Annotated in this window: 56 protein-coding genes and 3 tRNA genes (2 of these 59 running past the window's edge); 28 read left to right on the forward strand and 31 right to left on the reverse strand. The window is 72.4% G+C overall.

What is annotated here, in order from left to right; all coding sequences use genetic code 11:
* From J2X59_RS06650 to J2X59_RS06660, 3 genes are all read left to right on the forward strand, one after another.
* On the forward strand, window positions 1-41 hold the end of the coding sequence (locus J2X59_RS06650) for a hypothetical protein (RefSeq protein WP_158407748.1). Its footprint begins 100 nt before the window's first position; 41 of the gene's 141 nt are visible here — the last part of the coding sequence; the start codon falls outside the window, past its left edge; its stop codon occupies window positions 39-41.
* 138 nt (window positions 42-179) lie between these two features.
* Window positions 180-1,097, forward strand: a complete 918-nt coding sequence (locus tag J2X59_RS06655; RefSeq protein WP_326496130.1) for a methyltransferase family protein — start codon at window positions 180-182, stop codon at window positions 1,095-1,097.
* A gap of 192 nt (window positions 1,098-1,289) precedes the next feature.
* Entirely contained in the window at window positions 1,290-1,445 is a 156-nt protein-coding gene (locus J2X59_RS06660; protein ID WP_158407747.1) for a hypothetical protein, read from the forward strand.
* 19 nt (window positions 1,446-1,464) lie between these two features.
* Here J2X59_RS06660 and J2X59_RS06665 read toward each other — a convergent pair whose 3' ends face one another.
* The gene (locus tag J2X59_RS06665) at window positions 1,465-1,758 is read right to left on the reverse strand and encodes a hypothetical protein (RefSeq protein WP_326496131.1); all 294 of its coding nucleotides are present in this window, start codon (window positions 1,756-1,758) and stop codon (window positions 1,465-1,467) included.
* 141 nt (window positions 1,759-1,899) lie between these two features.
* On the opposite strand from J2X59_RS06665, the gene J2X59_RS06670 reads away from it, so the two are divergent.
* From J2X59_RS06670 to J2X59_RS06690, 5 genes are all read left to right on the forward strand, one after another.
* Complete coding sequence (locus J2X59_RS06670) at window positions 1,900-2,457, forward strand: RNA polymerase sigma factor (protein WP_066653961.1); 558 nt, start codon at window positions 1,900-1,902, stop codon at window positions 2,455-2,457.
* Entirely contained in the window at window positions 2,454-3,032 is a 579-nt protein-coding gene (locus J2X59_RS06675; protein WP_209682929.1) for an Asp23/Gls24 family envelope stress response protein, read from the forward strand. The genes J2X59_RS06670 and J2X59_RS06675 overlap by 4 nt, the downstream gene beginning before the upstream one ends.
* Before the next feature lie 70 nt (window positions 3,033-3,102).
* Window positions 3,103-3,513, forward strand: a complete 411-nt coding sequence (locus tag J2X59_RS06680; protein WP_326496132.1) for a hypothetical protein — start codon at window positions 3,103-3,105, stop codon at window positions 3,511-3,513.
* 305 nt (window positions 3,514-3,818) lie between these two features.
* Window positions 3,819-4,424, forward strand: a complete 606-nt coding sequence (locus tag J2X59_RS06685) for an HD domain-containing protein (RefSeq protein WP_326496133.1) — start codon at window positions 3,819-3,821, stop codon at window positions 4,422-4,424.
* 46 nt (window positions 4,425-4,470) lie between these two features.
* The gene (locus J2X59_RS06690; protein ID WP_326496134.1) at window positions 4,471-5,439 is read left to right on the forward strand and encodes an AraC family transcriptional regulator; all 969 of its coding nucleotides are present in this window, start codon (window positions 4,471-4,473) and stop codon (window positions 5,437-5,439) included.
* A 9-nt stretch (window positions 5,440-5,448) separates the two neighbouring features.
* Here the strand turns inward: J2X59_RS06690 and J2X59_RS06695 are convergent.
* A tRNA-Val gene (locus tag J2X59_RS06695) sits at window positions 5,449-5,521 on the reverse strand.
* 221 nt (window positions 5,522-5,742) lie between these two features.
* A complete protein-coding gene (locus J2X59_RS06700; RefSeq protein ID WP_326496135.1) occupies window positions 5,743-7,338 on the reverse strand; it encodes a long-chain-fatty-acid--CoA ligase in 1,596 nt (531 codons plus the stop codon).
* Window positions 7,339-7,824: 486 nt separating this feature from the next.
* Between J2X59_RS06700 and J2X59_RS06705 the strand changes: the two genes are divergently transcribed.
* The 3 genes from J2X59_RS06705 (at window position 7,825) to J2X59_RS06715 (ending at window position 8,784) form a co-directional block, all read left to right on the forward strand.
* Entirely contained in the window at window positions 7,825-8,388 is a 564-nt protein-coding gene (locus J2X59_RS06705) for a MarR family winged helix-turn-helix transcriptional regulator (RefSeq protein WP_326496136.1), read from the forward strand.
* A gap of 79 nt (window positions 8,389-8,467) precedes the next feature.
* Window positions 8,468-8,617 (forward strand): hypothetical protein, encoded by a 150-nt coding sequence (locus tag J2X59_RS06710; protein ID WP_158407746.1) that lies wholly within the window; start codon window positions 8,468-8,470, stop codon window positions 8,615-8,617.
* Window positions 8,614-8,784, forward strand: coding sequence for a hypothetical protein (locus J2X59_RS06715; RefSeq protein ID WP_158407745.1), 171 nt, complete (start codon window positions 8,614-8,616; stop codon window positions 8,782-8,784). Before J2X59_RS06710 ends, J2X59_RS06715 begins: the two co-directional genes overlap by 4 nt.
* Here the strand turns inward: J2X59_RS06715 and J2X59_RS06720 are convergent.
* Window positions 8,757-10,511: an AMP-binding protein gene (locus J2X59_RS06720; RefSeq protein WP_442781415.1), complete on the reverse strand. Its 1,755-nt coding sequence runs from the start codon at window positions 10,509-10,511 to the stop codon at window positions 8,757-8,759. The genes J2X59_RS06715 and J2X59_RS06720 overlap by 28 nt on opposite strands.
* A gap of 83 nt (window positions 10,512-10,594) precedes the next feature.
* Between J2X59_RS06720 and J2X59_RS06725 the strand changes: the two genes are divergently transcribed.
* From J2X59_RS06725 to J2X59_RS06760, 8 genes are all read left to right on the forward strand, one after another.
* Entirely contained in the window at window positions 10,595-11,152 is a 558-nt protein-coding gene (locus J2X59_RS06725) for a hypothetical protein (RefSeq protein ID WP_326496138.1), read from the forward strand.
* A 64-nt stretch (window positions 11,153-11,216) separates the two neighbouring features.
* Window positions 11,217-12,212: an aldo/keto reductase gene (locus J2X59_RS06730; RefSeq protein ID WP_326496139.1), complete on the forward strand. Its 996-nt coding sequence runs from the start codon at window positions 11,217-11,219 to the stop codon at window positions 12,210-12,212.
* 92 nt (window positions 12,213-12,304) lie between these two features.
* Window positions 12,305-12,826, forward strand: a complete 522-nt coding sequence (locus J2X59_RS06735; protein ID WP_326496140.1) for a hypothetical protein — start codon at window positions 12,305-12,307, stop codon at window positions 12,824-12,826.
* Window positions 12,827-12,915: 89 nt separating this feature from the next.
* On the forward strand, window positions 12,916-13,293 hold the full coding sequence (locus J2X59_RS06740) for a holo-ACP synthase (protein ID WP_326496141.1): 378 nt from the start codon (window positions 12,916-12,918) through the stop codon (window positions 13,291-13,293).
* A 93-nt stretch (window positions 13,294-13,386) separates the two neighbouring features.
* A complete protein-coding gene (locus J2X59_RS06745) occupies window positions 13,387-13,674 on the forward strand; it encodes an acyl carrier protein (protein ID WP_209682965.1) in 288 nt (95 codons plus the stop codon).
* Entirely contained in the window at window positions 13,671-14,885 is a 1,215-nt protein-coding gene (locus J2X59_RS06750) for an acyl-CoA dehydrogenase family protein (protein WP_326496142.1), read from the forward strand. The genes J2X59_RS06745 and J2X59_RS06750 overlap by 4 nt, the downstream gene beginning before the upstream one ends.
* The gene (locus tag J2X59_RS06755) at window positions 14,882-15,823 is read left to right on the forward strand and encodes an amino acid--[acyl-carrier-protein] ligase (protein ID WP_326496143.1); all 942 of its coding nucleotides are present in this window, start codon (window positions 14,882-14,884) and stop codon (window positions 15,821-15,823) included. The genes J2X59_RS06750 and J2X59_RS06755 overlap by 4 nt, the downstream gene beginning before the upstream one ends.
* The gene (locus J2X59_RS06760; protein WP_326496144.1) at window positions 15,820-17,400 is read left to right on the forward strand and encodes an alpha/beta hydrolase; all 1,581 of its coding nucleotides are present in this window, start codon (window positions 15,820-15,822) and stop codon (window positions 17,398-17,400) included. Before J2X59_RS06755 ends, J2X59_RS06760 begins: the two co-directional genes overlap by 4 nt.
* A gap of 73 nt (window positions 17,401-17,473) precedes the next feature.
* On the opposite strand, the gene J2X59_RS06765 is transcribed toward J2X59_RS06760, so the two are convergent.
* Both J2X59_RS06765 and J2X59_RS06770 read right to left on the reverse strand, forming a co-directional pair.
* On the reverse strand, window positions 17,474-18,346 hold the full coding sequence (locus tag J2X59_RS06765; RefSeq protein ID WP_326496145.1) for an alpha/beta fold hydrolase: 873 nt from the start codon (window positions 18,344-18,346) through the stop codon (window positions 17,474-17,476).
* A 32-nt stretch (window positions 18,347-18,378) separates the two neighbouring features.
* Window positions 18,379-18,867: a peroxiredoxin gene (locus tag J2X59_RS06770; RefSeq protein ID WP_066653934.1), complete on the reverse strand. Its 489-nt coding sequence runs from the start codon at window positions 18,865-18,867 to the stop codon at window positions 18,379-18,381.
* A 237-nt stretch (window positions 18,868-19,104) separates the two neighbouring features.
* Between J2X59_RS06770 and aceE the strand changes: the two genes are divergently transcribed.
* The 6 genes from aceE to J2X59_RS06800 all read left to right on the forward strand — a co-directional run bounded on the left by aceE (window position 19,105) and on the right by J2X59_RS06800 (window position 26,917).
* Complete coding sequence (aceE, locus tag J2X59_RS06775; protein ID WP_326496146.1) at window positions 19,105-21,849, forward strand: pyruvate dehydrogenase (acetyl-transferring), homodimeric type; 2,745 nt, start codon at window positions 19,105-19,107, stop codon at window positions 21,847-21,849.
* Between the two features lie 34 nt (window positions 21,850-21,883).
* Window positions 21,884-23,086 carry a PucR family transcriptional regulator gene (locus J2X59_RS06780; RefSeq protein ID WP_326496147.1) on the forward strand — a complete coding sequence of 401 codons (1,203 nt, stop codon included), beginning with the start codon at window positions 21,884-21,886 and terminating at the stop codon, window positions 23,084-23,086.
* An 89-nt stretch (window positions 23,087-23,175) separates the two neighbouring features.
* Window positions 23,176-24,129, forward strand: a complete 954-nt coding sequence (locus J2X59_RS06785) for an ACP S-malonyltransferase (RefSeq protein WP_326496148.1) — start codon at window positions 23,176-23,178, stop codon at window positions 24,127-24,129.
* On the forward strand, window positions 24,126-25,181 hold the full coding sequence (locus J2X59_RS06790; protein ID WP_289473378.1) for a beta-ketoacyl-ACP synthase III: 1,056 nt from the start codon (window positions 24,126-24,128) through the stop codon (window positions 25,179-25,181). The genes J2X59_RS06785 and J2X59_RS06790 overlap by 4 nt, the downstream gene beginning before the upstream one ends.
* A gap of 93 nt (window positions 25,182-25,274) precedes the next feature.
* The gene (locus J2X59_RS06795; protein WP_058729431.1) at window positions 25,275-25,523 is read left to right on the forward strand and encodes an acyl carrier protein; all 249 of its coding nucleotides are present in this window, start codon (window positions 25,275-25,277) and stop codon (window positions 25,521-25,523) included.
* 149 nt (window positions 25,524-25,672) lie between these two features.
* Window positions 25,673-26,917, forward strand: a complete 1,245-nt coding sequence (locus tag J2X59_RS06800; RefSeq protein WP_326496149.1) for a beta-ketoacyl-[acyl-carrier-protein] synthase family protein — start codon at window positions 25,673-25,675, stop codon at window positions 26,915-26,917.
* Window positions 26,918-27,234: 317 nt separating this feature from the next.
* Here the strand turns inward: J2X59_RS06800 and J2X59_RS06805 are convergent, their stop codons facing one another.
* The 6 genes from J2X59_RS06805 to J2X59_RS06830 all read right to left on the reverse strand — a co-directional run bounded on the left by J2X59_RS06805 (window position 27,235) and on the right by J2X59_RS06830 (window position 32,268).
* On the reverse strand, window positions 27,235-27,714 hold the full coding sequence (locus tag J2X59_RS06805) for a DUF3145 domain-containing protein (RefSeq protein ID WP_081984811.1): 480 nt from the start codon (window positions 27,712-27,714) through the stop codon (window positions 27,235-27,237).
* A gap of 184 nt (window positions 27,715-27,898) precedes the next feature.
* Complete coding sequence (locus tag J2X59_RS06810) at window positions 27,899-28,717, reverse strand: DUF1684 domain-containing protein (protein WP_326496150.1); 819 nt, start codon at window positions 28,715-28,717, stop codon at window positions 27,899-27,901.
* Window positions 28,714-29,835 carry an AI-2E family transporter gene (locus J2X59_RS06815; RefSeq protein ID WP_400338387.1) on the reverse strand — a complete coding sequence of 374 codons (1,122 nt, stop codon included), beginning with the start codon at window positions 29,833-29,835 and terminating at the stop codon, window positions 28,714-28,716. Before J2X59_RS06815 ends, J2X59_RS06810 begins: the two co-directional genes overlap by 4 nt.
* Window positions 29,836-29,890: 55 nt before the next feature.
* Window positions 29,891-29,967: transfer RNA gene (locus tag J2X59_RS06820), tRNA-Ile, on the reverse strand.
* 13 nt (window positions 29,968-29,980) lie between these two features.
* On the reverse strand, window positions 29,981-31,201 hold the full coding sequence (locus J2X59_RS06825) for a glycosyltransferase (RefSeq protein WP_326496152.1): 1,221 nt from the start codon (window positions 31,199-31,201) through the stop codon (window positions 29,981-29,983).
* Window positions 31,202-31,356: 155 nt separating this feature from the next.
* The gene (locus J2X59_RS06830) at window positions 31,357-32,268 is read right to left on the reverse strand and encodes a DMT family transporter (RefSeq protein WP_174234721.1); all 912 of its coding nucleotides are present in this window, start codon (window positions 32,266-32,268) and stop codon (window positions 31,357-31,359) included.
* A 39-nt stretch (window positions 32,269-32,307) separates the two neighbouring features.
* On the opposite strand from J2X59_RS06830, the gene def reads away from it, so the two are divergent.
* Window positions 32,308-32,883, forward strand: a complete 576-nt coding sequence (gene def, locus J2X59_RS06835) for a peptide deformylase (RefSeq protein ID WP_326496153.1) — start codon at window positions 32,308-32,310, stop codon at window positions 32,881-32,883.
* Window positions 32,884-32,945: 62 nt separating this feature from the next.
* Here the strand turns inward: def and J2X59_RS06840 are convergent, their stop codons facing one another.
* The 11 genes from J2X59_RS06840 to dusB form a co-directional block, all read right to left on the reverse strand.
* Complete coding sequence (locus J2X59_RS06840) at window positions 32,946-33,476, reverse strand: hypothetical protein (protein ID WP_326496154.1); 531 nt, start codon at window positions 33,474-33,476, stop codon at window positions 32,946-32,948.
* Window positions 33,477-33,701: 225 nt separating this feature from the next.
* Window positions 33,702-33,774, reverse strand: a tRNA-Asn gene (locus tag J2X59_RS06845).
* A gap of 137 nt (window positions 33,775-33,911) precedes the next feature.
* A complete protein-coding gene (locus J2X59_RS06850; RefSeq protein WP_081984809.1) occupies window positions 33,912-34,934 on the reverse strand; it encodes a D-isomer specific 2-hydroxyacid dehydrogenase family protein in 1,023 nt (340 codons plus the stop codon).
* On the reverse strand, window positions 34,931-35,869 hold the full coding sequence (locus J2X59_RS06855; protein ID WP_326496155.1) for an ATP-binding cassette domain-containing protein: 939 nt from the start codon (window positions 35,867-35,869) through the stop codon (window positions 34,931-34,933). Before J2X59_RS06855 ends, J2X59_RS06850 begins: the two co-directional genes overlap by 4 nt.
* Window positions 35,870-36,012: 143 nt before the next feature.
* Window positions 36,013-37,698 carry an ABC transporter ATP-binding protein gene (locus J2X59_RS06860; protein WP_326496156.1) on the reverse strand — a complete coding sequence of 562 codons (1,686 nt, stop codon included), beginning with the start codon at window positions 37,696-37,698 and terminating at the stop codon, window positions 36,013-36,015.
* Complete coding sequence (locus J2X59_RS06865) at window positions 37,695-38,690, reverse strand: ABC transporter permease (protein WP_066653922.1); 996 nt, start codon at window positions 38,688-38,690, stop codon at window positions 37,695-37,697. Before J2X59_RS06865 ends, J2X59_RS06860 begins: the two co-directional genes overlap by 4 nt.
* A 2-nt stretch (window positions 38,691-38,692) precedes the next feature.
* Window positions 38,693-39,799, reverse strand: coding sequence for an ABC transporter permease (locus J2X59_RS06870; RefSeq protein ID WP_442781413.1), 1,107 nt, complete (start codon window positions 39,797-39,799; stop codon window positions 38,693-38,695).
* 84 nt (window positions 39,800-39,883) lie between these two features.
* Entirely contained in the window at window positions 39,884-41,500 is a 1,617-nt protein-coding gene (locus J2X59_RS06875) for an ABC transporter substrate-binding protein (RefSeq protein ID WP_326496157.1), read from the reverse strand.
* Window positions 41,501-42,433: 933 nt separating this feature from the next.
* Window positions 42,434-44,359, reverse strand: coding sequence for a DNA primase (dnaG, locus tag J2X59_RS06880; RefSeq protein ID WP_209683000.1), 1,926 nt, complete (start codon window positions 44,357-44,359; stop codon window positions 42,434-42,436).
* Between the two features lie 294 nt (window positions 44,360-44,653).
* Window positions 44,654-45,943 (reverse strand): deoxyguanosinetriphosphate triphosphohydrolase, encoded by a 1,290-nt coding sequence (locus J2X59_RS06885; protein ID WP_066653914.1) that lies wholly within the window; start codon window positions 45,941-45,943, stop codon window positions 44,654-44,656.
* Window positions 45,940-47,112, reverse strand: a complete 1,173-nt coding sequence (gene dusB / locus J2X59_RS06890; RefSeq protein WP_066653911.1) for a tRNA dihydrouridine synthase DusB — start codon at window positions 47,110-47,112, stop codon at window positions 45,940-45,942. Before dusB ends, J2X59_RS06885 begins: the two co-directional genes overlap by 4 nt.
* A gap of 47 nt (window positions 47,113-47,159) precedes the next feature.
* Here dusB and J2X59_RS06895 point away from each other — a divergent pair, with 47 nt between their 5' ends.
* Complete coding sequence (locus tag J2X59_RS06895) at window positions 47,160-47,642, forward strand: aminoacyl-tRNA deacylase (RefSeq protein WP_326496158.1); 483 nt, start codon at window positions 47,160-47,162, stop codon at window positions 47,640-47,642.
* A gap of 8 nt (window positions 47,643-47,650) precedes the next feature.
* On the opposite strand, the gene J2X59_RS06900 is transcribed toward J2X59_RS06895, so the two are convergent.
* From J2X59_RS06900 to J2X59_RS06915, 4 genes are all read right to left on the reverse strand, one after another.
* The gene (locus J2X59_RS06900; RefSeq protein ID WP_158407743.1) at window positions 47,651-47,821 is read right to left on the reverse strand and encodes a hypothetical protein; all 171 of its coding nucleotides are present in this window, start codon (window positions 47,819-47,821) and stop codon (window positions 47,651-47,653) included.
* Complete coding sequence (locus J2X59_RS06905; protein WP_066653907.1) at window positions 47,818-48,552, reverse strand: DsbA family oxidoreductase; 735 nt, start codon at window positions 48,550-48,552, stop codon at window positions 47,818-47,820. Before J2X59_RS06905 ends, J2X59_RS06900 begins: the two co-directional genes overlap by 4 nt.
* A gap of 124 nt (window positions 48,553-48,676) precedes the next feature.
* On the reverse strand, window positions 48,677-50,062 hold the full coding sequence (locus J2X59_RS06910; RefSeq protein ID WP_326496159.1) for a glycine--tRNA ligase: 1,386 nt from the start codon (window positions 50,060-50,062) through the stop codon (window positions 48,677-48,679).
* Window positions 50,063-50,176: 114 nt separating this feature from the next.
* A complete protein-coding gene (locus tag J2X59_RS06915) occupies window positions 50,177-51,226 on the reverse strand; it encodes an aminotransferase class V-fold PLP-dependent enzyme (RefSeq protein WP_326496160.1) in 1,050 nt (349 codons plus the stop codon).
* 70 nt (window positions 51,227-51,296) lie between these two features.
* On the opposite strand from J2X59_RS06915, the gene J2X59_RS06920 reads away from it, so the two are divergent.
* Complete coding sequence (locus J2X59_RS06920; RefSeq protein WP_326496161.1) at window positions 51,297-52,208, forward strand: LysR family transcriptional regulator; 912 nt, start codon at window positions 51,297-51,299, stop codon at window positions 52,206-52,208.
* Window positions 52,209-52,315: 107 nt separating this feature from the next.
* On the opposite strand, the gene J2X59_RS06925 is transcribed toward J2X59_RS06920, so the two are convergent.
* The 4 genes from J2X59_RS06925 to J2X59_RS06940 form a co-directional block, all read right to left on the reverse strand.
* Entirely contained in the window at window positions 52,316-53,122 is an 807-nt protein-coding gene (locus J2X59_RS06925) for an isoprenyl transferase (RefSeq protein ID WP_066653897.1), read from the reverse strand.
* On the reverse strand, window positions 53,119-53,952 hold the full coding sequence (gene recO / locus J2X59_RS06930) for a DNA repair protein RecO (RefSeq protein ID WP_066653894.1): 834 nt from the start codon (window positions 53,950-53,952) through the stop codon (window positions 53,119-53,121). Before recO ends, J2X59_RS06925 begins: the two co-directional genes overlap by 4 nt.
* A 272-nt stretch (window positions 53,953-54,224) precedes the next feature.
* Entirely contained in the window at window positions 54,225-55,994 is a 1,770-nt protein-coding gene (gene leuA, locus J2X59_RS06935) for a 2-isopropylmalate synthase (RefSeq protein ID WP_326496162.1), read from the reverse strand.
* A gap of 199 nt (window positions 55,995-56,193) precedes the next feature.
* Window positions 56,194-56,954 carry the 3' portion of an ABC transporter permease gene (locus tag J2X59_RS06940; protein WP_326496163.1) on the reverse strand. 640 nt of this gene lie beyond the right edge of the window, so the window shows 761 of its 1,401 coding nt (coding positions 641-1,401); its start codon lies off the right edge, out of view — the gene reads right to left on this strand; it ends in the stop codon at window positions 56,194-56,196.

Genomic DNA, 56,954 nt, shown 5'->3' on the forward strand with positions numbered 1-56,954 from the left:
CGTTCGGACGCTGGCTCGGCCAGATCAACGGACAGCGCTGAGCGCGTTCGCTGCGCGCTGACGGACGGGAGGCGCGGTGCCGGCTGGCACCGCGCCTCCCGTCCGTTCGTGGTCACGCCGGACGCCGCCGGTCACGGCGAGACGCCGTCACGTCGGCGCGGCGCTGCTAGGTTGCAGCTGTGTCGTGGGGTCGGTGGTGGTTCGCGCTGCAGGCGTCGGGCGGCGCCGTCTGGTGGCTGCTGGTCCCCACCGTGCCGATCGTCCGGACCGCGACGCTCGGCTCGCTCGACCCCGTGCCGGTCGCCGCGCTCGACGTCCCGCTGTTCGTCGTCGCCTCGGCACTGGCCGCCGCGGGCCTCCGCTGGTCCGCCGTCGTCGCCACGGGGTGGACGGTGCTCGTGCTGCTCGGGACGGCCGCCTGGGCGACGGTCACCCGTGAGGCGGGCTGGGGTGTCGTCGCGATGACCGCAGCGACCGTCGGCTCCGTCCTCGCGCTGTGCCACGTGCTGCTCGGGCGGGTGCCGACCGAACTCGTCACGTCGGGTCCGCTGCGCTTCCGGACCGCCGACCCGGACGCGGGACCCGTCCGGCACCTCCTCGGGACCGCGGTGCAGATCGTCGTGTTCTGGGGGCTCTTCCTCGGCGTCCTCCCGCTGCTGATCGCCGCCGCCGAGACCCGGTGGCGGCTCCGTCCCCCGCTGCCCGACGCCGTCGTGCAGGTGGTCAGCGGGACCGGTCTCGTCGTCTTCGTGCTGGCGAGCCTGCTCGGCCTCGCCTCGGCAGTGTCGATGTCGACGCGTGGCGGCGGGACCCCGTTGCCGTCGGCGATGCCCAACCGGCTCGTGGTCGCCGGCCCCTACCGGGTGGTGCGGAACCCGATGGCCCTCGCCGGGCTGACCCAGGGCGCTGCGGTGGGGCTCGTCGCGGCGTCCTGGACGGTGCTCGTCTACGCGGTCGCGGGCTCCGTCGTGTGGAACTGCGTCGTGCGCCCGCTCGAGGAGCGCGACCTGGAGCAGCGGTTCGGTGATGAATTCCGCCGCTACGCCGCAGCCGTCCGGTGCTGGGTGCCGCGGTTGCGCCCGGTACCGCGGAGCTGAGCGCGCGCCACGGGACGCACCACGAGCGCGCGAACCGGATGGTCCGCCCGTCCGCGTCCGGAACACGACCGGACCCGCCGGGCGCCCCGGAGCCCGTGCAGTGTGGGCGGGGCCGTCCGACCGGGCGGCACCCCGCTCGCGCAGACCCGCCGGGCGAGGACGGCCGGCGGGACGACGCGGGAGGTGCAACGGGTGCGATCGAGACTCTCCGACCTGCACGAGGAACCGGGCGAGTGGCACCGGCGTGGGCTGCGTCACCCGGACGAGATCGCGTCCCTCGTGCACACCCGGCTGCTGGAGAACGTCCCCGCAGACCCCGCGTACCGCGACTTCTTCTCCGCCGAGTGAGCGTCGTGCGGTCCTCCGCTCAGAGCTCCCGGAGCATGCGGCCGGCGACGGCGTCGTTCCAGGACGTGGTGGCCCCGACCTCGGTCGCGGTGTGCAGCCCCCCGTGCCCGTCCTCCAGCCCGCACCGCCACCGGTCGAACACGCTCATGCAGAGCGTCCGTGCCGTGCGCACCGCGCCGGCGACGGGCCGCTGCGGCGCTGCGTGGCGGAGCGGACGCTGCGGCGTCCTGTCGCCGAGCGGGTCCGTGGTCGCGTCGTCGGTCGGCTCCGCTTCGACAGCGGGCAGGGGGGTCGTGGTGGTGTCGTCGTGCATCTCACCAGTGGGACGTCACGAGCAGCGGATCCGTCACGAACTGACGCATCCGACACCACGCGGGCACTCCTCACGCTGCCGGTGCATGCTCGGTGGAGACCGGTCCACCGACCGGCAGCCCGAGTCGGACGGAAGGCGGGGATGAGCGACGGCACCGCGCTGCAGCACGCGTCCGACGCGACGCTCGTCGCCCGCGCGGCCGACGGCGACGTGCTGGCCTTCGAGGTGCTCGCCCGCCGGCACGGACCGCTGATGCGCGTCTACGCGGAGCAGGTGCTCGGCTCCAACGTCGAGTCCGACGACGTCGTGCAGGAGGCCTTCCTGACGGGGTGGCGGAAGCTCGCGGACCTCGAGGACGCCGAGCGGTTCCGCCCCTGGATCATGCAGATCGTCACCCGCCGGGCCCTCGACCGTCTCCGACGTCGACGTCACCACGACGACCTGGACGACCACGACGAGGCGGCCGACCCGTCGCAGGCCCCGGAGCGTACCGTCGAGACGCGCATGCAGCTCGACGCGATGTGGGCTGCTCTGGACCGGATGCCGATCGACCAGCGTCGGTGCTGGCTGCTCCGGGAGACCGCCGGGTACAGCTACCAGCAGATCGCCGAGGAACTCGAGCTCCCGACGTCGACCGTGCGGGGCCTGCTCGCACGGGCACGACGGTTCCTCGCCGCGGAGATGGAGGGATGGCGATGACGACCGACGACCTCCCCCTGCCCGACGACGACCTCGACGGCCACACGATCGAGGAGATCGCGGACTACCTCGACCGCGGTCGGGACCCGATCGACCCGTCCATCGAGGGCTCGGCGGTCTGCCGACTCGCGATGACGAACATGCAGCGCCTGCGCGAGCTCTCGCTCGGCGCGCTCGAGCAGCGCGCCGGTGCCGAGCCCGACCGGGAGACCGCCTGGGTCGACCGGTTGCTGGGGGCGATCCGCGCCGAGGTGCGGCCCGGTCGCGACGTCCCGGTCGCCCACCCCGATCCGCGCCTGCGCCTGGCGGTCACCGAGGCGGCCGTGCGCGGACTCGTGCGCCGCGCCGGTGACACGATGGGCGGCGTCGTGATGGGCCGCTGCGTGCTGCGGGGTGACGTGGAGGAGCCCGGAGCCGCGGTCAGCATCGACGTGACTGCCGGGCTCGTGTACGGCGGGTCGGCCCTGGAGACCGCCGAACGCCTGCGGGTCACCGTCGCCGAGGCCGTCGAACGGCACACCGAGCTGCGCGTCGAGGCCGTCGACGTCCACTTCGACGACGTCTACCTGCCCTGACGACCACATGCCTGACCACGACCTGCCCGACCGGCGGCGAGACGACCCACCAGCAGCGAGGAGCGCGACCATGGACGACGAAGCGATCTCACGCACGGTGACGGCCGGCATCCGACACGTCCCCGGGGTCACCGGGGTCTACCCGCCCCGACCCGTCGCCGCCGCGGCCGAGACCGTGGTCGACGCGGTGGTGCCCGTACCGCTCCGTCTGCACGACCCCGACGTCCTGGTCGACGTGGACCGACGCGGCGGCCGCGTGCACGTCGTCACCGGCATCAGCGTCGACGGCGGCCGTCCCGCCGCGGACACCCTCCGCGCGGTGGGTGAACGGGTCCGCGACCTGCTCGACGCGGACACGACCGCGACGGCGGACCTCATCAGCGTGACCGTCCGGCTGGTCGAGGACCCGGTCGACGCGGCCGTGGCGCCTCCCGAGGGCGGGCCCTCGGACGCGACCGCGCTGCCGACGAGCAATGTGTGAGCGCTTCCACTCGGAACTCCCCCACCCGTACGGTCGTACCGACGCGGCGGGACCGTACACGCTCGTGGTCGGCGAGCACGAGCTGTCGTCCTGGGACCTCGGCCCCACCGGCAGGGCCGGCAGCGCACCGGACGGGAGGCGCGTGGCGGATCAGCGCCACATCGCGCGTCCGACGCCGCGCCGGTCCGGAGGCACGTGGCCGGCCGGCACCGTGCCTCCCGTGGGTCGCGTCACCGGTGCGAGCGCGCCCTTCCGTCGACGAGGACGGCGACCGGTGCGTGCGGTGAGCATGCCATGATCCGGGAGTGCGCATCGACGACTTCCCCGTCCCGGAGACCCCGGCCGCCCGAGCGGCTGCGTCGCTCGCCACGCGCTACCAGTCGACGGCGATCACGGCGCACGCCGTCCGGTCCTGGTACTGGGCAGCGGGCTTCGCGGCGCTCGACGGGCTCGACGGCGTCGACCACGAACTGCTGTGGGTCGCGGCCGTCCTGCACGACATCGGCACCGTGACCGAGTTCGACAACCACACGGTGTCCTACGAGCACGCCGGTGGGAACGTCGCCGTCGCCCTGACGACCGGGGCGGGTTGGGCCGTCGAGCGGCAGCAGCGCGTGCTCGACGTGATCGTGCGGCACAACTGGCCGGGCGTCGACGTCCACCTCGACCTCGAGGGGCACCTGCTCGAACGCGCGACCGGGCTCGACGTCTCCGGCGCGGGGGTCGAGCTGCTGCCGGAGTCGTACCTGCGCGAGGTGCTCGCACGGCACCCCCGCGGCGCGCTGGCTGCGGAGTTCGGCGCGTGCGTCGTCGACCAGGCCGCTCGCAAGCCCGACACCGCAGCGCGGCGCCTGGTCGACGGCGGTGTCGTCCGGAAGCTCGCGCAGAACCCGCTCGAGGCGCTGTCCTGACCACGACGCGCGCGCGAGGCTCAGCCGGACGTGTCAGCATCGGATCATGACCACCGCCGAACCCGACGTCCGTCACGTCGTCGAAGCGTCCGGCGACGACCTCGACGCGGCCCGAGCGGTGTTCGAGTCGGCGTACGGTGCCGCCGGGTTCCTGCCCGAGCGGACCGAGCGGGACTTCGGCTACCGGTTCCGATCGGTCGGTGGCGACGGGATGTCGCTGGACTCGAAGCGCTTCGACGGTCGGATGGCCGGCGAGGTCGACGCGACGAGCCACTACTTCGTGACGTGGGTCAGCGACGGCGGCGGACTGCTGGACATCGACCGCGACGAGGTGGCGCTCGCGCCCGGACGCCCGATCGTGTTCCCGAGCGAGCGCCCGTACCGCTTCGACCTCGCCGACGTCCGGCAGAACGTGGTGCAGTTCGACCGCCGCACGCTCGAGCGCACCGCCGCCGAGCTGCACGGCACGGAGCCGGCGCCGCTCGTGTTCGACCACGCCGCGCTGCCCCGACGGGAGGACGTCCGGACGTGGAACGCCGAGCTGCGGGCCTCCGCGCAGGTCGTGCTCGGTCCCACGCCGCTGTCCCCGCTCGCGATGGCCGAGGCCACCCGGCGCACCGCGCTGTCGATGCTCCGGACCTTCCCGCACACGACCCTCGCGCCGGCCGCGCCGGTGCCCGTCGGCGCACGGGGCCGGGTGCAGCAGGCGATCGAGTACATGCACGCCAACGCCGACGTCCCGATCACCACGACCGACGTCGCCGAACACGTCGGGCTCAGTGTCCGCGGGCTCCAGCAGGGCTTCCAGCGGCAGGTCGGGATGTCACCGAACTCGATGCTCCGCGGGATCCGCTTCGACCGGATCCGGACGGAGCTCCGGTACCACTCGGTGGGCGAGACGACCGTGGCGGACACTGCGCGGCGGTGGGGGTTCGCGCACGCCGGGCGGTTCTCCTCCGCCTACGCGAAGCGGTTCGGGGAGCTGCCGAGCGAGACCCTGCGCGCGCGTCGCTGAGCGACTGCGTGGGCCCTGCCGGGATCGAACCGACGACATCCACGGTGTAAACGTGGCGCTCTACCAGCTGAGCTAAAGGCCCCTGGAGTCGATCCTAGACGCTCGGTGGGAACACCCTGTCCACGGTCCTGCGGTGATCGGGGCGGTGTTCCTCGTCGTGGCCACGGCTGACGAGCAACGCCGCCGCCGGGCGGCGCCCGGTCCACGCGCCCGCTGACGTCGGCGACGGTCGGCCGCGAGCACGATCGCGACCGGTCCGGAGCGCGAGCCGCGCTCCGGACCGACGGCCCCGCCGCGGGGCGCTCAGCCGAACCGCTGCACGAGCTCCCGCTTGAGCACCTTCCCGCTCGGACCGAGCGGCAGCGCATCCACCACGTGCACGACCCGCGGGTACTTGTACACGGCGATCTCGTCGGCGACGAAGCGGATCAGCTCCTCCGAGGTCACCTCGGCGCCCTGACGGAGCACGACCGCCGCGGCGACCTCCTGCCCGTGCACGTCGTGCGGGATCCCGAACACGGCGGCCATCGTGACGTCCGGGTGGGCGGCGAGGACCTCCTCCACCTGCCGGGGGTACACGTTGTAGCCGTTGCGGATGATCATGTCCTTCGTACGGTCGACGATGGTGAGGTACCCGTCGTCGTCCTTCCGCCCGAGGTCGCCCGTGCGGAACCACCCGTCGACGATCGCCTCGGCCGTGGCCTCGGGTCGGTTCAGGTAGCCGTTCATCAGGTTGTGGCCGCGGATCACCAGCTCGCCGATCTCGCCGCGCGGCAGCAGGACGGTGCGGTCGGTGACCTCCGGGTCGGCGATCTCGATGTCGACACCCCAGATCGGCGTCCCGATGGTGCCCGGGCGCGGGGTGGCCCCGACGTGGTTGAACGACGCCACCGGCGAGGTCTCGGTGAGCCCGTACCCCTCGTGGACCGGCGCGTCGAACACCTGCTGGAACCGTTCGAGCACGGCGAGCGGCAGCGATGCCCCGCCGGAGATCGCGTACCGCAGGTGCGGTCGGGCCTCGGACCGGGTCGCGGCGTCGAGCAGCGCGATGTACATCGTCGGGACGCCCATGAAGATCGCCGTGTCGTGCTCGACCATGGCCGCGAGTGCGGCGTCGCCGTCGAACCTCGGCAGCATGACGATCGTCGCGCCGGCGCGGAACCCGGTGTTCATGGTGCAGGTCTGCCCGAAGGTGTGGAAGAGCGGCAGCGCACCGAGCAGGACGTCGCCCCGACGCATGTCGAAGGTCGTGAGCAGGCACGTGTTGACCTGTTCGAGCAGGGCGAAGTGGGAGCCCTCGGCGCCCTTCGGCTTCCCGGTCGTCCCGCTCGTGTACAGGATCGTGGCGGTGTCGAACGGGTGGCGCGGGACGTAGGTGTCGAGCGGTTCGCTCGTCGCGGCGACGGTCTCGAGTCGGTCCGGAGCGCCCTCGGCGTCCGCCGGGGCGAGCACGCTGAGCACGTCGACGCCGGCGGCTGCCGCCCCGGCGCCACCCTCGCCGAGCAGGGGGGCCGCGCAGACGAGCAGTCGGGCGTCGCTGTCGCGGAGCACGAACTCGATCTCCCCGCGCTTGAGCAGCGCGTGCACCGGCACGACCACGGCGCCGAGCGCGAGGACGGCGTAGTAGACGCGCGGGAAGTCGGCGACGTTCGGCACGAGCATCGCGACGCGGTCGCCCTCGCGCACACCGCGCGCGCGGAGGCCGCCGGCGTAGGCGAGGGTCTGCTGCCACAGCTCGGCGTACGTGGTCCGCTGGTCCCCCACGACGACCGCGACGTCGTCCGGGAACCGCGCCGCGGACTCGGCGAGGATCGCGGCGACGGAGGCGGTGGCCTGGGTCGTCCGGGCACCGTGGGCGGCGCCGGGTGCGGGGTGGCTGCTGGTGGTGGTGCTGGTCATGCCGGCCTTCCGTCTCCCGTGACGAGTTCTCCTCACGGAGCCTACGGCGCTCGGGCGTCCTCGGTCCGGTCGCGCGATCTCCGGCGCGCCCCGGCGAGCGCGTGTCTGGACGTCGGCTGCACGCAGTGCGCGCAGCGGCTGTGGGCTTGCGCTCACAGCAGGATCGTGTTCAATCGAGTCGTCGTGGTGCGGGTCAGGCACCACGGCACGGGCGGCCGGTCTGTGTTCGGGTCACGGATCGGCCGCCGCACCCGGTCCTCGTCCGCGCGTCGGGACGAGACCGCTGCGGGACGAGCCGCTCCGCGGCAGTGAGCCGGTGCGCGCCGGACGGGAGGCCCGTGGCCGACCCGCCTCGCGCCTCCCGTAGGCCGGGTGGTCCGCTCGAGACCGGTGTCGTGGGTCGCCGACCCTCGTCACGTACCCCGGTGCGCCCCGCGCGCCCGGACCGGCTCGGTACTGTCGGGCGGACGAGGTGAGGAGGCTGCGATGACCGAGGACGGCACGCACGGGACGTCCGGGTACTGGTACCCGGACCGGCCGGCGAGGACCGGTGTCGAACTGCTCACCGCGATGCGGCGCTACCGCGCCGCCGAGGTCGCGATGCGCGAGCGCAAGCGCCGGTCGATGGGGATGAACGCGACCGACATGGAGGCGGTCCGCTTCCTGCTGCGCGCCGCGGAGCAGGGCCGCGCGGTGCGGCCGGGCGACCTGACCGCGCACCTGGGGATCACGTCGGCGTCGACCACGGCCGTCGTCAAGCGGCTCGTCTCCAGCGGGCACGCCGAACGCCGGCCGGACCCGGCGGACGGCCGCGGCGCCCTGCTGGTCGCGACCGTGCACAGCGATGACGAGGTCCGGTCCGAACTCACCGACGTGCACGCCCGGATGATCGCCGCGGCCGACCGGCTGTCGCCGCAGACGGTGGTCGAGATGCAGGCGTTCTTCGCCGAGGTGATCGACGCGATGGGCGCCGACTCACCCGCGGACGAGGCCGACGGCGCCGCCCGCCCGGGTGCGATGGCCGATATGCGTACGCATCCAGTTCGGTAGTTAGACAAACTAGAGAAATCGGAGCAAGCTGGCCCCAGTCGCCGATCGGCGACGACCCACAGCACGGGAAGGGCCGGCCATGAGCACCATCGACGCGACGCACTCGCAGTTCTCCGAGGTCCGGGAGGCAGCCCGTGGACGGGTCCTCGCCACCCTGGCGACCAGCCTCGGCATCGTCGCCGTGACCGTCGCCACCGCTGCCGTCACCGTCGTCACCCTCGGGGCGTGAGCACGGTGCGCACCGCGAACGACCTCCGCGAACTCCAGCGCCACCCCCACGAGTGGCACCGCCGCGGCCTGCGGCACCCCGACGAGATCGACGCCCTCGTGCACCACCGCACGCACGGCGACGTCCCGCCCGAGCCGACCTACGGCGACTTCTTCCGCGTCGCCTGAGCCCGTCCCACCGAGCGGAGCTCCGGGAACTGGTCGTCCCGCCACTCCCCCTCGACCGACACACCGCCCGACGCCGCGGACTCCTCGCGCTCGCGGAGCTCGACCCGTCGGATCTTGCCCGAGATCGTCTTCGGCAGCTGCCCGAACTCGACCCGGCGGACCCGGGCGTACGCCGGGAGCGCGACCCGTGCGTGCTCGAGCACCGCACGAGCGGTCTCGGCCGTCGGCTCCCACCCGGCCGCGAGCGTGACGTAGGCCTTCACGACGTTCAGCCGTGCGTCGTCCGGTGCGGGGACGACGGCGCTCTCGGCCACGGCGTCGTGCTGCAGCAGGGCGCTCTCGACCTCGAACGGCGACACCTTGTAGTCGGAGGACTTGAAGACGTCGTCGGTCCGGCCGATGAAGGTCAACTGCCCGTCCGCGTCGCGGACCGCGATGTCGCCGGTGTGGAAGAAGCCGTCCCGCATCGCGTCGGCGGTGCGCTCCGGGTCGCCGAGGTACCCGGCCATCAGGTTCGTCGGCCGCTCGGTCAGGTCGAGGCAGACCTCGCCCTCGTCCCCGACGCGCCCGGTCAGCGGGTCGAGCAGCGTCACGGCCACCCCGGGCAGCGGACGACCCATCGCCCCGGGTGTCACCGCCCCACCGGGCACGTTGCCGATGATCGCCGTCGTCTCGGTCTGGCCGTAGCCGTCGCGGATCGTCAGGCCCCAGGCCGCCTGGACACGGGCGATCACCTCGGGGTTGAGTGGCTCGCCCGCGGACACCACCTCGCGCAGCGCGTGCGGCCTCGGTCCGAGGTCGGACTGCAGGAGCATCCGCCAGGCGGTCGGCGGCGCGCAGAACGTGTCGACGCCGGCCTCGTCGAGCTGCGCGAGGAGCCCGGCGGGGTCGAAGCGCGGCGTGTCGTACACGAAGACGGTCGCCTCGGCGATCCACGGCGCGAAGAAGCAGCTCCAGGCGTGCTTGCCCCACCCGGGTGAGCTGATCGCCAGGTGCACGTCGCCGGGCCGGAGTCCGAGCCAGTGCATGGTGCTGAGGTGGCCGACCGGGTACGACGCCTGCGTGTGCACGACCATCTTCGGCCGCGAGGTGGTGCCCGACGTGAAGTACACCAGGCAGGGGTCGTCGGTGCTCGTCGTGACCACGGGCCGCACCTCGTCCGCCGGCGCCGGGGTACCGAGGTCGTCCGGGTAGGACGTCCAGCCGTCGACCGCTCCCCCGACCACGATGCGCGACGGAGCACCCGTCACCCCGTCGAACTTCGGCGTCTCCCCGTGGTTCGTGACGACGTGCGCGACGCCGCCGCGGTCGATGCGGTCCTGCAGGTCGGCGGTGTCGAGCATGGTCGAGGTCGGCAGGATGACCGCGCCGAGCTTCATCACCGCCAGCATGGTCTCCCACAGCTCGAGCTGGTTGCCGAGCATCAGGAGCACGTGGTCGCCCTTCCGGACCCCGAGCCGGTCCAGGCGGACCGCGAGCCGGTCGGAGCGGGCGGCCATCTCGGCGTACGTCGTGCGCGAGCCGCCGTCCTCGTCGACGATCCACAGCGCCACGCGGTCGTTCCCGCGGGCGACCACGTCGAACCAGTCGGTCGCCCAGTTGAAGGTCCGGCCGAGGTCGGGCCAGCGGAACGCACGTCGGGCGGCCTCGGCACGCTCGGTGTCGTGCTCGTCGAGGACCGCGAGCAGTTCGTCACGGGCGGCGCGGTACGCGGCGGTCGGGTTCAGGGAGGACACCGGTCGATCATGCCCCACCGGGCACCCCGCGCGCTCGCAGCGGACGGTCGTCGGTCGCGGGTAGCGTCGTCCTCGTGGACGGTGTCGGTGTGGTGGACGAGTCCGGGCGGCTGCGGCTCCTCGGCAGCGCCGTGGCCGGCGCGGCCTTCGGCGTGGTGCTCGCGGTGCTCGTCGCGTCGTCCTGGCTGACGACCACGACGGCGCTGCTCGTCGGGGTCGGTGTGCCCGCGGGGATCGCCGGTGCGGCCATCGGCGTCTGGACGCAGCTGCGGGCCTGGCGAGCCGCCGGCGGCTACGAGCGATCGGCGGCCGTGCAGCGATGGGTCGCGGAACAGCGCGTGCCGCCGGGGGTCACGGCCGACGAGTGGGTCCCGGCGCTGCAGGCGCAGGCCGACCGCGAGGGCGCCGGCTGGGGCAAGATCGTCCTCTGCGTGCTCTGGACCGCGATGACGCTCTCGATGGCGGACCAGCACGGCCCGCTCCTGACGGGGTTGCTCGTCGCGCTCTGGGTCGGGATCGGCGCGTGGTCCGCGCTCTGGGTCGTCCCCCGCGCCCGCGCAGCGCGGGCACTGCTCCGCCGCGGCGTCGCGACCGAGCCGTACCCGACGGAGTCCCGACCGACCGACTCCTGAGCCGGCCCTGCGCCCCGGGGATCGTCACGGGACGTCCGCGGCTGCCGTGACTACGCTCGTCCGCATGCAGAGTCGCACCCTCGGCCGCACCGGCCGCTCCGTGTCCGTCGTCGGCCTCGGCACGTGGCAGTTCGGCGGTGACTGGGGTCCCGTCAGCGAGCAGGACGCCGCCGCCGTGATGGACGCCTCGGTCCAGTCCGGCGTCACCCTCTTCGACACCGCCGACGTGTACGGCGACGGTCGCAGCGAGCAGCTCATCGGGGCATGGCGACGGGCCAACCCCGACGTGCCGCTCACCGTGACGACCAAGATGGGTCGACGCGCCGACCAGGTCCCCGCGAACTACGTCGCGGCCAACTTCCGCGAGTGGGTCGACCGTTCCCGGCGCAACCTCCGGCAGGACACCCTCGACCTCGTGCAGCTGCACTGCCCGCCGACCGCGGTCTTCGAGGACGACGCCGTGTACGACGCCCTCGACGCCCTCGTCGCCGACGGGTCGGTCGCCGCGTACGGCGTCTCCGTCGAGACCGCGGACCAGGCGCTCACCGCGATCGCCCGGCCGCACGTCGCGACCGTGCAGGTCATCCTCAACGCGTTCCGGCTCAAGCCGCTGGACCGCGTGCTGCCGGCCGCACGGGAGGCGGGGGTCGGGATCCTCGCGCGCGTCCCGTTGGCGTCGGGACTGCTCTCCGGGAAGTACACGACCGAGACCACGTTCAGCGAGGGCGACCACCGCAACTACAACCGTCACGGCGAGGCCTTCGACCAGGGCGAGACGTTCAGCGGCGTCGACTTCGCGGACGGCGTGCAGGCCGCCCGGGCGTTCGCGGCGGCGCTGCCCGAGGGCATCTCGGTCCCGCAGGCGGCGCTCGCGTGGATCGTCGCGCAGGACGGCGTCACCGCCGCCATCCCGGGCGCCAGGAACCCCGAGCAGGCCCGCTCGAACGCCGGAGCACCGGACCTGGTCGACGACAGCGCACTCGACCTCGGCGCCCTCGACAGCACGGTGCACGAGCTCTACGACCGGTGGTTCCGCGCCACCGTGCACGACCGGTGGTGAGCCGCCGGCCCGGCACGCGAACCGGCCGGGCCCCGCGGGTGGGCGGTGCGCGGACGGCGCCCCGGAGCGTCGTCGTCACGCTCGTCGCGGCGGTGGCCGTCCTCCTGCTCGCCCTCTGCACGGCGCCGGCGGCGGGGACGACCCGCACCGCGCCTCCCTGGCCGGCACCGACCGACCTGCAGACGCGCGCCGAGGCGGCGGGCCTGCGGAACGTCTGGGGCGAACCGCTCGCCGAGCACGTGCACACGCACCTGACGATCCTGGACGGCTCGACACCGGTGACGGTCCCGGGCGACGTCGGGCACTCGTCGCGGGAGCGGTTCGCCGCCGAGCTCCACACCCACGACACCTCCGGCATCCTGCACGTCGAGTCGCCGACCCGGCAGACGTTCACGCTCGGGCAGTTCTTCGACGAGTGGGACGTCTCGCTCGGCGCGGGGCACGTCGGCGGGCTGCACGGGGAGCTGACGACCTGGGTCGACGGACACCGGTACCTCGGCAACCCGCGGTCGATCGCGTTGACGAACCGTCGCGAGGTCGTGCTCGTCGTCACCACGATCGGCGAGGTGCCGCACCTGCCGGCGCCGTTCGACTGGCCGCCGCAGTACCGCTGACGGGGGTCGGCACCGGGGTCGGGGGCGGCTCGCGGCCACGCGGCGACGACGTGGTGCCACCGCGTGGCTGCGAGCCGTACGCTGCACTCGTGACGACGATCCGGACCGGTACCGACCTCGCGGCGGTCGAGGACGTCGTCGCGGGCATCGCCGCACACGGCGAGCGCTACCTGTCGCGGGTGTTCACCGACCGCGAGCGCGCCGACTGCGGTGACGACCCCGAGCGTCTGGCCGCCCGCTTCGCCGGCAAGGAGGCCGTGCTGAAGCTGCTGCGACCCGCGCCGGGCGACGCGGTCCCCCCGACGGACGTCGCGGTGGTGCTGGACGCCGCCGGCGCCCCGGTCGTCGAGCTCTCCGGACGCGCCGCCGAGCTCGCCACGGCGGTCGGCTGCGGACCGGTTGCGGTGTCGTTGTCACACGAACGGGGGCTGGCGCTGGCGACCGCCGTGGCGCTGTCCCGACGCTGACCGCCCCGGTCCCGCGTTCCTTGCGGCGCACGTGCGGGATCACGCACGTGCACGGCGGTTTTCCGGGCCCGCATGCTCCCTATCGTTGCTCGCATGCACCAGGACCCGACCTCCGCACCCGCCCCCGTCGCCCTCGCCGCGCCCGGCGCCGAGCAGGCCGTCCGACGGGCCCTCGCCGACCACGGACACCTCACCGTCGACGCGTCCGACATCGCCTCGATCGCCGACCTGTACGCGCTCGGCCTGACCTCGCACGCCACCGTGAACGTGATGCTCGCGGTGGAGAACGAGCTCGACGTGGAGTTCCCCGACGCCGTGCTGCACCGCTCGACCTTCGCCACGATCGAGTCGATCGCGGCCGCCGCGGAGGCAGCAGCGTGAGCACCCCCGTCCTGGACGACCCGTCGGTCCCCGTCGGCCCGGACACGACCGGAGCCACCACGCCCGTCGACCGCTTCGCCCTCCGCGCCGCACTCGTCGCCGAGGTCGCCGCCCGGCACGCGGACGAGGTCGACCGCGACGCCCGTCCGCCCCACGAGGCGATCGCGGCGATGAAGGAGCACGGCCTCCTGGCGGCCGCCGTCCCGACCGCACTCGGCGGCGAGGGAGCCACCCTCGCCGAGCTCTCGACGATCGCCACGGCCCTCGGGCGGGCGTGCGCCGCGACCGGGATGGTCTTCGCGATGCACCACGGACAGGCGATGGCGCTCTGGCGGCACGGCGGCGTCGGCCTCGGTGTCACCGCGATGACCGAGGCCGTCCTGGCCGGAGCGCTCGTGGCGTCCTCGACGACCGAGAAGGGCATCGGTGGCGACGCGCGCCGGAGCACCTGCGCCATCGAGGTCTCCAACGCTGGTCGCATCCACCTGCACAAGGAGGCGCCCGTCATCTCCTACGCGACCGAGGCCGACGCGGTGTTCGTCACCGCCCGTCGCGACCCCGACGCCGCGCCCTCGGACCAGCGTCTCGTCGTCTGCCTGCCCGAGGACACGACCCTCACGCAGACCTCGACCTGGGACACCCTCGGTCTCCGCGGCACCTGCAGCAACGGCTGGGTGCTCGACGCCGACACCCACGAGGACCGGGTGCTCCGCGACGACTACGCGACGATCTCGGCGCAGACGGTCCTGCCGGTCTCCCACGTGCTGTGGGCGTCGGTCTGGACCGGCATCGCCGCCGGCGCCGCCGAACGCGCCCGGCAGGCCGTGCGGAAGCAGGCGCGGGCCGCGGTCGGGACGACCCCGCCGGGAGCCCTCCGGCTCGCCGAGCTCCTGGTGGAGCTGCAGACCCTCGCGGACGCGGTCCGCCACGCCGCGGAGCGTTTCGACCGGTCCGCCGACGACGCGACGGTGCTCGGCTCCCCCGCGTACGCACTCGCCGCCAACGCCCTGAAGATCGCCGCATCGGAGCGGGTCGTCGACATCGTGACGACCGCGATGCGCATCGTCGGCATCGCCGGGTTCGCCGCGACGGGGCCGCTGAGCATCGCCCGACACCTCCGGGACGCCCACGGAGCCGCCGTGATGGTGAGCAACGACCGGCTCCTGCAGAACGACGCCGCACTTGCACTCATGAGCGGAGCACTCCTGTGACCATCACCGACCACACCACCACGTCCGACCTCGACGCCGCGCGCGCCGCACTGCGCGGACGTCTGCTCACCGACCGGGTCCTCGTCGACCTCGGCTCCCCCGGGCTCTACGGCCGCACCGGCGTCTTCGAGCGCGTGTACGGCGCGGTCGACGCCGCCGTCGTGCGGAGCCAGGCCGACCTCGACGCCGAGGTCCTGCGCTTCCCGCCGGTCGAGCCGCTCGCCGCGTTCGAGCGGACGGACTACATCGCGTCGTTCCCGGACCTCGCCGCGTCGATCTCCGGCTTCACCGGCGACGACCGGACGCACCGCGCACTGCTGGCCGCCCGGGGTCGCGGCGAGCGCTGGGAGTCGTTCCTCGAGCCCGCCGACCTCATGCTGACCCCGGCCGTCTGCCACCCGCTGTACGGGCTGATCGGCGACACGGTGCCGGTCGGCGGTCGGACGTTCGACATCGTCGGCGACTCGTTCCGCCGCGAGCCCTCGCTCGACCCGATGCGACTGCAGGCCTTCCACATGCACGAGTTCGTGCACGTCGGCACCCCCGAGTCGGCGAAGGCGCACCGCGACGGCCGCACCCCCGGCATGCGCGCCCTGCTCGAGTCCTTCGGCCTGGCGATCGACGTCGTCCCGGCGAACGACCCGTTCTTCGGTCGTGTCGGCCAGATGCTCGCCCGGAACCAGGTCGAGCAGTCGCTGAAGTACGAGTTCGTCACCCCCGTGTACGGCCCCGAGCACGAGGCGACGGCGATCTCGTCGGCGAACCTGCACGAGGACCACTTCGGCACGTCGTTCGGTCTCCGCACCGCCGACGGCGAGGTGGCCCACAGCGCCTGCACCGCGTTCGGCCTCGAGCGCATCACGATCGCCCTGTTCGCCGCGCACGGCACCGACCCGGACCGCTGGACGACCGACGTCCGCGCGGCCCTGGCGCTGTGACCACCCACCACGGCTGGTCGGGCTCGCCTGCGCTGCGCCTCGCCGTGCAGCTCCCGCCGACCGCACGCGCCGGCGTGGTCCTCTGCCCGCCGCTCGGGCAGGAGGGCGTCATCGCCTACCGCACGCTGCGGCTGCTGGCGGACGGCCTGGAGGCCCGTGGCGTGGCCTCGGTGCGCTACGACCCGTCCGGACGTGGCGACTCCGCGGACGACGGCGACCCCGACGCGCAGGTCCGGTCCGCTCGCGCCGCCGCGGCGGTGCTGCGCCGGTCGGGGGTCGAGCGCATCGCGTTCGTGGGTCTCGCCTCGGCAGCCCTGGTCGCAGCCGCCGCCGTCGGTGACGACGACGCCCTGGTCGTCTGGGACGCCCCGGCGTCCGGACGTGCCTGGCTGCGACGGCAGCGGGCGCTCGCGATCATCACGATCGGCCCCGACCGGATCGTGGACGGAGTCGAGTCGCTCGTGGGCATCGACCTCGGACCCGCCGAGACCGCCGTCGTCGGCGCCCTGGCGTACGCGCCCCGCTCCGCGACGACGGTCGCCGTCGTCCGCCCGGGTGCCGTCCCGCCGCGCGGACTCGGCCCGGTCGAGGTCCTCGAGGTGGACGGCACCGCCGAGCTCCTCGACGGCACGAGCATCGACGCCCGGATCCCGGCGGACGCCGTCGACGCCGTGGTCGGTCGGCTGGACGCCTGGGCACCCGCCACCGCTGCTCCGACGACCCCGCCCGCGCTCGACGAGGTGCTGGACGTCGACGACCGCGTGTCCGAGCGGGTGCTCCGCATCGGCCCGGACGGGCTCTTCGCCGTCGAGACCGTGTCCTCCGCCCAGGACGAGGACGCCCCGGTGGTGCTGCTCCACAACGGCGGCGCGGAGCACCGGACCGGCGCCGTCGACTACCAGGTCGCCCTCGCGCGGACGCTGGCCCGTGACGGCGCCCGCGTCGTGCGCGTCGACCGGCGGGGTACCGGGGAGAGCTCGGACGTGCGCGCCGACGAGGACGCCTTCCTGTTCGCGCAGGAGTGGGTCGACGACCAGCACGAGGTGGTCGCGGCGTTGCGGGTCCCCTCCGAGCGGCTCGCCATCGTCGGCATGTGCGCCGGTGCGTGGCTCGCCGGCCGCGCGGTCGACGAGCACCCGCGGCTCGTGGTGGAGATCAGTCCGAACGACTACCGCCGCACGCCCGCGGCTCCGGGCTCCTACGCCGGGTCCGCGCAGGCGGTGGCCGACGCGTCCCGGCTCCGTCGCGTGCTCCGCGCTCCCTACAACCGCCTCGTCCCGGCGCGGGTCCGCGACGCGATCGCCCGCCGCGGGGCGCTCGGCGGCGTCGTCGGCCACCTCGGCCCGATCGTCGAGCACGGCACGGACGTCGTCGTGGTCGCGGCGCCGGAGGACATCGAACGCTTCGAGCGGTACGGCGGACGTCGCGCCGTCCGCCGCTGGGGTGCGAAGGTCTCGGTCGTGGAGGTCCCGGACGGCGACCACGCGCTGTTCTCGCCGGCGATGCGACGCGCGGTGGTGACCGAGGTGCGGTCCCGCATCGCGGAGACGTTCCCCGCCGGGGCAGTGGCGGGCTGAGCAGGGCCGCGCTCGCACGGCCGCGCTGGGGGCGCGGCGCCGTCGGACGACCGCTGCGGAACGGCCCGGCCCGTCAGGCCGGTGCGGAGGTGAGTCCGAGGAACGCCGCCACGGCACCGGGGTGCTCGACGTGTGCGAAGTGCCCGCAGTCGTCGAGCACGGCCGTCCGGGCTCCCGGCACCAGGCCGCGCAGGTCGTCGAGGTCGGACACCCGGGCGAAGACGTCCCCGCCGCCGAGCACCGCAGCCACCGGGCAGCCGACCGACCGCCAGCGGTCGACGTCGTAGCCGGCGGCGTCCCGGGCGGCAGCCGTGAAGCGCTCGGGCCGGAACTCGTCGACGAAGGCGTCGAGGACACTCGGGTCCAGTCGACGGACGTGCGCGAACACGGGTGCGGCGACGAGCGGCAGGAGTCCGACCCGGGCGGTGCCACGGAGGATCGCCCTCGCCCGACGACCCGTCACGAGGAGCCCGGCCCGCAGCAGCGTGAACGCGGGGAGGGACGCGAGCGCACGCCAGGGTCGGCCGGAGGCCCGCACGGTCGCGGTCGTCGTGCCCGACACGAGCCCGAGCGACCCGACGCGCTCGGGAGCGACCACGGCGAGGTGGAGCGCGACGAACGCGCCCATCGAGTGCCCGACGACGTCGACCGGCCCCACGGCGAGGGCGTCGAGGACCTCCAGCAGCACGCGGACGCCGTCGTCCACGGTGAACGGCCCCGCGGGCGCCGGCGACGACCCCCACCCGGGCAGATCGACGAGCACGAGACCCCGCGCGCCGACACCACCGGCGGCGGCCAGCAACGGCGTCCAGGTCGTCCACGACCCCGCCACACCGTGGAGCAGCAGCACCGGGTCGGCTCCGGGGCGGTGGTGCACCACCACGGGCCCGCTGCCGGTCGGCACCGTGGTGCGTCGGAGCGACCACGCGGCGGCCGCGTCGGTCACCGGCCAGGGTGCGTAGGGGCTCGCGGGGACGGTCAGGCGACCGGGACCGGCGCGGTGCACGCGGCGAGACGGTCGAGCGCCTCGCGGTACTCGGCGACGTCGCGCTGCAGCCCGGGCTCGGTGATGATCGACGCCTTGATACGACCGTGCACGTCGATGACGAACGTCGCGCGGGTCGCGAAGCCCTTCTTGTCGAGGAACACGCCGTACTCCTTCGACACCGCGCCGTGCGGCCAGAAGTCGGCGAGCAGCTCGAAGTCGTAGCCGTGCGTCTCGGCGAACGAGCGGAGCGTGGCCTTCGAGTCGACGGAGATGCCGATCAGCTCGACCCGCTGGTCCTCGAACATCGCGATGTTGTCCTGCAGGGTGCAGAGCTCGTTCGTGCAGCCGGACGAGAACGCCAGCGGGAAGAAGACGAGGGCGACCGGGCGGACGCCACGGAAGTCGCTGAGGCGGACGTGCTCGCCGAACTGGTTCGGGAGCTCGAAGTCCGGCGCGAGGGAGCCGATCTCCAGGGCCATCGGTGCGCTGCTTCTTCCTCGGGCGTGGGGTGTGCCCGTGTCGCGTGCGCACGTGCGGGTCGTCCGTGCACGATCGGCAATCGTACGCCGACCGCACCAGGACGCAAGTACCACCTGCACGACACCATCAGCGAAGGCGTCGGTCGTGGGGCCTAAGGTGGTGTGGGCTCCGACCGGTCGTGACCCGACCATCGGTGGCCCCCATGTCCACCACCACGAGAACGAACGAGGTCAAGGGTGACGGTGAACGACCAGGACCCGCGCAGCACCGCAGGGACCGACCAGGACCCGGAGGAGACCGCAGAGTGGCGTGAGTCGCTCGACGGACTCGTCGCGACGCACGGCCACCAGCGGGCCCGCGAGATCATGCAGAGCCTGCTGAAGCGCTCGAACGAGCTGCACCTCGGCGTGCCGATGGTCCCGACGACCGACTACGTCAACACGATCGCGCCCGAGGACGAGCCCGAGTTCCCCGGTGACGAGGAACTCGAGCGCCGCTACCGCCGGTGGATCCGGTGGAACGCCGCGATCACGGTGCACCGCGCCCAGCGCCCCGGCGTCGCGGTCGGTGGGCACATCTCGACGTACGCGTCGAGCGCCGCGATGTACGAGGTCGGCTACAACCACTTCTTCCGCGCACAGGACCACCCCTCCGGCGGTGACCAGGTCTTCTTCCAGGGCCACGCCTCCCCAGGCATGTACGCCCGCGCCTACATGGAGGGCCGCCTCAGCGAGGACCAGCTCGACGGCTTCCGCCAGGAGAAGTCGCACGCGGGCGGTGGGCTGTCGTCCTACCCGCACCCGCGCCTCATGCCGCACTTCTGGCAGTTCCCGACCGTGTCGATGGGCATCGGCCCGATCAACGCGATCTACCAGGCCCAGCAGGCCAAGTACCTGTCCAACCGCGGCATCAAGGACGCCTCCGACCAGCAGGTCTGGGCGTTCCTCGGCGACGGCGAGATGGACGAGGTCGAGTCGCGCGGGCAGCTGCAGGTCGCGGCGAACGACGGGCTCGACAACCTGAACTTCGTCATCAACTGCAACCTCCAGCGCCTCGACGGACCCGTCCGCGGCAACGGCAAGATCATCCAGGAGCTCGAGGCGTTCTTCCGCGGCGCGGGCTGGAACGTCATCAAGGTCGTCTGGGGCCGCGAGTGGGACGACCTGCTCGCCCGCGACACCGAGGGCGCGCTCCTCAACCTGATGAACGCGACGCCGGACGGCGACTACCAGACCTACAAGGCCGAGAACGGCGCCTACGTCCGCGAGAACTTCTTCGGGCGCGACCCGAAGGCGCTCGAGCTCGTCGAGGGCTACACGGACGACCAGATCTGGAACCTCAAGCGCGGCGGGCACGACTACCGCAAGGTCTACGCCGCGTTCAAGGCCGCGACCGAGCACAAGGGCCAGCCGACGGTCATCCTGGCGAAGACGGTCAAGGGCTACGGCCTCGGCCCGAGCTTCGAGGGCCGCAACGCGACCCACCAGATGAAGAAGCTCACGCTCGACAACCTCAAGCAGTTCCGCGACGAGATGCGCATCCCGATCTCCGACGCGCAGCTCGACGAGGACCCCTACACCCCGCCGTACTACCACCCCGGTCACGACGACGAGGCGATCCAGTACATGCACGAGCGTCGCCGCGAGCTCGGTGGGTACGTGCCGGAGCGTCGGACGAAGTACACCCAGTTCACGCTGCCGGAGGAGTCGAAGTACCAGGTCGTGAAGAAGGGCTCCGGCAAGCAGGAGGTCGCCACGACGATGGCGTTCGCCCGCCTGCTGAAGGACCTGCTCCGCTCCCCGGACTTCGGCAACCGCGTGGTGCCGATCATCCCGGACGAGGCGCGCACGTTCGGCATGGACGCGTACTTCCCGACCGCGAAGATCTACAACCCGAACGGCCAGCACTACACGTCGGTCGACCGCGAGCTGCTCCTGGCCTACAAGGAGAGCCCGCAGGGCCAGATCATCCACGTCGGCATCAACGAGGCGGGCGCCCTCGCAGCATTCACCGCCGTCGGGTCCTCGTACTCGACGCAGGGCGAACCGCTCATCCCGGTCTACGTCTTCTACTCGCAGTTCGGGTTCCAGCGCACCGGCGACGCGATCTGGGCCGCCGGTGACCAGATGGTCCGCGGCTTCATGATCGGTGCCACCGCAGGGCGCACCACGCTGACCGGCGAGGGCCTGCAGCACGCCGACGGTCACTCGCCGCTCCTCGCGGCGACGAACCCGGCGGTCGTGTCCTACGACCCGGCCTACGGCTACGAGATCGGGCACATCGTCCGTTCCGGCCTCGAGCGCATGTACGGGACGAACGAGGACGGCTCGCCGTCCCACGACGACCCCAACGTCATGTACTACCTGACGGTCTACAACGAGCCGCTCGTGCAGCCCGCCGAGCCCGAGGGCGTCGACGTCGAGGGCATCGTCAAGGGCATGTACCTGCTCAAGCCGAGCGAGCACGACGGCCCGAAGGCCCAGCTGCTCGCGTCCGGCGTCGCGGTGCCGTGGATCCTCGAGGCGCAGCAGCTCCTCGCCGAGGACTGGGGCGTGTCCGCCGACGTCTGGAGCGTCACGAGCTGGGGCGAGCTCACCCGTGACGGCCTCGACGCCGAGCAGCAGGCGTTCCTCAACCCGAACGAGCAGCCGCGCACCCCGTACGTGACCGAGCGCCTGCTCGGCACCGAGGGGCCGGTCGTGGCGGTGAGCGACTTCATGCACGCCGTGCAGGAGCAGATCCGTCCGTTCGTCCCGACCGACTACGCGACGCTCGGTGCCGACGGCTTCGGCTTCTCGGACACCCGTCCGGCGGCACGCCGCTTCTTCCACATCGACGGCCCCTCGGTCGTCGTGCGGACGCTGCAGCAGCTCGCCAAGCAGGGCAAGGTCGACCACGCCCTCGTCCAGCAGGCGATCGACAAGTACCGCCTGCACGACGTGAACGCCGGTACCACCGGCAGCGCCGGCGGAGAGGCCTGATCCGCCGGTGAGCACCCCCCGCACCGACCCTGCCGTGAGCCAGGAGAGGGACCGCGAACGCGCGCTCTCCTGGCTCCGGCAGGTGTCGGGCGAACTCTCGACCGCGACCATCAAGCGGCTCGAGGACACCCTGCCCTGGTACAGCGAGATGCCGCCCGGACGCCGCTCCGCCGTCGGTCTCGTCGCCCAGGCGGGCATCACCTCGTTCATCTCCTGGCTCGAGGGCAGCGCGTCCACCCCGTGGATCGCCGCCGCCGACGTCTTCGGCTCGGCACCGCGCGAGCTCCTGCGCTCGGTGAGCCTGCAGCAGACCCTGCAGCTCATCCGCGTCGTCGTGACCGTCGTCGAGGAGCGCGCGAAGGACGACGAGATGCTGCAGGAGGCGATCCTGAAGTACTCGCGGGACATCGCCTTCGCCGCCGCCGACGTCTACGCCCGCGCAGCCGAGGCCCGCGGGCTGTGGGACGCCCGGCTCGAGGCCCTGGTCGTCGACTCCATCCTGTCGGGTGAGTACGACGACGAGCTGCCCTCACGGATCGCCGCCCTCGGGTGGCACGGCCACGGCGAGGTCGCGGTGCTCGTCGGCAACGCACCGAAGCAGCTCGAGGTCGACCAGATCCGCCGCACCGCCCGCCACATGGACGCCGACGTGCTCATCGGCGTGCAGGGCTCGCGGCTCGTGGTCGTCATCGGACGGGCCACCCCGCGGGACGACGTCCCCGAGGGTGAGGAGCCCGTCTCGTTCACGGCGATCGCGCAGGCCCTCGAACCGTCGTTCGGCGAGGGGCACCTCGTGCTCGGCAACGAGGTCCCCGGCGTGGTCGACGCGTCCACCAGCGCGAAGGGCGCCCTGGCCGGGTTCGCCGTGGCCCGTGCGTGGCGCGGCGCTCCCCGGCCGGCCCTGGCCGACGACCTGCTCCCGGAGCGTGCCCTGGCCGGCGACCCGCTCGCCCGGTCGGCGCTCGTGCAGCGGATCTACGTGCCGCTCAAGGACCAGTCGACCGAGCTCCTGCAGACGCTCTGGTGCTACCTCGACACCGGCCGGTCGCTCGAGGCGACGGCGCGCGAGCTGTTCGTGCACCCGAACACCGTGCGCTACCGGCTCCGCCGTGTCGCCGACGTCATCGGGTGGGACGCCACCCACGCGCGCGACGCCCTGATCGTGCAGTCGGCGCTCATCCTCGGCGCGATGTCCGAGTCGAACGCCGGTCGACGGCGCCTGCCGCCGCGTCGCTGACCCGACGGTAGGGATCACACAACGTCCCCGCCGGATCGCTGTCGGATGTCCACACGGGCCGACAGCGGTGCGACGACGAGGATTGACCGGTGATCGTCGTCGTCGCGCCCGGACAGGGCTCCCAGACCCCCGGCTTCCTCGCCCCCTGGCTCGAGGACTCCGCCGTCCGTGACCGCGTGGGAGCGTGGTCCGAGGCGATCGGCGTCGACCTCGCGCACCACGGCACCGAGTCCGACGCCGACACCATCAAGGACACCGCCCTCGCGCAGCCGCTCATCGTCGCCGCCGGCCTCGTGACCGCCGACGCCCTGCTCGCCGACGGCCGCCGTGCCCTGGTCGGCGGGGTCGCCGGGCACTCCGTCGGCGAGTTCACCGCCGCGGCCGTCGCCGGTGTCCTCGAGCCGACCGACGCCGTCTCCCTCGTCGCCGCACGCGGCCGGGCGATGGCGGACGCCGCCGCGCTCGAGCCGACATCGATGGCGGCCGTCCTCGGTGGCGACGCCGATGCGGTCGCCGAAGCGCTCACGCAGCACGGTCTCGTGCCCGCGAACCACAACGGCGGCGGGCAGACCGTCGTCGCCGGGCCCGCCGAGGGCATCGCCGCGCTGGCCGCCGACCCGCCCGCGCGGGCCAGGGTGATCCCGCTCGCGGTGGCCGGTGCGTTCCACACCCGTTTCATGGCACCCGCGGTCGAACGCGTCGCCCCCGCCGCCGCCGCGATCGCCACGCAGGACCCCACCCTGCCGATCTGGACCAACGCCGACGGCTCCCGCGTGGACGACGGGCGCCGCTTCGTCGACCTCGTGGTGCAGCAGATCGCGAACCCCGTGCACTGGGACGCCGTGATGGAGTCGTTCACCGCCGCCGGCGTCACCGGTGTCATCGAGCTCGCGCCGGCCGGGGCCCTCGTCGGTCTCGCCAAGCGCGGCATGCGCGGGACGCCCACCGTCGCCATCAAGACCCCCGAGGACCTGCCCGCCGCGATCGAGCTCCTGCAGCGCGACAGCGAGACCGCAGGCCAGGAAGCAGACGCAACCGCATGACCGACAGCACCACCCCGTCCACCGCAGCCGACGGGACGGCGGTGCCCAGCGCCTCCCGTCCGGTGCTGCAGCAGCGTCGCGGCCACGAGTTCACCCGCATCCTGGCGTTCGGTGCCGCGCGCGGCGAGAACGTCGTGCCGAACGACGACCTGGTCGGGCCCATCGACTCGTCCGACGAGTGGATCCGCCAGCGCACCGGCATCATCACCCGCAAGCGGGCCGGCGCCGACGTCGAGGCGGTCGACCTCGCCGAGGCCGCGGCGCGCGAGGCCATCCAGAAGGCCGGCATCGAGCCGTCGCAGATCGGCGTCGTCCTCGTCAGCACCGTGACGCACACCGTCGCCACCCCGTCGATGGCGTCCCTGCTCGCCGAGCGCATCGGCGCGACGCCCGCAGCCGCCTACGACGTGAGCGCCGCGTGCGCCGGCTACGCCTACGGCATCGCCCAGGCGGACTCCTTCATCAAGTCCGGCCTCGCCGACCACGTGCTCGTCGTCGGCGCCGAGAAGCTGAGCGACGTCGTCGACCCGACCGACCGGTCGATCTCGTTCCTGCTCGGCGACGGTGCGGGCGCGGCGGTCGTCGGCCCGAGCGACCAGCCGGGCATCGGCCCGTCGATCTGGGGCTCGGACGGCTCGAAGTGGGACGCGATCGGCATGACCGCGACCTACAACGAGTGGGCCGCGGGCGCACCCCGACCGACCATGCGGCAGGCCGGGCAGACGGTCTTCCGCTGGGCGGTCTGGGAGATGGTCAAGGTCGCGCGCCAGGCCATCGAGGCCGCCGGGGTCCGTCCGGAGGACCTCGCGGCCTTCGTGCCGCACCAGGCGAACATCCGGATCATCGACGAGTTCGCCAAGCAGCTCGGTCTGCCCGACACGGTGACGATCGCCCGCGACATCACCACGACCGGCAACACCTCCGCCGCGAGCATCCCGCTCGCCACGCACCGCCTGCTCGAGGAGCACCCGGACCTGTCGGGCGGCCTCGCCCTGCAGATCGGCTTCGGCGCCGGACTCGTGTTCGGCGCGCAGGTCGTCGTCCTCCCCTAGTCCCCCATCCCGGCTCGGCTCCGGGCACCCGTACCACTCGTGCCCTAGGCTGGTCCACGGTCAAACGACACCCCCCCCTCAAGGAGAACACCCATGGCCCTGTCCAACGAAGAAGTCCTCGCCGGCCTGGCCGAGCTGATCAACGACGAGACCGGCATCGCGACCGACACCGTCGCCGCCGACAAGTCGTTCACCGACGACCTCGACATCGACTCGATCTCGATGATGACCATCGTCGTGAACGCCGAGGAGAAGTTCGACGTGAAGATCCCGGACGAAGAGGTCAAGAACCTCAAGACCGTGGGCGACGCCGTCGACTACATCACCAAGGCCCAGGCCTGACGCGAGCTTCCTGAGCGCCGCGGCCGCGGACACACCGCGGTCCGCGGCGCTCGTCTCGTCCACCAGCGGGAGCGCGCCCACCGGCGCCGACCGAACGGACGGGCGTCCACCGGCGTCCGACCAGTCCACACGAAAGAACCCGTCGTTCCATGACCAAGAAGACCGTCGTCGTCACCGGGATCGGTGCGATCACACCCCTCGCCGCGACCGCCCCGGAGACCTGGGACGCGCTGCTCGCCGGCGGGTCCGGCATCACCCGCATCGAGGACGAGCGCTACTCGTCGCTCGAGATCCCCGTCGAGTTCGCCGGCCAGGCACGCCGCTTCCTCACGGACCAGCTCACGCGCCCGGAGACCAAGCGCCTCGACCCCTCGTCGCAGCTGTCGCTCGTCGCCGCTCGTGAGGCCTGGGCCGACGCCGGCATCGACCCCGAGAGCGTCGTCCCCGAGCGCCTCGTCGTCGACTGGGCGACCGGCATCGGCGGCGTCAACACGCTCCTCGACGCCTGGGACACCCTGCGCGAGAAGGGTCCGCGTCGCGTCATGCCGATGACGGTCCCGATGCTCATGGCGAACGGCCCCGCCGCCGCCATCGAGATGGAGTTCGGCGCGCGCGGCGGTGCCCGCACGTACCTCTCCGCCTGCGCCTCGTCCACCGAGTCGCTGGCCGAGGCCTACCGCCACATCGCCGACGGCGACGCCGACATCGTCATCACCGGTGGCGCCGAGGCCGCACTGCACCCGCTGCCCCTCGCCGCGTTCGCCGCGATGCAGGCACTCTCGCGACGGAACGACTCCCCCGAGACGGCCTCGCGTCCGTACGACGTCACGCGCGACGGCTTCGTGCTCGGCGACGGCGCCGCAGCGCTCATCCTCGAGTCGAAGGAGCACGCGGAGGCCCGCGGCGCGACGATCTACGCCGAGGTCGCCGGTGCCGGGATCACCTCGGACGCCTTCCACATCACCGCGCCGGACCCCGAGGGCAGCGCCGCCGCCCGCGCGGTCATCACGGCGCTCGAGCACGCCGACGCCGCCCGCGAGGACGTCGTCCACGTCAACGCCCACGCCACCTCGACCCCGGTCGGCGACGTGGCCGAGTACCACGCGATGCGCCGCGTCTTCGGCGACCACCTCGACAACGTGGTCGTCTCGGCCACCAAGGCGTCGACGGGGCACCTGCTCGGCGGTGCGGGTGCGATCGAGGCCGCGTTCACGGTCATGGCGCTGCACCAGCGCGTCGCGCCGCCGACGATCAACCTGACCGAGCAGGACCCGGAGATCGTGATGGACGTCGCGACCGCGCCGCGCGAGCTGCCCGCAGGTGACCTGCTCGCGGTGAGCAACTCGTTCGGGTTCGGCGGACACAACGCCGTGGTGGCGTTCCGCACGGCCTGATCCGGCGTCGCCGGCCCGTCGTCGGCATGGAGGCCCGTCCTGCGTTCGCAGGGCGGGCCTCCGTCCGTCACGGGCTGGGTCCGCCCGTCCATCGGCCGCCGGTGCCCGGGCCGTTCCGGTCCCACGACCTGCCGCTCATGTTCCGCGACGACGGCGTGTCCTGCGACCGGGACGTCCGCAGGCGGCACGTCGTGCGACCTGAATGAGGCCAGGGCACAGCTCCTCGACGACAGGCGTGCCGCACGCGGGGACGACGGACGCCGCCGACTCCGGAGGGAGCGGGCGGCGTCCGAGTGGTGCGGAGGGCGCGGGAGGGGTCAGCCGACGCGGTGCAGCCAGACGACGGGGTTGCCCTCGGCGGCGTGCCGGAAGGGCTCGAGCTCGTCGTCCCAGGCCTGCCCGAGGGCGAGACGGAGTTCGCGGTGGAGTTCGAGGGCGTTGCTGCCGGCGACCTCCATGGCGTAGCGCACACGGTCCTCGGGGACGACCATGTTGCCGGACACGTCGGTCTGCGCGAAGAAGACGCCGAGGTCGGGCGTGTGCATCCACCGCCCGCCGTCGGACTGCGCGGTCGGTTCCTCGGTGACCTCGTAGCGCAGGTGTTCCCACCCGCGCAGGGCAGAGGCGATCGCCGCACCGGTGCCGACCTGGCCCGTCCAGGTGAACTCCGTCCGGCGGGAGCCGTCGAGTGCGGGCTGGTCGAGCCACGAGAAGTTCACGGCACGGCTCATCGCGCGACCGGCTGCCCATTCGACGTGCGGGCAGAGCGCGCGTGGTGAGGAGTGCACGTACAGCACCCCTGTCGTCGTTCCGTTCACGATTCCTCCGCTTCGTCAGGTGCGACTTCCCCATCGACCTGTGGTGCGGAGTCCCGGTAGCGGAACCATCGGTATCAGATTGTGATGTCCCTGCGGACACGCCCATTATGCAGCGTCCGCGCTGGGAACGCCACACCCGGCGAGCAGACGGCACCGGCGGCGCTCAGTGCAGGACGGCGCCCTGCTCGTCGACGGGGTGCCGCTCCCCCGCGGTGAGTGCGACCGGGAGGCGGTTCTCCTCCGGGGGCACCGGGCAGGCGTACTGGTACGAGAACGCGCAGGGCGGCAGGACGAGCCGGTCCCAGTCGAGCACGACCTCGGCCGCGCCGTCGGGCTCGGGCAGGTACAGGAAGCGCCCCATCGAGTACGAGCTGCCCGGGTCGCCCTCGGGCAGGGCGCTGGTGGTGTCCTGCAGGATGAGCTGCAGGCGCGGTCGGCCGTGGAACGGCGCGGACCGCACCGCGGTGAGCCGCACGGGAACGTCGTCCACCGTGGTCTCGATCGTCCCGGCGACGGGCAGGGGGTCGCCGGCGGCGTCGGTCAGGTGACCGGGTGCCTCCCGACCGGACCAGGGTTCGTAGCTGCCGGCCGTGACCCACCCGCCCGGCCGCGGGGCGAACCGCGCGATGCGTGCGAAGCGGGAGACCGCGTCGGAGGCCGGGTCCCAGACGCGGAGCGTGGAGCCGTGCACCGTGCCGGCGAGACCGTCGGCGAAGGCGACGGTCGACGGCACGACGGCGGTGTCACCGGCGACCAGCACCGTGCCGTCCACCGGGACGCCGTCGACCACGACGCCGTCCGCCGCCGCGGCGGTGACGGTGAGACCACCGGGCGCCGGCGCCCACTGCCCGGCGACCGGCCACACGGGCTGCGGGCGGTCGACGTGCTGCGCGTTCACCAGGGCGAGCGGGCCGCGCGCGCTGCGGGCCCAGGCATCGCGGGCCGCGACGTGCTCGGCCAGGTCCGGCTCGACCGTGCTCACGACTGCTCCTGGCGGGGGTAGATGACCTTCTGCACGATGATGATCACCGACGCGGCGACCGGCACGGCGACGAGCGCCCCGAGGACCCCGCCGATCGTGCCACCGGCGACCGCGGCGATGACCACCAGGGCGCCCGGCACCTGCACCGCGCGCGACATGATGCGCGGGGAGATGACGTACGCCTCGACCTGCATGTAGACGAGGTAGTAGATCGCGGCCGCGAGCGCCGTGGCCGGCGAGGCGAACAGGCAGAGCAGGGAGATGACGACCGCCGCGGCGAGGGTGCCGACGAGCGGGATGAGCGAGCCCAGGAACGCGAAGGTCGCCAGCAGAACGGGCAGCGGTGCGCCGATGATGAGCAGGAACACGAGGCTGAGGATGCCGTTGATCAGCGCCTGGCTGATCTGTCCGACGACGTAGCGGCCGACGGCCTGGGTGATCTGCTCGCTGACGTCGACGAAGTTCTGCCGACGTGTCGCCGGCACGAAGCGGTAGGCCATCGACTTCAGGCCCCGCATCGACGCCAGGAAGTACAGCATCAGGATGATGACGATGATCGCGCCGGTCAGCCCGGACAGGATGCCGCTGCCGACCGCCAGGATCCCGCCACCGAGGCTGAGGAGGTTGCCCGGGTCCTCCACGAAGGACTGCAGCGACTCCAGCGCGTGGTTGACGTCGACGGCGCCGGCGAACTGCTGCGACAGGTCCTGGACCCACTCCTGCTGCGAGATGTCCTGGACGATCTCCGGGAAGTTCTGGACGAGGTTCGTCGCCTGCTGGATGAGGATCGGGACGACCGCGAACACGACGCCGGCGAAGGCGGACAGCACACCCACGACGACGATCGTGATCGCCGACCAGCGCGGGATGAACCGTTCGAGGAAGGACACCAGCGGATCGATGCCGAGCGACAGGAAGAGCGCGACGCCGATGTAGACCAGGACCGTGCTGAGCTGCTGGACGATCACGCCGGCCAGCAGGGCGATGAGCACGCCCAGGGCCCCCATGAAGCCGATGCGGAACGCGTTCACGCGCACGCCGGTGCCGACCCGGGTCGCCTCGAACGTCACGTTCGGGGTCGGCGCGTGGTCGTCGGGGGTCTCACGTCGTCGCGGCAGGTGCACGGGCGGGCCAGCCTTTCTGGACTGCTTGAACCCGCTGGGTTCGTCGGCTTGGTAGGGCGGGCGGGACTTGAACCCGCGATCGTTCGGTTATGAGCCGAGTGCCTTGACCAGCTTGGCTACCGCCCCTCGTCGGGGACCGTCAGGCCACCGACTGCCCACGATACAGCGACTCGAACGTCGCGAGCGTGCGGTTGATGTCGTGTGCCTCGATCATGGCCAGGCTGCGCTCCCGCAGCGCCTGGTAGTCGTCGTCGGACGCCTGCAGCACCTGTGCGAGCTTCGCAGCGAGGTCCTGCACGTCGCCCGGCGTGAAGAGGTACCCGTTGCCGTCGATGAGGTGCGGCAGTGCCATCGAGTCCGCGGCCACCACCGGCAGCCCGGACGCCATCGCCTCGAGGGACGAGATGCTCTGCAGCTCGGCGGTGGACGGCATCGCGAAGACGGTGCCGTTCGTCAGCGCCTGGCGCTTCGCCTCGTCCGACACGAAGCCGGCGAAGCGCACCCGGTCCTCGAGCCCGAGCTCCTGCACGAGGGCCTTCAGCTTCGGGATCATCTCGCCGCCACCGACGATGGTGAGCGTCGCGTGCAGCTCGCTCGGCAGCAGCGGGAGCGCCCGGACGAGCACGTCGAGGTTCTTCTCCGGCGCGACCCGGCCGACGAACACGATGTCGTTCCCCGCGGGGCGACCGCTGCGGGCGCTGTAGCGCGACGCGTCGATGCCGCACGAGATCGCGAGGACCTGCTGTCCGGCGATGGCCTCGCGGAGGTAGTCCGCGGCCAGCACCGTCGGCGTCGTGATGGCGTCGGCGAGCCGGTAGGTCTTGGCGGCGTCGTTCCACGCGATCTTCAGCGCGATCGGCAGCGTGCGACGGCCGAACGGGACGTACTCGAGCAGGTTCTCGGGCATGAAGTGGTTGGTGCCGACGATGCGGATGCCGCGCTCGTGGGCCTCCTGCACGATGCCGCGCCCGATGACGATGTGCGACTGGATGTGCAGTACGTCCGGCTGGACGGCGTCGAGGATCGGACCCGTCCACTTCCGGACGCTCCACGGCCACACGAAGCGGAGCCACGCGTGCCACGGCCACTTGTACGACTTCAGCCGGTGGACGGTGAGCACGACGCCGCGGTGCTCCTCGTCGAACGTGCCGTGGTGGGCGCTCGAGGCCGGGGCCACGACGTGGACCTCGTGACCGCGCTCCGCGAGCCCGACGGCGAGCTGCTCGGCGAAGGTCGCGGCGCCGTTGACGTCCGGCGGGAAGGTGTCGGCCGCGATCATGACGCGCAGCGGTCGGGACCCGCCCGTCGCACCCGTCGACTCGGCGGTGGCGGTGGTGGCGTCCTCTGACACGGCTGGCATCGTCCTCTCGTGGGCGGTTGCTGGTCGGGCCTCGACGGTACCGCACGGGCCCGAGCACCCGCGTCAGCCGCGCGGACGACGCCGATGGCCGACAGCGACGACCGACGCTGTCAGCAACCGCGGACACGACCGCCGACGCCGCGAGCCGACCGCGGTCAGCGCCGCGTCTCGGGGTGGTGCTTCGCGAGCAGGAACACACCCGTGATGGCGATCACCGCAGCGACCAGGAAGCCGACCACCGCGATCCACGGCGCCCCGGCGGCCTCGCCGAGCACGATCACGCCGATGCCCACGGCGACGATCGGGTCGATGACGGTGAGGCCGGCGATCACCAGGTCGGCGGACCCGCTCGAGTACGCGTTCTGCACGAAGTAGCCGCCGAGCACCGCGGCGACGATCACCCCGACGACGGCGATCGCGGTCAGCCAGTCGAACGTGCCGTGCAGGAACCGGTTCAGCACGACCTTGGCCAGTGTCGCGACGAAGCCGTAGAGCACCCCGGCCACGACGATGTAGTACATGGCGCTCGCCCGCTTCGCCGCGAAGCGGAACGACAGGAACACGGCCACCAGGACGATCGCCAGCACCACCAGGATCGTCACGAGCTGCTCGTGGGTGATCGCGCTCTCGCGGCCGACGACGGCGGCGATGCCGACGAAGATCCCGACACCGATGATGCAGGTCCAGACCGCCCGTCGCGCCTGCTGTCCGAGCGGTACCCCGGAGGACCGTGACGAGAACCACGTGGTGATGACGAGCGCGACGGCGCCGAGCGGCTGCACGACGATGAGCGGGGCGTTCGTGATGCTGATGAGCTGGAGCACGACGGCCAGACCGAGCATGAGCGTGCCGAGCACCCACCAGCCGCTGCCGAGCAGCCCGAGGACGTGCCGCACCGACAGCCCCTTCGACTGCCGACCGAGTCGGGCCTCGACGCGCTGCACCCCCCGGCTCTGGAACTGCGCTCCCAGCGAGAGGAAGACCGCGCCGACGAGCGCGACGGGGATCATCAGGGCCTGGAACGGGGTCAGGTTGACCGCGTCCGGGATCGGGAGGTCCGTCGTCACGCGACGAGGCTACCGGTCCTCGCCGGATAACCTGGGTGAATGCCCGTCCTCCCCATCCGCATCACCGGCGAACCCGTCCTCCACGAGCGCGCTGCCGAGGTCACCGCGTTCGACGACGACCTCCGCGCACTGGTGCAGGACATGTACGAGACGATGGACCTCGCCCCCGGGGTCGGTCTCGCGGGTCCGCAGGTCGGGGTCGGCAAGCGCCTGTTCGTGTACTCGTGGACCGACGACGACGAGGTCCTGCACCGCGGGGTCGCGATCAACCCGGTGCTCTGGACCACCCCGCCCGTGCCGGAGACGGTCGAGGAGCTCGACGAGGACGAGGAGTCCGAGGGCTGCCTCTCGATCCCGGGCGAGCGCTTCCCGCTGCGTCGGGCCGAGGGCGCCCTGCTCCGTGCGGTCGACGAGCACGGTGAGCCCTTCGAGGTCGAGGCCCACGGGTGGCTCGCCCGCGTCTTCCAGCACGAGTACGACCACCTGGACGGCTACCTCTACGCCGACCGGCTCGCGCACCCGTACGGCAAGCAGGTCGCGAAGGCGATCCGCAAGAGCAGCTGGGGCGGCCCGGGCAAGTCCTGGCTCCCCGGTCGCGACCACCCCGAGGGCTGACCGCGCGGGCGGCTCCGGCGCACGTCCCAGGGCGGCACCGGCGGTCGGCCGGGAGGCCCGGCTCAGCCCCGGTAGGCCGTCAGCGACTCCTGCAGGCGGTCCCGGTCAGGGTGGCCGGGGCAGTACGCGACCAGTCCGGCCGCCAGCTCGGCCTGCTCCGGCGTCGCGACGCCGTCTCGCCACGGCGACGCTCCGCGCTCCGCGCAGGTCGCCGCGAGCTCCTCGAGCGTGGCGGTACCGTCGGCCGCCCGGACCGCGGCCCGCTGCTGCGCCGACATCTCGGTGCCCGTGATGCGCTCGGCCCGGCAGTCGGTGCGCTCGGCCTCCCACACGGCGGCGTAGGTCGTGTACGTCTCGCCCGTGCCGTCGGCGTCGTCACCCGTCGTGTCGCTGCCCGCGCCACTGCTGCCGTCCGCGGCGCCGCTGCACACGAACGCGAAGACGATCGGCGCGCTGCCCGTCGCGGAGACCTCGGACCGTGCTGCGGAGTCGAGCGAGTCCTCCGCCTCCGGTTGCCCGGCGGTGCACGCGGTGAGCGCCACCGCTCCGAGGACGACGAACGCCGCGGCGAGGGTCCGGCGCACGGTGATCACCTGTGAACGCTAACAGCTTGCGACCGGGCGGCGCCTGCGAGCCAGCCGGAAGCCGAACACCGGCCGGTGCCCAGCGCCGGCTCCGCGCGAGACTCGGCCGTGCGGACACGTTCGTGGTCCGGTAGGCGCGAAACCGTCCGCGGAGCCGAGTCTCGCGGCAAGCGGCAAGGGCGCCGAACCCCGGGAACGCAAGAAGCCCCCACCCCGGAGGGTGAGGGCCTGTCGCTCCCCGAGTTGGACTCGAACCAACAACCTGCCGGTTAACAGCCGGCTGCTCTGCCAATTGAGCTATCGAGGATCACTGTCCGCTGGCGAATGTGGTGCGAACAACGGGTAACAGCATAGCAGCACCCCGAGCCCGCTCCGCGCATCGGCCGCGCATCCCGGGCGCGCCGCGTCGTCGAGCTCTCCGGCCGGGCGGGGCGCCGTCGGTGCTCAGTAGCCCGCGACGGGGTCCACGACGCCGACGAACCCGTCGCCGGAGCCGGACAGGAACGCGGCGGTGTTCGCCCGGACGCGCTCGGCCAGCAGCGGCGCGACCATGTCCGGGGTGTCGGCCTGGTGCGGCGTGACGACCACACCCGGCTCGTCCCAGAGCGGGTGCCCGTCGGGCAACGGCTCCGGGTCCGTCACGTCGAGGCCGGCGGCGGCGATCGTGCCCTCGCGCAGCGCCGCGACGAGCGCGTCGGTGTCGACCAGTCCCCCGCGCGCGATGTTCACGAGACGCGCCGAGGGCTTCATGAGTCCGAACCGGCGCGCGTCGAACAGCTTCGCCGTCCCCGAGGTCATGGCCGCCGCGACCACGACCACGTCGGCGTCGGGCAGCACCTCGTCCAGGGCGTCGGTCGTGACCGTGCGGTCGGCTCCCGGTACCGGGTCGTCCGAGCGGCGCACGACGGTCACGGAGACCTCGAACGGGGCGACGAGCCGGATGTACTCCAGGGCGATCCCGCCCGCGCCGATCACCACGACGTTCCGCCCGTAGAGCGACACGCCCTCCGGCTCGGTCGCCCAGGACGTCGCGCGGGCGCGCTTCTGCAGCACCCGGAGCGTCGCGAGCGTCAGCGCGAGGGCGTGCTCGGCGACGGGTTCCGCGTAGGCGCCCTTGGCCGACGTGAAGAGCACCCGGTCCCCGTGCTCCTGGATCAGGTGGGCGAAGGCGTCGACGCCCGCGAAGGGCAGCTGGACCCAGCCGACCGAGGGCCCCTGGTCCAACGCTGCCGCGAGCCCGTCGGGGTCACGGGCATCGAGCCAGACGATCCCCCGCGTGTCCGCGCCGAGGTCGCCGACCGTGCCGCCGGCGGCCCGCACGGCGTCCGCGTGCAGGTCGGCCGCGGTCGGCAGGATCGCGACCGGTCCGGCCGTGGGTGCGTCGACGGGGAGCGGGGCGCCCGCGTCGGTGACGACCGCGCGGTGCCCGCGGCTGCTCGCCGTGTCGTGTGCGGTCGTGGTGCTCATGCGTTCTCCTGACGCTCGGCCCGGGGAGCGGTGCCCGCCCCGGCACCGACCGGACGACGGGGGGCGGACGAGCGCCGCGGGGTGGTGGTCGCGGTCGGACGACGCTTCACCGGGCGCGACGCGGTCGCGGCGAGCGTCTGCACGTAAGGGTCGACGGGGTTGTCGAGGACCTCGTCGAAGGTGCCGAGCCCGACCAGGCGGCTCTCGGCGAGCACACCGACGCGGTCCGCGAGCGCCCGGGCCTCGCGGAGGTCGCTCGACACCACGACGGCCGAGAACTGCCGACCGCGCTGCAGGTTCGTCAGGGCCTCGAGCACCGACTGACGGACCAGGACGTCGACGCCGCGTGCGGGTTCGTCGGCGACGAGGAGCTGCGGCTCGAGGATGAGCGCGCGTGCGAGGGCGACACGCTGCCGCTGCCCGCTCGACAGCTCCCACGTGTTCAGGCGCATGACGCCGAGGGGCAGGTGCACGGCGTCGACCAGTCGCGCGACCATGAGCCCGGCCTCCTTGCGGTCGAACCGCCGGTCGCGCAGGTAGATCGGTTCGGCGATCGCCTCGCCCACGGTCAGGTCGGGGCTCAGCCGGTCGGCGCCGTCCTGCGGCAGGTACCCGATGCGGCCGGTCAGCCGCTGCGCCTTCCGCGAGGACGGGCGGAGCCCGCGCACGTGCTGACCGAGCACGGTGAGCTCACCGCCGACGATCTGCCGCCGGTGCGCACCCTCGCCCTCGCCGGTCGCGCCGAGCTGCCCGGCGATCGCGGCGGCGAAGGTGCTCTTGCCGGAACCGGACTCACCGATGAGCGCCAGGATCTCGCCCTGGCGGACGGTCAGGCTGACCCCGTCGACCGCGCGGATCGGCTCCGATCCGCGGACGCCCCGGTACTCGATCGAGACGTCGTCTGCGACGACCGCCGGGCCGTTCACCGCGATCATGGGTCCCCTTCCGCGCCGCCCCCTGGCGGCGGTTGCGCGACGGACCGGTGTCGCGTCGTCGGTGGTTCGCCGGAGGTGACCGGCCGGGAGGCGCGGCGTGCGTCGACGACGCGACGCCGTGCCTCCCGGCCGGTCGCGTCGGGTCAGGACCCGGCGTTCTCCAGTGCCACCAGCGTACGCCGTCGCTCCGCCTGTTCCGCCGGGTCCGGCACGGGCAGCGACGCGAGGAGCCGCTGCGTGTAGGGGTGCTGCGGCGCACCGAGGACCTCGGCCGTGGTGCCCGTCTCGACCAGGTCGCCGCGGTACAGCACCGCGATGCGGTCCGACAGTGCGCCGACGACCGCGAGGTCGTGGCTGATGAAGAGCGACGCGAACCCGAGGTCCTGCTGCAGCTCGAGGAAGAGCTCCAGCACGCGGGCCTGCACCGACACGTCGAGCGCGCTCGTCGGTTCGTCCGCGATGAGCAGCTTCGGCCGGAGTGCGATCGAGCGCGCGAGCGAGGCGCGCTGCCGCTGGCCACCGGACAGCTCGTGCGGGTACCGGTCGCCGTAGGACGCCGGGAGCTGCACCATCTCGAGCAGCTCGCCGACGCGCTTGCGGGCGGCTCGGGGGTTCCGCACCTCGCCGTGCACGACGAGCGGCTCGGCGACGCACTCGGCGATCGTGAGCAGCGGGTTGAACGAGGTCGCCGGGTCCTGGAACACGAACCCGATGTCCTTGCGGTGCCGCTTGAAGTCCCGCTCGCGGTACCCGAGCATCTCGGTGCCGAGGACCTCGAGCGACCCGCCGGTGACGCGGGTGAGCCCCGCGATGGCCCGACCGATCGTCGTCTTGCCGGAGCCCGACTCCCCCACCAGCCCGAGCACCTCGCCGGGACGGACGTCGAGGTCGACGCCCTTCACGGCCCTGAAGGCGGGCGAGCCGAGGCGGCCCGGGTACTCGATCTCGAGCCCCTTCGCGCTGACGAGGGGCTCGACGTCGGTCGCGATCACCGCTCGGCGGGCCGTCCCGGTCGATGCCTCCAGCCGGGGCACGGCGGCGAGCAGGCGCTTCGTGTAGTCGGCCTGCGGGTCCGCGAAGAGCTGCGCGACCGGTGCCTCCTCCACGACCTCGCCCTGGTACATGACGGCGACCCGGTCGGCCAGGTCGGCGACCACGCCCATGTTGTGCGTGATGATGACGATGGCGGCGCCGAACTCGTCGCGGCAGCGCCGGAGCAGGTCGAGGATCTCGGCCTGCACGGTGACGTCGAGCGCGGTGGTCGGCTCGTCGGCGATGATCACGCTCGGCTCGAGGGCCAGTGCACTCGCGATGACCACGCGCTGCTTCTGCCCGCCGGAGAACTGGTGCGGGTAGTGGTCGACCCGCGTCTCCGGGTCGGGGATGCCGACGCGGCGCAGGTAGTCGATCGCCTTCGCACGGGCGTCCTTCTTCGAGACGCCGCCGTGCGCCCGGAGGCCCTCGGCGATCTGCCACCCCACCGTGAAGACCGGGTTGAGCGCGGTCGACGGCTCCTGGAAGACCATCGCACCGGCCGTGCCGCGGAGTTCGCGGAGCTTGGCCGACCCGACGCTGACCACGTCGGTGCCGTCGAGGTACACCGCACCACCGAGCGTCGCCGTCTCGGGCATCAACCGCAGCATGCTGCGGGCCGTGACCGACTTGCCGGAGCCGGACTCGCCGACCAGCGCGAGGACCTCGCCCGGACGGACGTCGAGACTGACGCCCTTGACCGCGTCGACGGCACCGCCGTCGGTCGCGAAGGTGACGGTCAGGTCGTCGACGACCGCGACCGGTCGGTCCTGCTGGTCGTTCGCTGCGTCGGTCATGCCGTCGCCCCTTCCGTGCTGGCGGCCTGCTTCCGCGAGACCAGCTGCTTCAGCCTCCTCCGGGCGCGCAGGCGCGGGTCCGAGATGTCGTTGAGGCTCTCACCGATGAAGGTCACGCCGAGCACGAGCACGACGATCGCGACGCCGGGGAACACACCGGTCCACCAGACGCCCGACGCGACGTCCGACAGCGCGCGGCTGAGGTCGTAGCCCCACTCCGCGCCGCTGGTCGGGCCGATGCCGAACCCGAGGAAGCCGAGGCCGGCCAGGGTGAGGATCGCGTCGGAGGCGTTCAGCGTCAGGATGAGCGGCAGGCTCCTGGTGCTGTTGCGCAGCACGTGGCGGGTCATGATGCGCCATGGGTTCGTGCCGATGACCCGCGCGGACTCGACGAACGCCTCGTTCTTCAGGCGCACCGCCTCGGCACGCACGACCCGGAAGTACTGCGGGACGTAGACGACGGTGATCGAGATCGCCGCCGCGACGATGCCGCCGGTGTAGCTCGAGTTGCCGCCGGAGATGACGATCGACACGACGATGGCGAGCAGCAGCGAGGGGAACGCGTAGATCGCGTCGGCGACGACGACGAGGACCCGGTCGAGCCAGCCGCCGACGTACCCCGAGACCATGCCGAGGATGACCCCGATCGTGATCGACACGACGACCGCGACGATGACGACGAGCACCGCGGTGCGCGCGCCGAAGACGACGCGGCTGAACACGTCGAAGCCACCGACCGTGGTGCCCCAGACGTGCTCGGCGCTCGGCGGGGCGGTGCGCGGGAAGCCCTGGCCGTCGGCGCCCTGCAGCTGTCCGAAGCCGTACGGGGCGATGAGCGGCGCGGCGAGGGCGACGATCAGGTACAGGGCGCAGATGACCACGCCGGTGATGAGCATGGCGCGCTGCCAGCCGGTGCTCCTGCGGAGCTGGACCACCACGGGCAGCCGCTTCCAGAGCGGCTCGTGGCGGTCGACGAGCGAGGTGTCGGCCATCGCTAGAACCTCACTCTCGGGTCGATCAGCGCCGCGACGACGTCGACGACGAAGTTCGTCACGGCGACGATCACGGCGAGCATCGCGACGATGCCCTGGACCGCGACGAAGTCGCGGGCCGACAGGTACTGGTTGAGCTGGAAACCGAGCCCGCGCCAGCCGAACGTGGTCTCGGTGAGCACCGACCCACCGAGCAGCATGGCGATCTGCAGACCCATCACGGTGATGATCGGGACCAGCGCCGGACGGAAGGCGTGCGTCCGGACGAGCCGGGCCTCCCGGACGCCGCGCGAGCGGGCCGCGTCGACGTACTCGGACCCGAGCGAGCCGATCATGTTGGCACGCACCAGACGCAGGAAGATGCCGGCGGTGAGCAGGCCGAGCGTCAGCGCGGGCAGGACGGCGTGCGACAGCACGTCGCCGATCACCTGCGCGTTGCCGGTGCGGAGTGCGTCGATGAGGTAGATGCCGGTCGCACCCGGGATGTTGTCGAGGATGAGCGACACCCGGGTGGAGGCGCGGTCGCCGAGCGGCAGCCAGCCGAGCCAGACGGAGAAGACGAGCTTGACGAGCAGACCGCCGAAGAACACCGGCGTCGCGTACGTCAGGATCGCGAGCGCTCGGAAGAGCACGTCCGGCCACTTGTCGCGGACGTACGCCGCGAGCATGCCGAGCGGGATGCCGAGGACGAGGGCGACGATGAGCGCGTAGAAGACCAGCTCCGCGGTCGCGCCGCCGTACGTGACGATGACCTCGGTGATGGGGCGGTTGTCGGTCGACGTCGTGCCGAAGTCCCCGCGCACGATGCCGCCGAGGTACTCGAGGTACTGGACGATGACCGGGCGGTCGTAGCCGGCGGCGTGCAGACGTTCCTGGAGCTGCGAGGGCGTCAGACGGCCACCGACCGAGGCGGTGATCGGGTTCCCGATGACGCGCATCAGGAAGAAGACGAGCGTCACCAGGATGAACACCGTCGGGAAGATGAGGAGGAAGCGGACCAGGATGTACCGACCGAGCCCGCCGCCCTGCCCACGGGCACGTCGCTGTGCCTGGGGCTTGGTGGGGTCGGTGGCCAGCTCCGGTGTCGCCTCGGGGGTGCTGAGGGTCACGGGGACGGGTGCCTTTCGGTGCCGTTCGGGACGTGGCCACGGGGGCGCTCCTCGTGGGAACGCCCCCGTGGGCCGACGCCGGTGTTACTTGGAGAGGGTGGCGTAGCGGAACTTGTACGAGGAGTCGAGGGTCAGGCCCTTGACGTCCTTGCCCGCGACCGCCACGGACTTGCCCTGCAGGAGCGGCAGCGTCGAGATCTGCGTGGCCTCGCGCTCCTGCGCCTGCTCGATGAGCTGCGCGCGCTTGTCCTTGTCGGACTCCTGCTGCTCCTCGGAGATCAGCTTCTGGATCTCCGGGTCGTCGTAGTGGTTCTGCACGAAGTTGTCCTTCGTGAAGAACGGCGACAGGTAGTTGTCGGCGTCCGAGAAGTCCGGGAACCACCCGAGCTGGTACACCGGGTAGGAGTCCTTCGTCCGCTCCTGCGCGTAGGTCGTGTAGACCGTCGACTGGATCTTCACGGAGAACAGGCCCGAGTTCTCGAGCTGCGTCTTGAGCTCGGCGTACTCGTCGTCCGACGTCGAACCGTAGTGGTCGGGCGCGTACTGGATGTCGAGCTGCACCTTGCCGGTGACACCGGCCTTCGACAGCGTCTCCTTCGCCTTGTCGACGTCGGGGCCGCCCTTGCCGTTGCCGTAGAGCTCCTCGAACGGCTTCGCGGCACCGGTCAGGCCGTCCGGCACCATCGAGTAGACCGGCGAGTACGTGTTGTTGTAGACGTCCTTCGCGATCTTCTCGCGGTCGACGACGTCGGCCACGGCCTGGCGCACGGCGAGGGCCTTCGCCTCGTCCGCGTCGGACTGGCTCGCGCCGAACGGCTGCGTGTTGAAGTTGAAGACCAGGTAGCGGATCTCGCCACCGGGGCCGTCGGTGACCTTGACGGAGTCGTCCTTGCGCAGGTCGGCGATGTCGGTCGGCGTCAGCGAGCGGTACGCCACGTCGACGTCGCCCTTCTGCACGGCGAGCTTCAGGTCGGTCTCCTTGGTGTAGTAGCTGGCGGTGACCTCCTTGGTCTTCGCCTTGCCGAGGAGCCCGTCGTACTCGGGGTTCGCCGAGTACTGGATGGTGTCGTTCTCCTTGTACGAGGTGATCTCGTACTGCCCGGCGAACGCCTTGCCCTTGACGATGTCGGCTGCCGGGGTGAGCTCGTCGGCCGAGAAGACCTGCTCGTCGACGATCGGGCCTGCGGGGCTCGAGAGCACCTGCGGCCAGGTCTGGTCGGCGTGGTCGAGGTTGAAGACGACCGTGGTGTCGTCCGGGGTCTCGATGCTCTTGAGGTTGGCGAGCAGCGACTGCGGACCGTTCTCGTTGTTGATCTTCAGCTCGCGCTCGAACGAGAACTTGACGTCACTCGAGGTGAGGTCGTTGCCGTTCGCGAACTTCAGCCCGCTCTTGAGCTTCACCGTGTAGGTCGTGTCGTTCGTGAACTCACCGCTCTCGGCGATGTCCGGCTTGACGTCGGGGCTGCCGACCGGGGTGTTCATGAGGAACGGGAACACCTGGTTCTGCACGGCGAAGGAGCCGTTGTCGTAGGACCCGGCCGGGTCGAGGGACGTGACCTTGTCCGTCGTCCCGATGCTCAGGCCGTTCAGGTCGGTGTCGGAGACGCTGCTGCTCGCGCAGCCGGTCAGGACCAGCGCCGTCGCTGCTGCACCGGCGCCGAGCGCGATGCCGCGCTTGCCCCACTTGGATACGGATGCCATGTCCGCTCTCTCTCTCGGTGATGGTTCGCAAGGGGTCCCGCGACGGGCGGTGGATCGACTGTGAGGCCCGCCGGGAACGCTCATTGGTACCACCCTGACACGGAAGTCCACGATTCGAGGGACATTTGTTTACACCCTTGTAATGCACGACCGCGTCGCGTGGCGCATGATGCGCGCGTCACTGAGCGGCGTGTCGCGCACGAAAGTTGCGTGGTGCAACGGGGGCCGGAGGTCGGGCCGCTGCTGCCCACCGGGCGGGCGAGCGGCTGCCGGCTGCCCGCTGCCGGCTGCCCGCTGCCCGCTGCCCGCTGCCCACTGCCGAGCGGGCGAGATCTGTCACGCTCGACCTCCCCGGCCGACACATCCCGCCCACCCGACGTCACGCGCGCGGCATGTCCTGCCCGCTCGGCGCCGGTCGGTGGCGCTCGCGTTCGGGTTGCACGACTTGCCGCTCAATTCGGGCCGCGGCGGCGGGTCGTGCGACCAGGACGACCGCACACGGCACGTCGTGCGACCGGAACGGCCAGTGCGAGTGGCCGGGCCACGGCGGGACACCGAGCGGGCGGACTACGTCACCCTCGGCGTCTCCGGGCACCGATCCCCACCCGCTCGACGTCGTCCACGCGGCGATCCCTGCCCGCTGCGGCGGCTGCGGTGGATGACGCTCGTGTCCTGGTCGCACGACCTGCCGCTCAGTCCGGGCCGCGGCGGCGAGTCGTGCGACCAGATCGACCGCACGTGGCAGGTCGCGCGACCGTGAGGTCCAGCACGAGTGGTCGCGCGACCCTGGGGTCCAGCACGAGTGGCCGGGCGACCGTGGGGCCCAGCACGAGTGGTCGCGCGACCGAGCGGCCCAGCACGAGTGGCCGCGCGACCGAGCGTGCCAGCACGAGTGGCCGGGCGACGACGCGCTGCCGCCCCTCGCGGGACGGCTCAGCCCTGCGCTGCCGCCTCGGCGTCGGCGCGGAGGCGCATCCGCTGCGCGTCGATGTCGACGAGCTGGCGCTGGATCTCGGCGCGCCGGTCGGACTGCTCGTGCGGGTCGGCCCGCTGCAGCTGCCCGAGCAGCGAGGCCTTGCGGGCGAGCAGGTCCCGCTCGACCAGTGCCACGACGATGCTCCGGGCGTAGAGCGCCAGGTCCTCGTCGGTGCGAGCCGGGATCGGTGCGAGTGCGAGCTCCTGCACGAGACCGCGGAACGGCGCCGGCACGTCCTGCAGCAACCGGTCGAGCCAGTCCCCCGCGCCGATCGAGTCGACGTTGGCGACCACGGCGTCCCGCACGACCGACAGCATCGGCGCCGAGAACGTCGCGCCGGCCGCGAGCCAGATGAGCGGTGCGCCCACGTACCCGGGCTGCTGCACCATCGCCATCACGGCGTCGCGCTCCATCCGGGTGATCGGGTCGTTCGGCAGCAGCCGCAGACCGGCCACGGGCTCCTCGGGCGGGGCGACCAGCTCACCACCGGGACCGGCCTGACCGACCGGCACCGGGCCTCCCGTCCGGTCGGTGCGCGCTGCGGACGCGCGCTGACGCGCCGAGTCGACCGCCCGCCGGACGTCCGGGATGTCCATGCCGAGCCACCCGGCGAGTTCGCGGACGTACCCCTGCGTGAGGGAGCGGTCGCGGATCCCGGCGAGGACCGGCGCGGCGGCCCGCAGTGCGCTGACCCGCCCCTCGACGGTCTCGAGGTCGTGGCCGTCGAGCGTCCGACGGATCATGAACTCGAACATCGGGCGCTTCGCGCTGACGAGCCGGCGGATCGCGTCGTCGCCCCGCGCGAGTCGGAGGTCGCACGGGTCGAGTCCGCCGGGAGCCACCGCGACGTAGGTCTGCGCGGCGAAGCGCTGCTCCTCGGCGAACGCCCGCGAGGCGGCACGCTGCCCGGCCTCGTCTGGGTCGAACGTGAAGACCACCTCGCCGTTGGCGTTCGGGTCGGCACCGCTGACGTCGCCGAGCATCGGCCGGAGGACCTTGATGTGGTCGACACCGAACGAGGTGCCGCACGTCGCGACGGCGGTCGTCACACCGGCGAGGTGGCACGCCATGACGTCGGTGTAGCCCTCGACGATCACGACCTGCTTGCCCTTGGAGATGTCCTTGCGGGCGAGGTCGAGCCCGTAGAGGACCTGGCTCTTGTGGTAGATCGGCGTCTCGGGGGTGTTGAGGTACTTCGGGCCCTTGTCGTCGTCGAGCAGCCGACGCGCGCCGAAGCCGATCGTCGCACCGGTCACGTCGCGGATCGGCCACACGAGGCGTCCGCGGAACCGGTCGTACGGCGAGCGGTCGCCCTGCCCGGCGAGCCCCGCCGCGAGGATCTCGTCCATCGAGAACCCACGGCCCCGCAGGTGCTCACGCGTGGCGTCGTACGACTGCGGCGCGAAGCCCACGCCGAAGTGCTGCGCTGCCGCGGGGTCGAAGCCTCGCTCCCCGAGGAAGCGTCGCGCGGGCTCGGCAGCCGCCGAGGTGAGCTGCGACTGGTAGAACTCGAGCGCTGCCTCGTTCGCGGCGATCAGCCGCGCGCGCTGGTTGTAGTCGGTGCGCGGGCCGTCGCCCTCTTCGTAGTGGAGTGTGAAGCCGATCTTCGCGGCCATGCGCTCGACCGCTTCCTGGAACGTCGTGTGGTCCATCTTGATGATGAACTCGAAGACGTCGCCGTCCTCGCCGCACCCGAAGCAGTGGTACCGGCCGACCTGCGGCCGCACGTGGAACGACGGGGAGCGCTCGTCGTGGAACGGGCAGAGCCCCTTCAGCGAGCCGACGCCCGCCGACTTCAGCGTGACGTGGTCGCCGACGACGTCGGCGATGTTGACACGCGAGCGGACCTCGTCGATGTCGTTCCGCGCGATCCTGCCAGCCACCCCTCGATCCTAGTTCGTGCGGCCGGTGCCGGAGGACGGTCCGTGTCCGCCTGTGGAGAGCACGACGGCCGGGAGGCGCGGTGCACGATCAGCACGCGCCCCACCTCGGTCGGTGCGCACGTCGACACGCGCGGCGGCCGGGCAGGAGCCACTCCGGTCCGACCGAGACGGCGCCGTCCGCCCGAGACGGTGCCGGGTCGGCGAACCGGACCCAGATCCGGCGGCGTCTCGCCCTCACGGCGGCGCCTCGTCTTCACGGCGGCGTCTCGCACGGCGGCGTCCCGCACGCCGGCGTCAGACCGCGATGTGCGTCGTCTCCCGGTCCCCCACCACGAGTCGCTTGTGCCACGCCAGCGCCCCCTGGTCCGTCAGGCTCGCGACCTGGTCGACCACGGCCCGCAGCCGCCCGGCGTCGTCGGACGCCGAACGCCAGTCCGCCGCGAAGCCCGGCTCGAGGTCCGCACTGCCCGTCGCCGCCAGGGCGTCGAGCAGCTCGGTGAGCACGCGACGCTGGTCCTCGTACACGGGCTGCCGGTCGCCGTGGGTCATGACGAACGCCGCGACGATGCCCTTGAGCACCGCGATCTCGCCGATGATCTCCGGCGGGGTGACGACCGAGGCCGCGAACCGCACGAGGGACCCGGACGCGTAGGACTCGCGAGTCGCCGCCGTCGCCGTCCGCGCGAACCGCCCGATGAGCTGCGAGGTGAGGTTCTTCAACCGCGCCATGTCCCGACGGGATCCGTCGTAGGACGTCATCCAGAGCGGCAGCGACCGGAGTCGGTCGAAGGCCTCGAGCAGTTCGTCACGACTGAGGTCCGATCCGACCCAGGCGTGCATGGCGGTGACGATGTCGTTCTCGCCGACCCGGTCGCCCAGCGCCGCGACGTCGATGAAGCCCGCGACGACGGCGTCCTCGAAGTCGTGCACCGAGTAGGCGATGTCGTCGGACAGGTCCATGACCTGCGCCTCGATGCACCGCTGCCGACGCGGAGCACCGCGCCGGAGCCACGCGAAGGCGTCGTGGTCGTCGTCGTAGAACCCGAACTTGGTGCGCCCCGACGATGCCTCGGCGACGCCCTGCGCCGCCGGCCACGGGTACTTGCAGCTCGCGTCGAGCGAGGCCCGGGTCAGGTTGAGCCCGTACGGGCGCTCGTCGTCGGGCCCGTCGCCGTAGACCTTCGGCTCGAGGCGGGTCAGCAACCGCAGCGTCTGGGCGTTGCCCTCGAAGCCGCCGATGTCCGCCGCCCAGGCGTTCACGGCGGTCTCGCCGTTGTGCCCGAACGGCGGGTGCCCGATGTCGTGCGCCAGGCACGCGGTGTCGACGACGTCGGGGTCGAGCCCGAGGGAGTCGGCGAGCTCGCGCCCGACCTGCGCGACCTCGAGCGAGTGCGTCAGGCGGTTGCGGGCGAAGTCGAGTCCGGTGGTCGGGCTGAGCACCTGGGTCTTCGCGGCGAGGCGTCGGAGCGCGCTCGAGTGCAGCAGGCGCGCGCGGTCCCGGGCGAAGTCGGAGCGACGGTTGCCGTGGGTCTCGGGCAGCCAGCGTTCCGCGTCGGCCGGCCCGTACGAGGCGGTGGCGCTCATCCGCCGCTGTGGTGCAGCTCGGCGGCGGCGAGGACCTTGCGGAACTCGGCGTCCACGTCGCGCGACTCGAGCCAGCGGTCCGGCAGCGCCGTGCGCTTCGGGTGGCCGGCGCGGCCTCGCGGGCCCTCGACGTCAGCACCGGGGTACGGCGCCGACCAGTCGAGCTGCCCGAGCAGGTCGTCGATCTCCTGCAGGCTCGAGGCCATGGAGAGCGCCGAGCGGACGTCGCCGCCGATCGGGTACCCCTTGAAGTACCAGGAGACGTGCTTCCGGGCGTCGCGGCACCCGTGGTCCTCGGACCCGAAGAACTCGACGAGCAGCTCGGTGTGTCGACGGAAGGCGGTCGCGACGTCGCCGAGCGAGGGCATCGCGCGCACGTCCTCACCGCGGAACGCCGCCGCCAGGTCGCCGAACAGCCACGGACGACCCAGGCAGCCGCGGCCGACCACGACACCGTCGCAGCCGGTCTCGTCGACCATGCGCAGGGCGTCGGCGGCGGACCAGATGTCGCCGTTGCCGAGCACCGGGATGTCGGTGATCGTCTCCTTGAGCGTGGCGATCGCGGACCAGTCCGCCTGCCCCGAGTAGTGCTCGTTCGCGGTGCGGGCGTGCAGCGAGATCGCGGCGACACCGGCGTCGCGGGCGATGCGTGCCGCGTCGAGGTAGGTCAGGTGGTCGGCGTCGATGCCCTTGCGCATCTTCACCGTGACCGGGACGTCGCCAGCGGCCTTGACCGTCTTCTCGACGAGGTCCTTGAAGAGGTCGGTCTTCCACGGCAGGGCCGCTCCCCCGCCCTTCCGTGTGACCTTCGGCACCGGACACCCGAAGTTGAGGTCGATGTGGTCGGCGCGGTCCTCGCCCACCAGGATCGTCGCCGCCTCGGCCACGGTGTTCGGCTCGACGCCGTACAGCTGGATGGACCGCGGCGTCTCCGACTCGTGGTGCTGGATGAGCTGCATCGACACCGGAGTGCGTTCGACCAGCGCCCGCGAGGTGATCATCTCGCAGACGTAGAGTCCGGCGCCGTACTCGCGGCAGAGCCGGCGGTAGGCCATGTTCGTGATGCCCGCCATCGGCGCGAGCACGACCGGCGCCTCGACCTCGATGGGGCCGATGCGCAGGGGCTTCGCCGTGCGGGGCGCCGTGGTGGGCGCGTCGGTGATCGTCATACGTGCTCCATTCTCCCACGCGTGTCCGCGCCGGTAGCGTTCTCCACATGACCGACTCCGCGATCGCCCGGTTCGACGCCGACGCCGCCGCCCGAGGGCTCGCGGTGGACGTCGTCCAGCGCCCCGCCGCCGACTCCCTCGAGGGTGCCGCCGCCCTGCTCGGCATCGACCCGGGCGACATCGTGAAGACGCTCGTCGTCAAGCGTCACGACGGTGGCTTCCTGCTCGCGCTGGTGCCGGGCGGCCGCAGCATCGCCTGGAAGAAGCTCCGCACCGTCGTCGGCGTCAACAAGCTGTCCATGCCCGACGCGGCGACCGCGCTCGAGGCCTCGGGCTACGAGCGCGGCACGATCACGCCGATCGGCGCGACCGGCGACCTGCCGGTGTACGCCGACGAACGCGTCCTCGGCCGCCGCATCGCGCTCGGTGCCGGTCGCCACGGCGCGAGTGCCTTCGTCGACGGCGACGCGCTCGTCGCCGCCTACGACGCGACCGTCGCCGACATCACCGACGAGGAACCCGTCCGCTAGCGGACGGCTCAGTCGGGGACCTCGGTCCAGTCGCCCTCGGCACCGGGCACGAAGCAGCTGTCACCCTCGCAGACCGGCGCACCGCCGGGCGTGACGAGCGTGAGCAGGGCGGGTCGCGCCTCCCGGTCGTCGGCCTGGAGGCCCGGCTCGACCGGGCCGGTCGTCGTCACGCCGGTCACCGGGTCGCCTCCGCATCCGCGGTCGCGTCGTCCGCGGCGCGCTGCTGCTGCGCCGCGAGCTCCTCGGGCGTCACGTCGCGGAGGGCGACGACCTGGCGGAGCACCTGCTCGAACGCCGCCGGGTCCTGTGCGCCGGAGACGCCGTACTTGCCGTCGATGACGAAGAACGGGACGCCGTTGATCCCGAACGCCTGCGCCTGGGCCTGGTCGGCACGGACGGCGGCGAGCTGGGCGTCGTCGCGCAGGGTCGCCAGGACCTCGTCGCGGTCCAGACCGATCGAGGCGCCGAGGTCGGCCAGGGACTCGTCCTGTCCGACGTGCTCGCCGCGCTCGAAGTACGCGGTGAAGAGGCGCTCGACCATCTCGAGCTGCTTGCCGTGCTGCTTCGCCAGGTGGATGACCTGGTGCGCCTTGACGGTGTTCGTGTGGCGCAGTGCGTCGTAGTCGTAGTGCAGTCCGACGGACGAGGCGATGCCGGCGACCTGGTCGATCATCTGCTGTGCCTGCTGAACCGGCAGGCCCTTGTGCTGCGAGAGGAACTCGGCCTCGGTGCCCTCGAAGTCGACCGGGGTGTCCGGGCTGAGCTCGAAGGAGTGGTACTCGACCTCGACCGGCTGGGCCTCGGGCGAGGAGGCGAACGCGGCCACGCCGGCCTCGAACTTCCGCTTGCCGATGTAGCACCAGGGGCATGCGATGTCCGACCAGACATCGACCTTCACAGACTCGTTCACGGCTGCTCCAACGCCGGGCGGTCGGTGCTATTCCGAGGTCGAACCACGAAACCGACAACGAACCAGGCAGGGGCGCTGGTTCGTTGTCGGTTCCGTGGTTCGGTACTGCCGCAGCAGCCGCGCGCTACGCCCCGAGGAGGCGCTGCGCCAGGTAGCCCTGCAGCTGGTCGAGCGAGACGCGCTCCTGCGACATGGTGTCGCGGTCACGCACCGTGACCGCCTTGTCGTCGAGCGTGTCGAAGTCGACCGTGATGCAGAACGGCGTGCCGATCTCGTCGTGGCGACGGTAGCGCCGACCGATCGCGCCGGCGTCGTCGAAGTCCACGTTCCAGTGCTTCCGCAGGTCGTCGGCGAGCCCGCGCGCCACCGGCGACAGCTGCTCGTTGCGGGACAGCGGGAGCACCGCGGCCTTGACCGGCGCCAGGCGCGGGTCGAGGCGCAGGACGGTGCGCTTGTCGACGCCGCCCTTCGCGTTCGGGGCCTCGTCCTCGTGGTACGCGTCGAGCAGGAACGCCATGAGCGCACGGGTGAGCCCGAACGACGGCTCGATGACGTAGGGCACGTACTTCTCGTTCGCGGCCTGGTCGAAGAAGCGCAGGTCCTTGCCCGACGACTCGATGTGGTTGTTCAGGTCGAAGTCGGTGCGGTTCGCGACGCCCATGAGCTCGCCCCACTCGGAGCCGGCGAACCCGAAGCGGTACTCGATGTCCGCGGTGGCGTCCGAGTAGTGCGCGCGCTCGCCGTCGGGCACGTCGAAGCGTCGCAGGTTCTCGGGGTCGATGCCGAGGTCGGTGAAGAACGCCACCGCGTCGGCGATCCACTGCTCGTAGTGCGTGTCGACGTCGGCCGGCGGCACGAAGTACTCGATCTCCATCTGCTCGAACTCGCGCGTGCGGAAGATGAAGTTGCCGGGCGTGATCTCGTTGCGGAACGCCTTGCCGACCTGGCCGATGCCGAACGGGGGCTTCATGCGGCTCGTCGTGACGACCTGCGCGAAGTCGACGAAGATGCCCTGCGCCGTCTCCGGGCGGAGGAAGTTCAGCCCTTCCTCGGACTCGACCGGGCCGAGGTAGGTCTTGAGCATGCCGGAGAACTCGCGCGGCTCGGTCCACTCACCCCGGGTGCCGCAGTTCGGGCACGGCACCTCGGCCATGCCACCCTCGGGCGCTCGACCCTTCTTCGCCTCGAACGCCTCGAGCAGGTGGTCTTCGCGGAACCGGTGGTGGCAGTGCAGGCACTCGACGAGCGGGTCGGTGAAGGTCGCGACGTGACCCGAGGCCTCCCACACCTTGCGGGGCAGGATCACGGCGGAGTCGAGGCCGACCATGTCGCCGCGGCCGCGGACGAACCGCTGCCACCACTGGCGCTTGATGTTCTCCTTCAGCTCGACGCCGAGGGGCCCGTAGTCCCACGCGGAGCGGGATCCGCCGTAGATCTCCCCCGACTGGAAGACGAAGCCACGGCCCTTGGCCAGGGCGATGACGCTGTCGAGACGGGAGGACGGTGCCAAGAGGACTCCTGAGTTCGCCGGACTGGGTGCCCGGTGCGGGAACGGTACCGGGCAAGCGTACCGGCCCCGCGGCGACCGGCGGACGCCGGTCGCGGCACCCGTGGACGGGCCGGCTCACCCCGCCGGACGGAACCCCTCCTCCGCACCCAGCACCGCGACGACCCGGTCGACGTCGGCGTCGTCGTTCCACAGGTGGAAGGCCAGGCGCAGCCGGCCCGCCCGTCCGCTCGCAGTGACCCCCGCCGCGGTCAGGGCGCGCAGGGCCGACCCGTCCGGGTCGGGGAAGGTCGTGATCGCCTGACCGGACCGGGGCGTCCCGAGCGCGTCGGCGAGCCGGTCCGTGCGACCGGTCGCGTGCCTCCAGGCCGAACCGGCGTCGACGGACGCGAGGTGTCGCAGGGCGGCGACCGCCCCCGGCCACGCCTGCCATGCCGGGGACACGTCGAAACGGCGGGCGTCGTCGGCGAGCTGCATGGTCGGGCCGTAGCACGAGGACCAGACGTCCGCTCCCGCGTACCAGCCGGCCTGCACGGGGCGGACGCGCTCCAGCGCCGCGTCGGAGAACGTCGCGAAGGCGACGCCGCGCGGTGCGCACAACCACTTGTAGGCGTGCGTGACCGTGACGTCGAACGGCGCGGCGGACACCGGCAGGACGCCCGCGGCCTGGGTGAGGTCGCAGAGGGTGAGGGCACCGGCGGCGCGCGCCGCGTCGAGGACCGGGGCGGGGTCGGTCACCACGCCGGTGGCGGACTGCACGGCGGACCAGGCGACGAGCGCGGTGCCCGGCCGGACGGCGTCGGCGAGTCGCTCGAGCGGGACACTGCGGACCGTGACGCCGCGGTGCGCCTGGACGAGGAACGGGAAGACGACGGACGAGAAGTCGCCGTCGGGGACGACGACCTCGGCACCGTCCGGCAGTGACGCAGCGACGAGTGCCACCATCGCCGAGGTCTGCGACCCCGTCGCCACCCGTGCGGCGTCCACGCCGACGATGTCGGCGAAGAGCCTGCGGCCCTCCTCGACCAGGGCACCGTACGTCGCGGGCGAGGTCTCGGCGCGCGACCACGCGTCGAGGTCCGCCCGCTGTGCGGCGAGGGTGCCGAGCGTGGGGAGCCCGGCGGTGCAGGCGGCGAGGTAACCCGATCCGTCGACGAAGGAGTCCATGCCCCCAGGCTCCGACGGCCGGCACCATCACGCCAGGGCAGGCTTCTTCGGGGACCCATAACATCGTGTTGTGGAGTCGATCGAACCGCAGCTGCTCCGGGTCCTGCTCGCCGTGCGCGACGGCGGGTCGATCAGCCGTGCGGCCGCGGCGCTCGGCTACAGCCAGCCCGCCGTCAGCCAGTTGCTCACACGCGCCGAACAGCGGCTCGGGCACGACCTCGTGCTCCGCGGCGGCCGCGGTGCGACCCTGACGGAGTCCGGACGCGTCCTCGCCGACCACGCCCTGCACGTCGAGGCGGCCCTGGCCGCAGCGCGCGAGGACCTCGACGCGGTCGGCGGTCTCGCCCGCGGGCGCGTGCGGCTCGCCGGCTTCCCGAGCGCGTCGTCGACCCTCGTGCCCCCGGTGCTCGCGGCGCTGGCGACGGACAGCCCCGGGGTGGTGACGTCGTACGTCGAGGCCGAGCCGCCCGAGGCCGTCGACCTGCTCCGGCGCGGCGAGGTCGACGTCGCCCTGACCTTCTCGCACGCACTGCAGGACGACTCCGCGAACGATCCGACCCTGACCACGCGCGTGCTCGGGCGCGACCCGCTCGCGCTCGTCACCGCCGCGGGTGCGGTGCCGACCGGGGACCGGGCAGCCGACCTCGCCGAGTTCCGGGACGCCCGGTGGATCGGCGGTTGTCCGCGGTGCCGCGGGCACCTGCTCGCGTCGTGCGCGGCGTCCGGGTTCACGCCGGAGATCGTGCTCGAGACCGACAACGCCGCGGCGGTCGTCGGGCTGGTCGCGGCCGGACTCGGCGTCGCCCTGCTGCCCCGGCTGGCGCTGTCGACCACCGTCGTGCCGTCCGGTGTGGCGGTCACGCCGGCCGAGGACGCGCTGGCACGACGGGTCGAGGTCGTGGTCGCCCGCGGCGCGGACCGCGTGCCGAGCGTGCGGGCGGCGCTGGAGGCGGTCCGTGGGGTGGCGCACCTGCTCACGTGAGGCGCGGCGCGCTGTCCGTGGCACGGGTCTCGTGTCGGCACCGACGGCTGTCCGGCCGGCCACGGGTCGGACGGGAGGCCCGTGGCGGCCCCGCCGCGGGCCTCCCGTCAGGCGGTCGGTGCGTCCACCGCGCCGCCGTAGCGTCGGTCGCGGCGCGCGTACTCCTCGATCGCTCCCCACAGGTCGGTGCGGCGGAAGTCCGGCCAGAGCTGGTCGAGGAACACCATCTCCGCGTACGCGGACTGCCACAGCATGAAGTTCGACGTCCGCTGCTCGCCCGAGCTCCGCAGGAACAGGTCCACGTCGGGCAGCTCGGGCACGTAGAGCCGCTTCGCCAGGGCCTTCTCCGTCACCTGGCTCGGCTTCATCCGACCGGCGGCGACGTCCTCGGCCATGCCCCGGACCGCGTCGACGATCTCGTTCCGCCCGCCGTAGTTGACGCACATCGTGAGGGTGCAGACGTCGTTGTCGGCGGTCATCCGCTCCGCGGTCTGCAGCTCGTCGACGACGCTCCGCCAGAGCCGGGGTCGCCGGCCGGCCCACCGCACACGGACACCCCACGCGTGCAGCTGGTCGCGACGGCGGTGGATGACCTCGCGGTTGAAGCCCATCAGGAAGCGGACCTCGTCCGGCGACCGCTTCCAGTTCTCGGTCGAGAACGCGTACGCCGACACGTGCTTGACGCCGATCTGGATCGCGCCGGCGACGACGTCGAGCAGCGAGGCCTCGCCGGCCTTGTGCCCCTCGACCCGCGTCAGGCCGCGCTGGTTCGCCCAGCGGCCGTTGCCGTCCATGACGATCGCCACGTGCTCCGGGACGAACTGCGCCGGGATCGCCGGCGGCTGCTCCCCCGTCCAGTCGACGGGTCGCAGTCCCTCGGACACGGCTTCGGACGCGGACCGGCGTGGGCTCATGCAGGTGTTCCTTCGTGATCGGACGTGACGGGCACGGCGGGCGCCGGGGTGGCGGCCACGGCTGCCGGCACCCCGCCGGGGGTCGGTGCGACCGGAGCGGGGTGCTCACTGCGGTCCACGTGGGGCAGTGACCGGAGCGATCGTTCCAGGTGCCACTGGGCGTAGGCCGCCACCACGCCGGAGGCCCGCGACCGCGTCCGCTCGTCGGAGGCGTCGACGGTCGACCAGTCCCCGGCGAGCAGTGCCCCGAGCAGGCCGAGCGTGTCGGTGTCGAGCCGGGGCGTCCCGGGCGGCGCTGCACGGTCCGCCACCACCCCGCCGAGCTGCACGACGAAGGCGGTGTGCGGCCCGGGCTCCCCCGTCACCGCACAGTCGCCGAACGACGGCGCCCACCCCGCGATGCTCATCGCCCGGAGCAGGTACGAGTCGAGCGTGGCGCTGACGACGTGCTCGTGCCTGGACAGTGAGCGCAGGGCACCGACGAGCAGCAGGTACTGCTGGAGCCCGGCGTCCGCCTCGCTCAACCGGTCCGCCGTCTCGACCATGGCGCTGGCCGCGGTGTAGGCGCCGTAGTCGGTGACGATCTGGGCGCCGTACGAGCCGAGGCTCTCGGCCTGGGTGACGATGTCGAGCGACCGACCCTCGTAGAACTGCGCGTCGACGACCATGAACGGCTCGAGTCGCGACCCGAACTTCGACGCCGTGCGCCGTACCCCCTTGGCCACCGCCCGGATCTTGCCGTGCTGCCGGCTCAGCATGGTGACGATGCGGTCGGCCTCGCCGAGCTTGTGGGTGCGCAGCACGACGCACTCGTCCCGGTACAGCGGCATTGCCCCAGTATCCCCCGCGGCGCCGACAGCGGGTGCCGGCGGCGCGGCCAGCGCGGAGCGCGGAGCGGGCAGGACACGCCGCGTGAGTTCCGTCCGGCGGGCAGATCCCGTCGCCGGTCCACGCCGAGCGTGACCGAATCCGCCCGCTCGACGCACCGCCGTCGCCGGACGCCACCGAGCGTGACGGAATCCACCCGGTCGACGTCGCGTCCACAGACGGGAGGCGCGGTGCGGGACGGACCCGCACCGCGCCTCCCGAGAGCGCTGGCGTCCTACGCCGTGACCAGCTCCGGCGTCCCGGTCGCGGCCCCGGCGCGCACGGCCCGGTTCACCGCGGAGACGATCGCCTTGAGCGAGGCGGTCGCGATGTCGGCGTCGATCCCGACGCCCCACAGCCGGGTGCCGTCGACGTCGAGCTCGACGTAGGCGGCGGCCTTCGCGTCGCCCGAGGCGCTCATCGTGTGCTCGGAGTAGTCGTACAAGGTGACTGCGACGCCCTGCTCCCGCATGACGGTGAGGAACGCGTCGACCGGACCGGTGCCGACTGCACCGGCGGCGACGGACCCCTCGTCGACACGCATCGCGACGTGGAGCTCCGTGGTGCCGTCGAAGTCGCTCGACGTCGCCGTCTTCGTGATCTCGTACCGGCCCCACTTGTCCGACTCGTCGTCGGCCGGCAGGTACTCGTCGCGGAACAGGTCCCAGATCCGGTCGGACGAGAACTCGCCGCCCTCGGTGTCGGTGCGCTGCTGCACCACGCCGGAGAACTCGATCTGCAGCTTGCGGGGCAGGTCGATCGCGTGGTCGGTCTTGAGCAGGTACGCGACGCCGCCCTTGCCGGACTGCGAGTTGACGCGGATGACGGCCTCGTACGAGCGGCCGATGTCCTTCGGGTCGACGGGCAGGTACGGCACAGCCCAGGCGAGGTCGTCCACGGACTTCCCCGCGGCGGAGGCCTTGGCCTGCATCGCCTCGAAGCCCTTGTTGATGGCGTCCTGGTGCGAACCGCTGAACGCCGTGTAGACCAGGTCGCCGGCCCAGGGCTGCCGCTCGGGCACCGGCAGCTGGTTGCAGTACTCGACGGTGCGCTTGACCTGGTCGATGTCCGAGAAGTCGACCTCGGGGTCGATGCCCTGCGTGAACAGGTTCATGCCCAGGGCGACGAGGTCAACGTTGCCGGTGCGCTCGCCGTTGCCGAACAGGCACCCCTCGATGCGGTCCGCCCCGGCCATGTAGCCGAGCTCGGCGGCGGCGACGGCGGTGCCGCGGTCGTTGTGCGGGTGCAGCGACAGGATGACGTCCTCGCGGTGGTCGAGGTGGCGCGACATCCACTCGATCGAGTCCGCGTAGACGTTGGGCGTGGCCATCTCGACCGTCGCCGGAAGGTTGATGATCACCTTGCGGTCGGGGGTCGGCTCGAAGACCTCGAGCACGGCGTTGCAGATCTGCGCCGCGACCTCGAGCTCGGTGCCCGTGTAGGACTCCGGCGAGTACTCGTAGAACACCTGCGTGCCGTGCTGCAGCCGGGCCTCGGCCGCCTTGCACATCCGGGCACCCGCGACGGCGATGTCGACGACGCCCTGCACGTCGGTGCGGAAGACGACCTCGCGCTGGACGATGGACGTCGAGTTGTAGAGGTGCACGATGGCCTGCTTCGCCCCGTCGATCGCCTCGTACGTGCGGTCGATGAGGTGCTCACGCGCCTGGGTCAGCACCTGGATCGTGACGTCGTCCGGGATCGCGCCGTCCTCGATGAGCGACCGGACGAAGTCGAAGTCGGTCTGCGATGCGCTCGGGAAGCCGACCTCGATCTCCTTGTAGCCCATCCGGACGAGCAGGTCGAACATGGCCCGCTTGCGCTCGGAGTCCATCGGGTCGATCAGGGCCTGGTTGCCGTCGCGGAGGTCCACGGCGCACCACCGAGGCGCCCGGTCGATGCGTTTCGTCGGCCAGGTGCGGTCCGGCAGGTCGACGCGGATCTGCTCGTGGAAGGGGACGTACTTGTGGATCGGCATCCCGGAGGGGCGCTGGGTGTTCTGCATGGTCGTCGCTTTCGTCGTCTCGCCGGCATCGGCGCTGTGGGGGGCCACGACGGACTCCGCGACGAGGTGGGCCGTGTGTCAGGCCTCGTCGCGGCAGCGAAGGAGGAGGAGCGCCGAGTACATCGCTGCCACCGTAGCACTGGTACACCAGCGCGGTGCAAGTGGATGACGTCCCGGACGCTCCTCCCGACCCGTGCGGTCAGTCGACGGCGAGCGCCTCGGTCGGTGACACCCGCATGGCCCGCCGGACCGGTGCGACCGTGGCGACGACCGCGAGCACGAGGGCCCCCACCACCACGACCGCGACGGTCAGCGGCGGCAGCACGGGCGTGACGACCGTCCCGAGCGAGCCGAGCATCGTCTGCCCGCCGACCCAGCCGTACAGGGTGCCGAGGACGAGTCCGGTGACGACCGCGGCGACGACCATCTGCACGGCCTCGGTCACGATCATGCGGCGGACCTGCGCCGCGGTCAGCCCGAGGACGCGCAGCAGGCCGAGCTCACGACGACGCTGGAGCACACCGAGCGCGAGGGCGTTCACGACGCCGACCGCGGCGATCACCGCGGAGAACCCGACGATCACGCTCACGACGGCGTTCAGCTGCACGAAGAAGTCCCGCTGCGCCTGGACCGCGTCCGCCGGCAGGGAACCGCCGCCCATCGCCGCCATCTGGGTCTCGACCACGTGCTGCATGATCCCGAGCGCGACCGCGAAGGTGACGAGCAGGGTCACGCCGATGACGAGCCCGATGGTGGCCCGTGACGACCGTCCCGGTGCCCGCATCGCGTTGCGACCGGCGAGCAGGACGACCGGGTCACGCGACCCGATCCGGCCGATGAGCTGCAGGACCGGGGGCATCACGATCGTCGCGCCGACCGCGACCCCGGCGAAGGAGACGAACCCGCCGAGGGCCGCCGGCAGGACGGCCGCGGGCGTGGCGGGGCTGAGGACGAGACCGA

Origin of the sequence: Curtobacterium sp. 260 (assembly GCF_030803485.1) — a bacterium.
GTDB lineage: Bacteria > Actinomycetota > Actinomycetes > Actinomycetales > Microbacteriaceae > Curtobacterium.

What these genes read in the sequence shown, in the direction of transcription:
- J2X59_RS06665 (WP_326496131.1), bottom strand. Translation starts at nt 1,758, where the DNA reads ATGCACGACGACACCACCACGACCCCCCTGCCCGCTGTCGAAGCGGAG.
- J2X59_RS06670 (WP_066653961.1), top strand. Translation starts at nt 1,900, where the DNA reads ATGAGCGACGGCACCGCGCTGCAGCACGCGTCCGACGCGACGCTCGTC.
- J2X59_RS06675 (WP_209682929.1), top strand. Translation starts at nt 2,454, where the DNA reads ATGACGACCGACGACCTCCCCCTGCCCGACGACGACCTCGACGGCCAC.
- J2X59_RS06680 (WP_326496132.1), top strand. Translation starts at nt 3,103, where the DNA reads ATGGACGACGAAGCGATCTCACGCACGGTGACGGCCGGCATCCGACAC.
- J2X59_RS06690 (WP_326496134.1), top strand. Translation starts at nt 4,471, where the DNA reads ATGACCACCGCCGAACCCGACGTCCGTCACGTCGTCGAAGCGTCCGGC.
- J2X59_RS06700 (WP_326496135.1), bottom strand. Translation starts at nt 7,338, where the DNA reads ATGACCAGCACCACCACCAGCAGCCACCCCGCACCCGGCGCCGCCCAC.
- J2X59_RS06705 (WP_326496136.1), top strand. Translation starts at nt 7,825, where the DNA reads ATGACCGAGGACGGCACGCACGGGACGTCCGGGTACTGGTACCCGGAC.
- J2X59_RS06710 (WP_158407746.1), top strand. Translation starts at nt 8,468, where the DNA reads ATGAGCACCATCGACGCGACGCACTCGCAGTTCTCCGAGGTCCGGGAG.
- J2X59_RS06730 (WP_326496139.1), top strand. Translation starts at nt 11,217, where the DNA reads ATGCAGAGTCGCACCCTCGGCCGCACCGGCCGCTCCGTGTCCGTCGTC.
- J2X59_RS06745 (WP_209682965.1), top strand. Translation starts at nt 13,387, where the DNA reads ATGCACCAGGACCCGACCTCCGCACCCGCCCCCGTCGCCCTCGCCGCG.
- J2X59_RS06770 (WP_066653934.1), bottom strand. Translation starts at nt 18,867, where the DNA reads ATGGCCCTGGAGATCGGCTCCCTCGCGCCGGACTTCGAGCTCCCGAAC.
- J2X59_RS06790 (WP_289473378.1), top strand. Translation starts at nt 24,126, where the DNA reads ATGACCGACAGCACCACCCCGTCCACCGCAGCCGACGGGACGGCGGTG.
- J2X59_RS06795 (WP_058729431.1), top strand. Translation starts at nt 25,275, where the DNA reads ATGGCCCTGTCCAACGAAGAAGTCCTCGCCGGCCTGGCCGAGCTGATC.
- J2X59_RS06800 (WP_326496149.1), top strand. Translation starts at nt 25,673, where the DNA reads ATGACCAAGAAGACCGTCGTCGTCACCGGGATCGGTGCGATCACACCC.
- J2X59_RS06825 (WP_326496152.1), bottom strand. Translation starts at nt 31,201, where the DNA reads ATGCCAGCCGTGTCAGAGGACGCCACCACCGCCACCGCCGAGTCGACG.
- def (WP_326496153.1), top strand. Translation starts at nt 32,308, where the DNA reads ATGCCCGTCCTCCCCATCCGCATCACCGGCGAACCCGTCCTCCACGAG.
- J2X59_RS06850 (WP_081984809.1), bottom strand. Translation starts at nt 34,934, where the DNA reads ATGAGCACCACGACCGCACACGACACGGCGAGCAGCCGCGGGCACCGC.
- J2X59_RS06855 (WP_326496155.1), bottom strand. Translation starts at nt 35,869, where the DNA reads ATGATCGCGGTGAACGGCCCGGCGGTCGTCGCAGACGACGTCTCGATC.
- J2X59_RS06860 (WP_326496156.1), bottom strand. Translation starts at nt 37,698, where the DNA reads ATGACCGACGCAGCGAACGACCAGCAGGACCGACCGGTCGCGGTCGTC.
- J2X59_RS06865 (WP_066653922.1), bottom strand. Translation starts at nt 38,690, where the DNA reads ATGGCCGACACCTCGCTCGTCGACCGCCACGAGCCGCTCTGGAAGCGG.
- J2X59_RS06875 (WP_326496157.1), bottom strand. Translation starts at nt 41,500, where the DNA reads ATGGCATCCGTATCCAAGTGGGGCAAGCGCGGCATCGCGCTCGGCGCC.
- J2X59_RS06885 (WP_066653914.1), bottom strand. Translation starts at nt 45,943, where the DNA reads ATGAGCGCCACCGCCTCGTACGGGCCGGCCGACGCGGAACGCTGGCTG.
- dusB (WP_066653911.1), bottom strand. Translation starts at nt 47,112, where the DNA reads ATGACGATCACCGACGCGCCCACCACGGCGCCCCGCACGGCGAAGCCC.
- J2X59_RS06895 (WP_326496158.1), top strand. Translation starts at nt 47,160, where the DNA reads ATGACCGACTCCGCGATCGCCCGGTTCGACGCCGACGCCGCCGCCCGA.
- J2X59_RS06915 (WP_326496160.1), bottom strand. Translation starts at nt 51,226, where the DNA reads ATGGACTCCTTCGTCGACGGATCGGGTTACCTCGCCGCCTGCACCGCC.
- J2X59_RS06925 (WP_066653897.1), bottom strand. Translation starts at nt 53,122, where the DNA reads ATGAGCCCACGCCGGTCCGCGTCCGAAGCCGTGTCCGAGGGACTGCGA.
- recO (WP_066653894.1), bottom strand. Translation starts at nt 53,952, where the DNA reads ATGCCGCTGTACCGGGACGAGTGCGTCGTGCTGCGCACCCACAAGCTC.
- leuA (WP_326496162.1), bottom strand. Translation starts at nt 55,994, where the DNA reads ATGCAGAACACCCAGCGCCCCTCCGGGATGCCGATCCACAAGTACGTC.